The sequence below is a fragment of the Roseicyclus marinus genome (assembly GCF_030163795.1).
Taxonomy (GTDB): Bacteria; Pseudomonadota; Alphaproteobacteria; order Rhodobacterales; family Rhodobacteraceae; genus Roseicyclus; species Roseicyclus marinus.
The window spans coordinates 221042-274063 of record NZ_JASJOF010000004.1 but is presented as its reverse complement, the minus strand read 5'-3'; the positions used below and the strand labels follow the sequence as shown (position 1 = coordinate 274063).

General features: G+C 64.1%; 71 protein-coding genes and 1 tRNA gene (2 of these 72 only partly in view). 46 read left to right on the top strand and 26 right to left on the bottom strand.

Annotated elements, in window-relative coordinates:
* The 5 genes from QQK63_RS08565 to QQK63_RS08545 all read right to left on the bottom strand — a co-directional run.
* Positions 1–1746 carry the 5' portion of a ParB/RepB/Spo0J family partition protein gene (locus QQK63_RS08565; RefSeq protein WP_277823582.1) on the bottom strand. The gene continues 63 nt to the left of window position 1, outside the view, so only the first 1746 of its 1809 coding nucleotides appear in the window; its start codon is at positions 1744–1746; its stop codon lies beyond the left edge, outside the window.
* Between the two features lie 232 nt (positions 1747–1978).
* A complete protein-coding gene (locus QQK63_RS08560) occupies positions 1979–2296 on the bottom strand; it encodes a hypothetical protein (RefSeq protein WP_277823580.1) in 318 nt (105 codons plus the stop codon).
* 207 nt (positions 2297–2503) lie between these two features.
* Positions 2504–2692, bottom strand: coding sequence for a hypothetical protein (locus tag QQK63_RS08555; protein WP_277823578.1), 189 nt, complete (start codon positions 2690–2692; stop codon positions 2504–2506).
* A complete protein-coding gene (locus tag QQK63_RS08550) occupies positions 2689–3075 on the bottom strand; it encodes a hypothetical protein (RefSeq protein ID WP_277823576.1) in 387 nt (128 codons plus the stop codon). Before QQK63_RS08550 ends, QQK63_RS08555 begins: the two co-directional genes overlap by 4 nt.
* Positions 3072–3398 (bottom strand): hypothetical protein, encoded by a 327-nt coding sequence (locus QQK63_RS08545; RefSeq protein WP_277823574.1) that lies wholly within the window; start codon positions 3396–3398, stop codon positions 3072–3074. Before QQK63_RS08545 ends, QQK63_RS08550 begins: the two co-directional genes overlap by 4 nt.
* Positions 3399–3822: 424 nt before the next feature.
* On the opposite strand from QQK63_RS08545, the gene QQK63_RS08540 reads away from it, so the two are divergent.
* On the top strand, positions 3823–4230 hold the full coding sequence (locus QQK63_RS08540; RefSeq protein ID WP_277823572.1) for a hypothetical protein: 408 nt from the start codon (positions 3823–3825) through the stop codon (positions 4228–4230).
* Here QQK63_RS08540 and QQK63_RS08535 read toward each other — a convergent pair.
* Positions 4227–4865, bottom strand: a complete 639-nt coding sequence (locus QQK63_RS08535; protein ID WP_277823570.1) for a helix-turn-helix domain-containing protein — start codon at positions 4863–4865, stop codon at positions 4227–4229. The genes QQK63_RS08540 and QQK63_RS08535 overlap by 4 nt on opposite strands.
* Before the next feature lie 65 nt (positions 4866–4930).
* On the opposite strand from QQK63_RS08535, the gene QQK63_RS08530 reads away from it, so the two are divergent.
* From QQK63_RS08530 to QQK63_RS08360, 36 genes are all read left to right on the top strand, one after another.
* The gene (locus QQK63_RS08530) at positions 4931–5185 is read left to right on the top strand and encodes a hypothetical protein (RefSeq protein WP_277823568.1); all 255 of its coding nucleotides are present in this window, start codon (positions 4931–4933) and stop codon (positions 5183–5185) included.
* A 117-nt stretch (positions 5186–5302) separates the two neighbouring features.
* Positions 5303–5755 (top strand): hypothetical protein, encoded by a 453-nt coding sequence (locus QQK63_RS08525; RefSeq protein ID WP_277823566.1) that lies wholly within the window; start codon positions 5303–5305, stop codon positions 5753–5755.
* Positions 5752–6501 (top strand): DNA-methyltransferase, encoded by a 750-nt coding sequence (locus QQK63_RS08520; protein WP_277823563.1) that lies wholly within the window; start codon positions 5752–5754, stop codon positions 6499–6501. The genes QQK63_RS08525 and QQK63_RS08520 overlap by 4 nt, the downstream gene beginning before the upstream one ends.
* The gene (locus QQK63_RS08515) at positions 6489–6668 is read left to right on the top strand and encodes a hypothetical protein (RefSeq protein WP_277823561.1); all 180 of its coding nucleotides are present in this window, start codon (positions 6489–6491) and stop codon (positions 6666–6668) included. The genes QQK63_RS08520 and QQK63_RS08515 overlap by 13 nt, the downstream gene beginning before the upstream one ends.
* 376 nt (positions 6669–7044) lie before the next feature.
* Positions 7045–7359 (top strand): hypothetical protein, encoded by a 315-nt coding sequence (locus tag QQK63_RS08510; protein ID WP_277823559.1) that lies wholly within the window; start codon positions 7045–7047, stop codon positions 7357–7359.
* The gene (locus tag QQK63_RS08505) at positions 7356–8015 is read left to right on the top strand and encodes a hypothetical protein (RefSeq protein WP_277823557.1); all 660 of its coding nucleotides are present in this window, start codon (positions 7356–7358) and stop codon (positions 8013–8015) included. The genes QQK63_RS08510 and QQK63_RS08505 overlap by 4 nt, the downstream gene beginning before the upstream one ends.
* A 154-nt stretch (positions 8016–8169) precedes the next feature.
* A complete protein-coding gene (locus QQK63_RS08500; RefSeq protein ID WP_277823555.1) occupies positions 8170–8754 on the top strand; it encodes a hypothetical protein in 585 nt (194 codons plus the stop codon).
* Complete coding sequence (locus QQK63_RS08495; RefSeq protein ID WP_277823553.1) at positions 8754–9563, top strand: hypothetical protein; 810 nt, start codon at positions 8754–8756, stop codon at positions 9561–9563. Before QQK63_RS08500 ends, QQK63_RS08495 begins: the two co-directional genes overlap by 1 nt.
* A 54-nt stretch (positions 9564–9617) precedes the next feature.
* Positions 9618–10085 carry a DUF8602 domain-containing protein gene (locus QQK63_RS17770; protein WP_488803515.1) on the top strand — a complete coding sequence of 156 codons (468 nt, stop codon included), beginning with the start codon at positions 9618–9620 and terminating at the stop codon, positions 10083–10085.
* 68 nt (positions 10086–10153) lie between these two features.
* Positions 10154–10609, top strand: coding sequence for a hypothetical protein (locus tag QQK63_RS08490; RefSeq protein WP_277823551.1), 456 nt, complete (start codon positions 10154–10156; stop codon positions 10607–10609).
* Positions 10602–12356, top strand: coding sequence for a terminase large subunit (locus tag QQK63_RS08485; protein ID WP_277823549.1), 1755 nt, complete (start codon positions 10602–10604; stop codon positions 12354–12356). The genes QQK63_RS08490 and QQK63_RS08485 overlap by 8 nt, the downstream gene beginning before the upstream one ends.
* Before the next feature lie 4 nt (positions 12357–12360).
* The gene (locus QQK63_RS08480) at positions 12361–13575 is read left to right on the top strand and encodes a phage portal protein (RefSeq protein WP_277823547.1); all 1215 of its coding nucleotides are present in this window, start codon (positions 12361–12363) and stop codon (positions 13573–13575) included.
* Positions 13572–14222: an HK97 family phage prohead protease gene (locus QQK63_RS08475; RefSeq protein WP_277823545.1), complete on the top strand. Its 651-nt coding sequence runs from the start codon at positions 13572–13574 to the stop codon at positions 14220–14222. Before QQK63_RS08480 ends, QQK63_RS08475 begins: the two co-directional genes overlap by 4 nt.
* 18 nt (positions 14223–14240) lie before the next feature.
* Positions 14241–15446: a phage major capsid protein gene (locus tag QQK63_RS08470; RefSeq protein ID WP_277823543.1), complete on the top strand. Its 1206-nt coding sequence runs from the start codon at positions 14241–14243 to the stop codon at positions 15444–15446.
* Between the two features lie 66 nt (positions 15447–15512).
* Positions 15513–15908 (top strand): hypothetical protein, encoded by a 396-nt coding sequence (locus QQK63_RS08465; protein ID WP_277823541.1) that lies wholly within the window; start codon positions 15513–15515, stop codon positions 15906–15908.
* 5 nt (positions 15909–15913) lie between these two features.
* Entirely contained in the window at positions 15914–16246 is a 333-nt protein-coding gene (locus QQK63_RS08460) for a hypothetical protein (RefSeq protein WP_277823539.1), read from the top strand.
* On the top strand, positions 16243–16923 hold the full coding sequence (locus QQK63_RS08455) for an FkbM family methyltransferase (RefSeq protein WP_277823537.1): 681 nt from the start codon (positions 16243–16245) through the stop codon (positions 16921–16923). Before QQK63_RS08460 ends, QQK63_RS08455 begins: the two co-directional genes overlap by 4 nt.
* The gene (locus QQK63_RS08450) at positions 16908–17507 is read left to right on the top strand and encodes a hypothetical protein (protein WP_277823535.1); all 600 of its coding nucleotides are present in this window, start codon (positions 16908–16910) and stop codon (positions 17505–17507) included. Before QQK63_RS08455 ends, QQK63_RS08450 begins: the two co-directional genes overlap by 16 nt.
* Positions 17504–18091, top strand: a complete 588-nt coding sequence (locus tag QQK63_RS08445) for a head-tail connector protein (protein ID WP_277823533.1) — start codon at positions 17504–17506, stop codon at positions 18089–18091. Before QQK63_RS08450 ends, QQK63_RS08445 begins: the two co-directional genes overlap by 4 nt.
* Positions 18088–18420, top strand: coding sequence for a head-tail adaptor protein (locus QQK63_RS08440; RefSeq protein WP_277823531.1), 333 nt, complete (start codon positions 18088–18090; stop codon positions 18418–18420). Before QQK63_RS08445 ends, QQK63_RS08440 begins: the two co-directional genes overlap by 4 nt.
* Before the next feature lie 2 nt (positions 18421–18422).
* Entirely contained in the window at positions 18423–18884 is a 462-nt protein-coding gene (locus QQK63_RS08435) for an HK97-gp10 family putative phage morphogenesis protein (RefSeq protein WP_277823706.1), read from the top strand.
* A 3-nt stretch (positions 18885–18887) separates the two neighbouring features.
* Complete coding sequence (locus QQK63_RS08430) at positions 18888–19274, top strand: DUF3168 domain-containing protein (protein ID WP_277823529.1); 387 nt, start codon at positions 18888–18890, stop codon at positions 19272–19274.
* Positions 19271–19696: a phage tail tube protein gene (locus tag QQK63_RS08425; protein WP_277823527.1), complete on the top strand. Its 426-nt coding sequence runs from the start codon at positions 19271–19273 to the stop codon at positions 19694–19696. Before QQK63_RS08430 ends, QQK63_RS08425 begins: the two co-directional genes overlap by 4 nt.
* A gap of 2 nt (positions 19697–19698) precedes the next feature.
* Complete coding sequence (locus QQK63_RS08420; protein ID WP_277823525.1) at positions 19699–20040, top strand: hypothetical protein; 342 nt, start codon at positions 19699–19701, stop codon at positions 20038–20040.
* Between the two features lie 11 nt (positions 20041–20051).
* Positions 20052–20348, top strand: coding sequence for a hypothetical protein (locus QQK63_RS08415; protein WP_277823523.1), 297 nt, complete (start codon positions 20052–20054; stop codon positions 20346–20348).
* Entirely contained in the window at positions 20349–22376 is a 2028-nt protein-coding gene (locus tag QQK63_RS08410) for a phage tail tape measure protein (RefSeq protein ID WP_277823521.1), read from the top strand.
* Complete coding sequence (locus QQK63_RS08405) at positions 22373–22969, top strand: hypothetical protein (protein WP_277823519.1); 597 nt, start codon at positions 22373–22375, stop codon at positions 22967–22969. Before QQK63_RS08410 ends, QQK63_RS08405 begins: the two co-directional genes overlap by 4 nt.
* On the top strand, positions 22966–23523 hold the full coding sequence (locus QQK63_RS08400; protein WP_277823517.1) for a hypothetical protein: 558 nt from the start codon (positions 22966–22968) through the stop codon (positions 23521–23523). Before QQK63_RS08405 ends, QQK63_RS08400 begins: the two co-directional genes overlap by 4 nt.
* Positions 23514–23930 (top strand): DUF6950 family protein, encoded by a 417-nt coding sequence (locus QQK63_RS08395; protein WP_277823516.1) that lies wholly within the window; start codon positions 23514–23516, stop codon positions 23928–23930. Before QQK63_RS08400 ends, QQK63_RS08395 begins: the two co-directional genes overlap by 10 nt.
* Before the next feature lies 1 nt (position 23931).
* Positions 23932–26547: a phage tail protein gene (locus QQK63_RS08390; RefSeq protein WP_277823514.1), complete on the top strand. Its 2616-nt coding sequence runs from the start codon at positions 23932–23934 to the stop codon at positions 26545–26547.
* Positions 26547–27233, top strand: coding sequence for a phage tail protein (locus tag QQK63_RS08385; RefSeq protein ID WP_277823512.1), 687 nt, complete (start codon positions 26547–26549; stop codon positions 27231–27233). Before QQK63_RS08390 ends, QQK63_RS08385 begins: the two co-directional genes overlap by 1 nt.
* Positions 27234–27241: 8 nt before the next feature.
* A complete protein-coding gene (locus QQK63_RS08380; RefSeq protein ID WP_277823510.1) occupies positions 27242–27811 on the top strand; it encodes a DUF4376 domain-containing protein in 570 nt (189 codons plus the stop codon).
* Positions 27812–27900: 89 nt separating this feature from the next.
* Positions 27901–28263, top strand: a complete 363-nt coding sequence (locus QQK63_RS08375) for a hypothetical protein (protein ID WP_277823508.1) — start codon at positions 27901–27903, stop codon at positions 28261–28263.
* Positions 28250–28435, top strand: coding sequence for a hypothetical protein (locus QQK63_RS08370; RefSeq protein ID WP_277823506.1), 186 nt, complete (start codon positions 28250–28252; stop codon positions 28433–28435). Before QQK63_RS08375 ends, QQK63_RS08370 begins: the two co-directional genes overlap by 14 nt.
* On the top strand, positions 28432–29091 hold the full coding sequence (locus QQK63_RS08365; protein WP_277823504.1) for a glycoside hydrolase family 19 protein: 660 nt from the start codon (positions 28432–28434) through the stop codon (positions 29089–29091). Before QQK63_RS08370 ends, QQK63_RS08365 begins: the two co-directional genes overlap by 4 nt.
* On the top strand, positions 29091–29438 hold the full coding sequence (locus QQK63_RS08360; protein WP_277823502.1) for a hypothetical protein: 348 nt from the start codon (positions 29091–29093) through the stop codon (positions 29436–29438). Before QQK63_RS08365 ends, QQK63_RS08360 begins: the two co-directional genes overlap by 1 nt.
* Before the next feature lie 206 nt (positions 29439–29644).
* Here QQK63_RS08360 and QQK63_RS08355 read toward each other — a convergent pair whose 3' ends face one another.
* From QQK63_RS08355 to QQK63_RS08335, 5 genes are all read right to left on the bottom strand, one after another.
* Positions 29645–30220: a hypothetical protein gene (locus tag QQK63_RS08355; RefSeq protein ID WP_277823500.1), complete on the bottom strand. Its 576-nt coding sequence runs from the start codon at positions 30218–30220 to the stop codon at positions 29645–29647.
* Between the two features lie 17 nt (positions 30221–30237).
* Entirely contained in the window at positions 30238–31215 is a 978-nt protein-coding gene (locus QQK63_RS08350) for a hypothetical protein (protein WP_284283195.1), read from the bottom strand.
* Positions 31216–31323: 108 nt separating this feature from the next.
* On the bottom strand, positions 31324–31653 hold the full coding sequence (locus QQK63_RS08345) for a hypothetical protein (RefSeq protein WP_277823496.1): 330 nt from the start codon (positions 31651–31653) through the stop codon (positions 31324–31326).
* A 50-nt stretch (positions 31654–31703) separates the two neighbouring features.
* On the bottom strand, positions 31704–31937 hold the full coding sequence (locus QQK63_RS08340) for a hypothetical protein (protein WP_277823494.1): 234 nt from the start codon (positions 31935–31937) through the stop codon (positions 31704–31706).
* A gap of 117 nt (positions 31938–32054) precedes the next feature.
* Positions 32055–32131 (bottom strand) — tRNA-Ile (locus tag QQK63_RS08335).
* Positions 32132–32240: 109 nt separating this feature from the next.
* Here QQK63_RS08335 and QQK63_RS08330 point away from each other — a divergent pair.
* The 3 genes from QQK63_RS08330 to purN all read left to right on the top strand — a co-directional run bounded on the left by QQK63_RS08330 (position 32241) and on the right by purN (position 34344).
* The gene (locus QQK63_RS08330; protein ID WP_277823492.1) at positions 32241–32648 is read left to right on the top strand and encodes a hypothetical protein; all 408 of its coding nucleotides are present in this window, start codon (positions 32241–32243) and stop codon (positions 32646–32648) included.
* A gap of 62 nt (positions 32649–32710) precedes the next feature.
* Entirely contained in the window at positions 32711–33757 is a 1047-nt protein-coding gene (purM, locus tag QQK63_RS08325; RefSeq protein WP_277823490.1) for a phosphoribosylformylglycinamidine cyclo-ligase, read from the top strand.
* Positions 33754–34344, top strand: coding sequence for a phosphoribosylglycinamide formyltransferase (purN, locus tag QQK63_RS08320; RefSeq protein WP_277823488.1), 591 nt, complete (start codon positions 33754–33756; stop codon positions 34342–34344). The genes purM and purN overlap by 4 nt, the downstream gene beginning before the upstream one ends.
* 74 nt (positions 34345–34418) lie before the next feature.
* Here purN and tkt read toward each other — a convergent pair whose 3' ends face one another.
* Positions 34419–36434: a transketolase gene (tkt, locus tag QQK63_RS08315; RefSeq protein ID WP_277823486.1), complete on the bottom strand. Its 2016-nt coding sequence runs from the start codon at positions 36432–36434 to the stop codon at positions 34419–34421.
* Between the two features lie 257 nt (positions 36435–36691).
* Between tkt and QQK63_RS08310 the strand changes: the two genes are divergently transcribed.
* Both QQK63_RS08310 and QQK63_RS08305 read left to right on the top strand, forming a co-directional pair.
* The gene (locus QQK63_RS08310) at positions 36692–37333 is read left to right on the top strand and encodes a hypothetical protein (protein WP_277823484.1); all 642 of its coding nucleotides are present in this window, start codon (positions 36692–36694) and stop codon (positions 37331–37333) included.
* Complete coding sequence (locus tag QQK63_RS08305) at positions 37326–37739, top strand: cell division protein ZapA (RefSeq protein WP_277823482.1); 414 nt, start codon at positions 37326–37328, stop codon at positions 37737–37739. The genes QQK63_RS08310 and QQK63_RS08305 overlap by 8 nt, the downstream gene beginning before the upstream one ends.
* A gap of 66 nt (positions 37740–37805) precedes the next feature.
* On the opposite strand, the gene QQK63_RS08300 is transcribed toward QQK63_RS08305, so the two are convergent.
* Positions 37806–38468: an SDR family NAD(P)-dependent oxidoreductase gene (locus tag QQK63_RS08300; protein WP_277823480.1), complete on the bottom strand. Its 663-nt coding sequence runs from the start codon at positions 38466–38468 to the stop codon at positions 37806–37808.
* A 100-nt stretch (positions 38469–38568) separates the two neighbouring features.
* On the opposite strand from QQK63_RS08300, the gene QQK63_RS08295 reads away from it, so the two are divergent.
* Entirely contained in the window at positions 38569–39213 is a 645-nt protein-coding gene (locus QQK63_RS08295; RefSeq protein ID WP_277823478.1) for a biotin transporter BioY, read from the top strand.
* A 93-nt stretch (positions 39214–39306) separates the two neighbouring features.
* Here the strand turns inward: QQK63_RS08295 and QQK63_RS08290 are convergent, their stop codons facing one another.
* Genes QQK63_RS08290 through purF form a run of 3 tightly spaced genes read right to left on the bottom strand, consistent with a single transcriptional unit; the run spans position 39307 to position 41962 of the window.
* Positions 39307–39915: a DUF2199 domain-containing protein gene (locus tag QQK63_RS08290; RefSeq protein ID WP_277823476.1), complete on the bottom strand. Its 609-nt coding sequence runs from the start codon at positions 39913–39915 to the stop codon at positions 39307–39309.
* Positions 39915–40493, bottom strand: a complete 579-nt coding sequence (locus QQK63_RS08285; protein ID WP_277823474.1) for a DUF2199 domain-containing protein — start codon at positions 40491–40493, stop codon at positions 39915–39917. Before QQK63_RS08285 ends, QQK63_RS08290 begins: the two co-directional genes overlap by 1 nt.
* The gene (purF, locus tag QQK63_RS08280; RefSeq protein ID WP_277823472.1) at positions 40490–41962 is read right to left on the bottom strand and encodes an amidophosphoribosyltransferase; all 1473 of its coding nucleotides are present in this window, start codon (positions 41960–41962) and stop codon (positions 40490–40492) included. Before purF ends, QQK63_RS08285 begins: the two co-directional genes overlap by 4 nt.
* A 175-nt stretch (positions 41963–42137) precedes the next feature.
* Here purF and QQK63_RS08275 point away from each other — a divergent pair, with 175 nt between their 5' ends.
* A complete protein-coding gene (locus QQK63_RS08275) occupies positions 42138–42593 on the top strand; it encodes a hypothetical protein (RefSeq protein ID WP_277823470.1) in 456 nt (151 codons plus the stop codon).
* A gap of 1 nt (position 42594) precedes the next feature.
* Here QQK63_RS08275 and QQK63_RS08270 read toward each other — a convergent pair whose 3' ends face one another.
* From QQK63_RS08270 to alr, 7 genes are all read right to left on the bottom strand, one after another.
* Positions 42595–43158, bottom strand: a complete 564-nt coding sequence (locus tag QQK63_RS08270; protein ID WP_277823468.1) for a CvpA family protein — start codon at positions 43156–43158, stop codon at positions 42595–42597.
* A gap of 43 nt (positions 43159–43201) precedes the next feature.
* A complete protein-coding gene (gene radA / locus QQK63_RS08265; protein ID WP_277823466.1) occupies positions 43202–44569 on the bottom strand; it encodes a DNA repair protein RadA in 1368 nt (455 codons plus the stop codon).
* Positions 44570–44615: 46 nt separating this feature from the next.
* Entirely contained in the window at positions 44616–44981 is a 366-nt protein-coding gene (locus QQK63_RS08260) for a hypothetical protein (RefSeq protein WP_277823464.1), read from the bottom strand.
* A 9-nt stretch (positions 44982–44990) separates the two neighbouring features.
* Entirely contained in the window at positions 44991–45449 is a 459-nt protein-coding gene (locus tag QQK63_RS08255; protein ID WP_277823704.1) for a paraquat-inducible protein A, read from the bottom strand.
* A 96-nt stretch (positions 45450–45545) separates the two neighbouring features.
* Positions 45546–46292: an ABC transporter ATP-binding protein gene (locus tag QQK63_RS08250; RefSeq protein ID WP_277823461.1), complete on the bottom strand. Its 747-nt coding sequence runs from the start codon at positions 46290–46292 to the stop codon at positions 45546–45548.
* Positions 46289–47071: an MlaE family ABC transporter permease gene (locus QQK63_RS08245; RefSeq protein ID WP_277823702.1), complete on the bottom strand. Its 783-nt coding sequence runs from the start codon at positions 47069–47071 to the stop codon at positions 46289–46291. Before QQK63_RS08245 ends, QQK63_RS08250 begins: the two co-directional genes overlap by 4 nt.
* Positions 47071–48108: an alanine racemase gene (gene alr, locus QQK63_RS08240; RefSeq protein ID WP_277823459.1), complete on the bottom strand. Its 1038-nt coding sequence runs from the start codon at positions 48106–48108 to the stop codon at positions 47071–47073. Before alr ends, QQK63_RS08245 begins: the two co-directional genes overlap by 1 nt.
* Before the next feature lie 106 nt (positions 48109–48214).
* On the opposite strand from alr, the gene cobS reads away from it, so the two are divergent.
* Positions 48215–49003, top strand: coding sequence for an adenosylcobinamide-GDP ribazoletransferase (gene cobS, locus QQK63_RS08235; RefSeq protein ID WP_277823457.1), 789 nt, complete (start codon positions 48215–48217; stop codon positions 49001–49003).
* Between the two features lie 4 nt (positions 49004–49007).
* Positions 49008–49508, top strand: a complete 501-nt coding sequence (locus QQK63_RS08230; RefSeq protein WP_277823455.1) for a histidine phosphatase family protein — start codon at positions 49008–49010, stop codon at positions 49506–49508.
* On the opposite strand, the gene QQK63_RS08225 is transcribed toward QQK63_RS08230, so the two are convergent.
* The 3 genes from QQK63_RS08225 to pyrC form a co-directional block, all read right to left on the bottom strand.
* A complete protein-coding gene (locus QQK63_RS08225) occupies positions 49502–51001 on the bottom strand; it encodes a replicative DNA helicase (RefSeq protein WP_277823453.1) in 1500 nt (499 codons plus the stop codon). The two genes, QQK63_RS08230 and QQK63_RS08225, sit on opposite strands and share 7 nt — an antisense overlap.
* A gap of 266 nt (positions 51002–51267) precedes the next feature.
* Positions 51268–51948 (bottom strand): orotate phosphoribosyltransferase, encoded by a 681-nt coding sequence (locus QQK63_RS08220; protein WP_277823451.1) that lies wholly within the window; start codon positions 51946–51948, stop codon positions 51268–51270.
* 57 nt (positions 51949–52005) lie between these two features.
* A protein-coding gene (pyrC, locus tag QQK63_RS08215) for a dihydroorotase (RefSeq protein WP_277823449.1) crosses the window boundary here: on the bottom strand, positions 52006–53022 show its 3' portion. Its footprint extends 27 nt past the window's final position; only the last 1017 of its 1044 coding nucleotides appear in the window; the start codon falls outside the window, past its right edge — the gene reads right to left on this strand; the stop codon is at positions 52006–52008.

Here is a 53022-nt window from a genome sequence, read left to right as displayed (position 1 = left end):
GGCGTCGACAGTTTCGGGATCCAGGCGGAACAAGCGGTCGAGCTCTGCCGCTTTGTCTGCCTTTTTCATCGCCGCCACATCGTCGTGCAGGCCGATGCGGTCGGGCAGGACCGTGCGCAGGGTGCGATCGAGGTAGGGGCCCGGGACGCGGGACCAGAAGTTCGCGAGCGTGGGCCGCCAATGGGCGCGGATTTCGGCTCCAGCCTCCTTTTCGACCCAGCGGCCGTAGTTGTCGGGGCGCGCGCTGATCGTGCGGACCAGCGCCGTCTGAAGCTGGCGAAGGAACTTCGGGTCTTCGAGCAATGCCGAAATGCGCGCCGGGTCGCCCGGTGCCGTGCCGTGAACGCCGATCTCCGCGATCGCATCGGGGAGGGTCAGCGCCTCGTCGATGCTGGGCCGTGTGTTCGGTTCGTTCAAGTTGACGTGGGCGAGGCGGTGGTAGCCTGCAACGTCAAGCTCGGCTGTGATCAGGGCAAAGACCAGGTCGAGGTTGTCGGGGTCGATCAGCGCCGACTGCAGCGCGGCGGTGCGGATCGCCGCAAGATCCATGCGCAGCGCTTGGCTCAGGCCCTTTTCCTCGGGCGCGTCGGTGTCTGCGTTGATATCGCTGCGCTCGGCTCGCGCAGGTTTCGGCGCGCGTTCGGTGTAGGCGCGTTCGACGACCAGCCGGCCCTGATGGCTGACGTAGACGAAGGCGATGCCCGTCTCGCGATCCTCGTCGGTGTAGTCACCCTCGCGGCGCTTCTCCAATTCGGCGATCCGCGATTGTTCGGCCTGCGTTAGACTGTCTGGGTCCATGTCGGTCAGACGGGCGAGCTCTTCCGCGTCGGCCTCGGGGAGTTCCACCGGTGTCGGGTAGAGGCGGTGCAGCTTGACGGTAACGTCATAGGGCACATGCGCGCGGTCGTAGATTGGCCGCACGTCCAGCCATCCCTCCTCGGCCTTGAAGAATTCGGCCTCGGCGTCGAGCTTTTCGGCAAACAGGCGGTCGAGCAGCTCTTGGTCGTGCAGCGCGTGATCCTCGGCGAACAGATCGCGGGTCAGGCGGCCTCCTGCGGCCTCGTATGCGTCGATGCCTACGAATTTTGCGCGCCGGTCATTGCCGCGCACCGCGTCGCGGGTCAGGGCCTCGCGCACGGCGCGGGCGGAAATGTCCTTGCCCCGAGTCTGGTCGAGGATCGACAGGATAGCAGCCTCGTCCGCGCCCACTGTCATCGCCTGGGCAATGTCCAGCGTGATCTCGCCCGCGCGCAGCGCCTCGATCACCGGGTCGGGCAGGTCGGCGAGGCGCAGGCGGCGGCGGACGTGCAGTTCGCTGACGGCATGGGCGCGGGCGATAGCGGCGGGGCTGAGCGCCTTGTCGCGCAGCCCGCGATAGAGCCGCACCTCATCGGCGGGATGGAGGGCTGCGCGCGCTTCGTTCTCGGCGCCTGACCAGCGCAGGGCCTCGTCGTGGTCAGTCGTAATGCGGACGGGGATGGCGTCCTTCCAGTCAGTAAATCCACCCAAAGGTTCGCCGCGCTTGGCCAGCAGCTGCAGCGCGCGCAAACGGCGTCCGCCCGCGACAATGCCGATCTTCTTGGCCTTGCCGTCACGCAGCCCGACCAGGTTCTGGATCAGCCCGTTCATCGAGAGGCATGTGGCCAGATCCTCGATCTCGGCCTCGGCGACGGTCTGGCGCGGGTTCAGGTCGTGCAGAAACAGGCTGGCGAGCGGAACGAAAATCGTGTCGGCGGGTAGGGTCATGGCGTGTTCCAAGGTTCGAGGGGCAGGGTGATTGTGACGCTCGGCGCGACACCGCTGTGAGAGGCAGCGTAGGTCACGCGCAGGGAGCGGGTGCCGGGGCGCGGCAGGCGCGGCGGCGGCGGGGCGGACGTTTCACCTCGGCAGGACGGGCATGTGTCGTGCTGTGAGCGCGGCGTGAGAAAGCGCGCGCAGCTCGCGGTGGCGCAGATGCGGGGTTTCTGGACGCGGTGGGTCATGCCTGCCCCCGCGGTTTACTGAACGCTAGGCCTAGAGTGCGATCGTGGAACCTTGTCACCTCGGTGAAGACCGCAAAAACCATGGCCTCCTCCTCTGCGCTGACCTCGTCGGCGCTGGTCGTGTCAGCCCCGGCGGTAAGCAGCGCGACCAGTTCAGCGGCTCCGGCAAAAAAGCAGCGCCGCAGCTCACCGATCTGATCAGACGTCGCGGTTGCGTGGCATTTGCGCTGATAGGCCTTGAATGCCTCGTCGATCAGCTTTCCCTGTCGCGCAAGCTTTCGAAGCTCGGCGCGTGTTCGATCATCAATGATCATAGCATCATCCTTTCTGTCTAGGATCCGCGGGCCGGGCCGGGAGGAGGAGGGGGCCCAGCCCGCGGTAACCTCGGCGGGGGAGGGCCGCGCGAGGTGTCAGAAAAGGTCCGGGCGATTGCTTGGGCGCAAACGCCCGGACAGGTACGGGGGCGGCAGGTTCCAGCGCAGGCTGCGCCGGTCTCGACAGGAAGAGATGCCCCCGGAAACTCATTTGAGGCCCGCCTCTCGCAGCGCGGTGGCCTCGGTCAGAACGCCACGCGTAAGGGCTGCCTCTGCCGCGGCGAGGCTGTGGCCTTGCGCAACCAGCTGGATGATCAGCCAGTGCAGGGTCGCTGCCATGCTGACGTCCGCCACGTTTTGCGGCGTCAATTCGACTTGGCGCGCGTGGGCGGTCATCCGGCAACCCATTCGGTCGCGGCATGGGCCGCGCCACGGATCTGCGCAGATAGCGCGAGCATTTTCGGATCGCGATCGAGACGGTCGACCGTGCAAAGTGCCAAGGCAACAACCTCAGCATCCCTGTGCCCGCGCATTAAAATGCGGCGCGCGGCGCGCAACAGTGCTACATCGTCGGGCTCGGCTGGAGGCTCGGCTTCAGTGATGGCAACCCGCCTGATCTTGTACCCGGCATCCGCGCAAGCCTGCCATGAGCCGTCATGGCCGTAGACTGTGCCCGCGTAGGTTCGCACGAGCTCGATGTCTGTCCAGATCCCGACAGCATTCAGGATCGGTTCGCCGCTCGGGTCGAACAGCGCGAAGCGTTGAGCGATCGCTTTCATGCTGCGTCTCCGCCGGTACCAGGCGCGATCCCGGGCGGGCGCCTCGTGGCGTTCTCGGCAACTGCTTTGCGCAGAAGCTCGATCAGCGCAGCCGGTAGATCGGATGCGTCGGTTGCCTCGAGCGTGTAAGCCTTGGCCGGCGCAGCTGGGTCGCGGCCAAGCGCAAGCGCCGCCAGCCGTGTCTGAAAAATTGGCTGGCCTCGCGCGGACTTGAGCGCCGCCCAGGCAAGACGCTGAACCGGGCGGGACTCGTCCGGATCGGTCACGATGCGGCGCAGGTTCGCCGGGTTGGTTGGGATCGAAGTAAGGTGCGCGCAGGTCATAGCAGGCCTTTCGCGGTTGGATCGGGGGCGGGTGTCACCACCGCGACGGTCTCAAGGATGACAAAGCTTTCACCGGTCTGGCGTGCCAAATTGCGAGCCGCTGTCTCAGCGTCTGCGCGGGTCGGGTACCGGTGCTTGGGCTCCGTTACGGACCACTGCGTGCGAGGCACCCGGCAGACCATGAAAAAATGGTTGAGCTTACCGGGCTGAGGCTTGGCTGAGGGTTGGAACAGTTGATTTGCGCTCATCACGACCTCCGTGGCGTTCACAGGGCCGGACTGTGCATTTTGCATGGGAATGTGTCAATGCGTAATGCATCGATCTATACGCGAAGCGTGCAAAATGCGCCTGTCAGACTGCCGCTTGTTGCGAATCGCGCTGCGATTTAAGGCTTTACGGGTCGTCTGAACTGGGAGATGCGAGCATGAAAAAAAGGGATGCCGACACCACCATGCGTGACTGGAAAGTCGGCGCGGCCATTGCTGCATTTGCAGTTTTCGTGCTTTGGGCGCTAACCGAACGAGACGGAGATCAATCAGACGATATGCTCGCCTCGCGCGCGGCCGATCGTGAGGTCGCTCGGCAACTAGCAGCGGTAAGGTTTTGTCGAGACGCTATCGAGGCTGTCCTTATCGCGCCAAGCACGGCGGAGCACCCAAGAAGCGCTGAGCGTGTAGTGCGGCTACCAGATCAAAGGACTTATGAGGTTTCGTCGTATGTCGATGCCGCGAATTCTTTTTCGGCTATTATTAGAACCAGTTACGTGTGCCAAGCAATTCGACCGCGCGGTACTGAAGAATTTCAACTCGTCGATCTGCGGCTTGCCAACTAGGCAGTGTGAAGTCCCCGCAGGGAGGCCACAACACGACCGCGAACGTTTACTTGACCAGGGTCAGGTGGTAGGGCGCGCTTTTCGACATCTGGTGCGCCGATCAAGAGACCACCGACGAAAAGCCTTAGCTGCGCTTCTGCAAGCCCTTTGTCGTCAAGCACTTGCACCAATACAGTGTCACCTTCGATCAATTCGTTTGTGAGCTCTAGGACTAGGACATCGCCTCTTGCTACGAGAAGATCGCTTCGCGTGCGTCTCGCTAACAAATAGGCTTGCCGATCTGAGTGGGGGCACATGACCTTTGCGATCTGTCGGATCAGGCTTCTACCTTTTGGGTCGTGCGGTACAAAAGGCTCAACGTCTGGATTTTCTTCATAGTTTGTTCGTAAGTTTTGATACTTACTGCCGCCGATAAATTCACCGCCTGTACCATGCAGTAGCCATTCGACCGGAACATCGAACGCATCTGCGTATCTTCGCGCGACGTCCATTTTGATGCCGCGCGTGCCGTTCTCGTGTTGATTGTAAGTCGACTCGGCAAAACCCAATGCAAGCGCAGCCTCTCGGGCGCTCGCAAAGCCCGCCAGCTCGCGAGCTTCAGCCAGTCGTTCGGCGATTTGGCTTCGGCCCATCATGCACGCAACAACGCCTTTGCATGATGCATTGACAAGTATCCGTGCGTTATGCATGGAATTGACGCATGACACAGATCGCCTCCTCATGGTCGCTGGGCCACGTATGGCCCTCAAAGGCCGCAATGGCTCGCCACATTGGTGAGCCTTTAGGTACCGTCGGGCCCTGGTTTGCTAAGGGTCGACGGATACCTCCTGCGCGGTTCGTCCAAATCATCAACGCGGCGGCAGAACTCGGCCACGAACTAACTTGGCAACAACTTCAAGCGATTAACGATCAGCAAGACAGCGATGCCGACCAACCGGAGGCAGACGCTGCATGACCTTGATCGGACTTCAGAGCATTCTGCAGCTTCGCGGGCAATGGTGCCTTTTTTCTTTGTCCGGCGCTTCAGTCGATAGCAGCGCTCAGACCGCCTTCACAGGAAACGAGGTTGTCCATGCGTGACCAGGTTCGCTCTGCAATGCGCGCGCTGCTGTCTGGGTACGGTTGCCTTGACGCTGCAGCGGCAGTTCTCGATGCCCGGTGGGGCCAAGGCGGATCGAAGGGGACGCTTTCGAAAAAGGCGTCCGGTCAGCTGTCATTCACTGTCGAGGATGTAATCGCGCTAGAGGACGGTCTCGGCCGCTTTCCTGTGACGCGATTGTTGGCTCAACGCCTCGGAAAGCCCGGTGCGATTCCTGTCGATGATCTCTGCCAGGGCGCGGGTGACATAGCGCGTGAGGCCGGAGAGGCCGTTGCGGCGATCCTAGCGGCAGTCACCAGTGGCCGTTCGGGTGATCGTGCGCAGGCCTTGGTGGAAATCGATGAGGCTATTGTGCAGCTCGAGGCCGCGCGCGGCGCACTGAGGATGATCGCAGCGGGCGAAATGCTTTCAAGGGTGCGGTCATGACGTCGCCGCTCGTTCATAAGGTAGGGCCTTGCACGCTCTATCGAGGCGATGCGCGCGAGATCCTGCCTTCTTTGCGCGGGCAGGCCGATTGCCTTGTAACCGACTGGCCCTATCCGCTGACCTCTGGCGGGCGCGGCGAGGTCGGTGACGGGTCGATGGGCGGCAAGTTCGCTGCTGATGTCTATGCCAACGACGGCATTCTTTTCCCCACTGTAGGGTTTTTTGAATGCGCCGCGCAGGTGTTCGAGGCGCTGACGGCGCGGGCGCATGCCTACATCATGGTGAACGACCGCCACGAGGCAGAGGCCCGCGTTGCCATGGAGCGCGCAGGCTTCCGGTTTCACCGGCTCCTGGTCTGGGACACTCGGCACCCCAAGCCCAATCGTTGGTACATGCAGCGGTGCGAGTTTACCCTTTTCATGTTCAAGGGCGAGGCGTTTCGGATCAACGATTGCGGATCGCAGCAGCTGTTCACCCATCGCCCAGTCGCTGATGATCATCAGACCGCCAAGCCGCTTGCGCTGATGGAGCATTACATCGGCAACAGCACGCTGCCGCGCGACACGGTTCTCGATCCCTTCATGGGATCCGGCACCACCATTGAGGCGGCGCTCCGGCTTGGGCGCGCGGCTGTCGGTATCGAGATCGAGCCGCGATGGTTCGACGCTTCCGTCGCCCGTGCGGAGGCGGTTTGGAGTGAGGTCGGGCGTGGGAAACCCACGGAGGTCTCGGCATGCTCGAGCTGATCGGCGCCGTTGTGGTTTTTCTCGGGGGCGCTGTCCTAGCGTTCTACGCTGGTTTTCTGACGATCGTGCTTCAGCCTGGTCGCGGGCTCGAGGATATTACGACCGCCCTTGGCGCTGGTGCAGCGTGTGCTGTGATCTGGCTCGTTTGCATGGGGGTGGTTCTATGATCTGCCTTCCCATTTCCGTTTCAGGTCCGCCCCATTTTCGCGCCCCGAGGCCTGCGCGCCTTTTTGACCATGTGGATGCGGTCGCTTGCCGCAAGCTGTGGCGGGCCGTTTTGGTCGATCAGCTGCGCTGCGCGCTTGCTGAGCGCGGGCCGTCGAAAACTGGCGTGCCGGCGTTGGAAGCAGCCCGGGCGCGGGAGTGGTTTGGATCTGAGGATGCGCGCCTTGTCTGCGCTTTAGCGGGTGTCGATGTCGACTGGCTTATGCAGCGCATAGCCCGCGAACTCGCACGGCCATTGAGCGATCGCCCGATAACGCGGGTTGATTTCAGGGCTGCCACATTCTCGCGCGGACCTGGTGCGGTGCGGACGGTGAGCGCATGAGCGTCCAGTTCGCGCACATCGACGCAAGGGCCTGCCGAAAGCTCTGGCAGGCGCTGCTGCTTGATCAGCTTGGTCTTGTCCTGCGCGGTCATGATCCGGTGTCCGGAATGAACGGCCCGATGGAGGTCCAAAAGGCGCGCAGCTGGATCACATCGCGGCATTTTCGAGACGTTTGCATGCTGGCCGGTGTTGATCCGGAATGGGTTCTGATCCGGCTTTCAAAGCAGTTGTCTCAGCCGATCCACCAGCGGGCCATTGCGCGACAGGCGCGCGTGGTCAAGCAGCGCGAGGGGCGGAGAAAAGCCGAATGAGTGAAGCCCCGAGCATATCTGGCATTCGCTGGCCGCTTTTGCGCGGTGAGACGTTGTCGAACTATGATTGGCATCCCTTCCACCACCATCGGTTCATGGAATCGGAGTTTTTAGCCGAGATCCTTCTGACCGGTCAGAGAGCGCAGGGTTTTACCGCCATGTTGCTCTGGAGTGTGTCGATCAACCAGGACCCAGCCGGGACCCTGCCGATGTCAGACCGTCATCTGGCAGTGCTGGCGCGGTGCGCTTCCTTGGCCGAATGGGAAGAGATGCGCGACATCGCGCTGCGAGGTTGGGTCACGGTGAAGGTCGAGGATCCGCAGACTGGCGTCGATTTCGAGCGACTGGGTCATCCCATGACTTTGGCCATCGTGACCGAGATGATCGAGCGGAAGCGGTCAAACAAGGCCAAGCAGACGGCCGGCAAGGATCGGCAAAAGATGGTTCGCATCCGCAAGAAGATGATGGGCCTTAAGGTCGGCCGGGAGATCCTCGAAAATCCGATGGTGATGAACCGGCTGGTTCGCCATTTCAACCTGACCGGGCTTCACGTCACCGATGAGAACGTGAAGCAGATCCTCGTCGAAGAGTTTGGTTTCGACAGCGGTGTGCGTCCGTTCGGTGGCGCAAATTCCTTCACAAGAACAACAAGCTAGGGTGTCACAGTGACAGCGCGTGACAGTGACTGTGACAGGTTCGAACGGTGTCACGCACGGACAGTACAAGACAAGACATGACACCCCTTACGGGTGGTCAGTGACCAACCTTCGGGGAGTGCGGCTGACGCCGCGGGCTGAGAAAGGGGCAGAGATGGACAGGCAAGCGCTGAAAGATGGCAAGGAGCGGGTGAGGCTGCATCTGTTGGAGCCGCTGCAGAACGTCTTGCGGCTCAAACGTCCGCGAGGGGTAGCTGAGTGGCAGCACGTGGCAGGGCTTGCCGAACTTCAGTCCCGGCTCGCTTATATGAGCGAGATCGATCTGGTCGCTTTGCGTGAGGCGGTGGCTTCCATCCTGAGCCGTGACGGCGCTTGGCCTTCTCCGGCAGTTGTCATCGGGTTCGCCAACACCATCCAGCGCCCGCCGCCGTCCGACAGCCCGAAGGTGACCAGCTATATGGCCAGCGCGGCAGGGGCGAGGGCGCGCGCCGAAGGCTTTCATGTTGAGCTGTACCTTTGGCTGAAGGCGCATGCGGGTGTGCCGACCGGCGAGTTCCAGCTTCGCGAGCTGAAGCAGACTGCAGAGGCAAACGCGCGGCGGTTCACGATGCTGCTTGCCGATCGCGATCGAGGTCTGGCGCTTTCATCGGGCGACCTGTCGTGGCTGGCTTGGTACCAGTCGATGCGTGAGAGGGCCAATGCTCTGATCGCCGATCTGACCGAAGGGAGGGCTGCGTGATGGGTGTCGTGCGCCGTTTGCCCCGCTTGATCGAGGTGCCATCCGTTGCAGACCAGGTCGATGTGCTTCGGGCCTACGCTCCGCGTGATCGGCTTCGCGCCCTGCGATGCCTTGACGCCGATGCAAGGCAGGCAGTCTGGAATGGGCTGACGCCTGCTGAACGCGCTGAGGTCATCCGTGCTGTGTCGAGCCCACCACCGCAATGTGGTGATGCCATTCCTGTTGCGCCCGCTCGCGCACCGCTTGCAGCCTTCATGCCCAAGCGGATCGAGCCGACAGCGGCGGGCGGGTTTCGCGAGGTCGATGACGGATGGCACGGGCTTCATGCTGCGCGCGTCACTGACGTGTTCGATGTGATGGAAGCTCGGCGACCGAAGCGCGCGCGGCGTGAGGGGCCGCTATTCACGCCATCGCAGGTCGAAGTGGCCCGCGACTATCGAAACCTCACCGAGCGCATGGAGGCGTCGGGTATGCGCGGCATGTCGCTCGAGACCATGGGCGGGGGCAAAGGCGGCGGCGTCGATGCGTTCATTGCGGCGGTTCTCGATGATGCATCTCGGCTGCGTGCGATGCATCGGAGGATAGGCGATGGCGTGGCGCTGGCGGTGCGTCGCATACGCCCGAGCCAGCGTGGTGGTGATTCCCGCTTCGGCATCCGTGATCGGTATCTGGTCGACCGTGTGTGCCTCGCGCAGATGACGATCATCGAAGTTCTAGAATCCTGCGGGTGGGCAGAAAACCTCAATAACCGTAGGGCATTGGTGATCGCTTTGGCAGGTGCCCTCGATCGCATGGGAAAGCTGCTGTGATTTTCATTTGATCCTAAGGCTGTCTCAAGGCATCGTCATCGACATCATCCACAGATGCGCCCGGCGGGATCCACCCGGCCGGGCGCTTCTCGTTCGGGACCGCCTTTGCCCCTCAAACCTTGTGCTGCACATGGCTGCCACCGACTGGTGCCGGTGGGGTCCGCCCATTGCGCGGCGCATGCCGGTGAAGCCGAAGCGGCGTCGCGAGCGAGGTTCGATGGAAAGCGGCAAAACGATCCGGCGCGAGCGTGGTATCGCAAGGCCGCGTGGCGCGGGCCATCAGGTCGGCGCACGCTGCAGTTAATCCAGCAGCCGCTCTGCGAGCTGTGCCCGTCCTGGTCGAAGCAGCCTGCAACGGTTGCCGACCACAAGGTGCCGCATCGCGGTGACTACGCGTTGTTCTGGTTCGGGGAGCTGCAATCGCTTTGCGCTCCGTGCCACGACGTCAAGAAGCAAAGAATTGAGCGCAGGCGCGCACCGCACCCCCCGGGGGGGTCCGAAAGTGGAAAGCCGCCGCCGTAAGGACCGGCGGGGGTAATCAGATTTTTGCGCGTGAATTTTTAGGGGGGGGTCCCCCTAGGCTTGGAGCAATGTCGATCGATCATCTCGTCAGCATGCTCGGTGGCTGGCCCGAATACTTCGGGACGGCAGAGATCCGGCACGGTGAAGCGCTCCTCGAGCACCTGCGCCGGCGGAAGTTTGTCGATGAGTTGGCCTTCGGCATTGTGGTTCGCTATGCGGTCCATCGCGCCGCCTTCGACCGGATCAGCTGGGAGATCGCGGAAGCGGAGCACAGCGAACAGGCCGAAACTGATGGCCACCAGTTCCTGTCAGCTGCCGAACAGCAGCGCGCCTATCACGCCAACAAGCTGGCCTCGATCGAGAAGCAGCTCCTCGGCACGCCCTACGAGCGCGCAAAGGCAGGGCAGGACGTGCAAACCTCGTTCATGGACAACCTCCTGAGCGGCGCGCCCACGGATGCGCCAGCGGGCGACAACGTCCGCTCGTTCCCGTTCCAGCCGATCTCGCGGCCCGGTCATGGCTAATACGCCGATCACCCAGCGGGGTCTCGACTGGGCCGCCGGTGTTGCTTCGGGCGAGATCCTGTCGTGCAAGCGCGCTCGGCAGGCCGTCCAGCGGTTCCATCGTGACCTCGAGCGGTCGAAGACGGATCCAGGGTTTCCCTGGGTGTTCGATGCCGAGGCGTCCGAGCACCTCTGCACGTTCGTCGAACTCTGCCCGCACATCGAGGGCGCGTGGGCTGGCCGCAATGAAACCATCCGCCTGAGCGGCTGGCAGGCCTTCGCGCTCGGTCAGCTGAATGGCTGGCGGCACAAGGAAACCCGGCTACGCAGGTTCCGGATCACGTACATCGAGGTGCCGCGCAAGAACGGCAAGTCCACGCTGGTCGCGCCTGTCGGTCTCTACTTCCTCGCCCTCGACGGTGAGGTCGGTGCCAAGGTGTTCTCGGCCGCAAGCTCGACCGACCAGGCGCGCATCGTCTTCGACATCGCGCGCGCCATGGCGCTCAACGGGCGGTTTGACGGAATGTCCCTCGGCGATCGGCTGGGCCTGCGCGTCGAGCAACACAAGATCCGAAGCGCGGATCCGGCCTCCGTATTCCGCCCGATCGCGTCGCAGACGAAAAGCCAAGACGGCAAGAACCCACATCTCGCGCTGATCGACGAGCTGCACGAGCACCAGAAGCGGGACGTCTGGGAGGCGATGTCGACGGCGATGGGCGCACGGGATCATCCCGCCATCATCGCGATCACGACCGCCGGCCACAACACGGCCGGGATCTGCTACGAGCAGCGCCGCTACGTCGAGCGGATCCTCGACGGCAGTCAGGAAGACGAGAGTTACTTCGGCCTGATCTTTGAGGCGGATGAGGGCGATGATCCGGCGCATCCGCGCACCTGGGCGAAGGCAAACCCGAACCTCGGCGTCTCAAAGTCCGAGGTCTACCTGCAGGACCAGTGGAACAAGGCGCAGGCCAGCCCGGCCGCGATGGGTGAGTTTCTGCGCAAGCATCTGAACGTTTGGACCTCGGTCGGCGCCTCGGCCATCGACATGGACCGGTGGCGCAAGCTGGCGATGCCCGCGCTGCGCGCCGGGGGGCTTGGAAATACTGCGCAGGCATGGCTCGGCGTCGATCTTGCCATCCGGCACGACTTCGCAAGCGTTGTGGCGGTCATCCCGCGCGGTGACGAAAAGCTCGTGCGCAGCTGGCATTTCCTGCCGGAGGAGACGGTTCTGAAGGCGGGGAATGACCACTACGCCGGTTGGTGGCGCGAGGGCCACATAATGACAACGCCGGGCGCAATGCTGGACCTCAACATCGTCGAGGCTCTGGTGCTCGAGCTTGCCGGCATCACGACTGAAAACGACTGGGGCTTCCGCGCCATCGAACCGTACGACGTTCAGATGGTCACGGTGGATCCGATGTACGCGAGCCAGATGGCCATGACGTGGGAGGCGCGCGGCCTGCCGGTGACCGTGCTGCGTTCGACCGCCTCGAACATGAATGTGCCGTTCCAGAACCTGATCGGTCTGGTCGAGGATGAGCGGCTGATTCACGACGGCAATCCGGTTCTGACCTGGATGGCGTCGAACACGATGATGAAGCAGGTGCAGGGCGGCGATTACATCTATCCCGCCAAGCTCTACCCCGAAGACAAGATCGACGGGATCACGGCGCTGGTGAATGCGCTCTGGCCGCTCAGCCAAGCGGACCACGGCTTCATCGACATCGACGCCGCGCTCGCCAACCCGATCTCAATGACGTTGTGAGCTGATGGCATTCCGAATTACCAGGTTCTTCGGGCGCCGCGGCCCGCAGGTCAGGGAGGGCATCCAGACGCCCGATCCTGGCACCTACGCAGATGCTGCTGCAGGTCCGGTGACCTTCGACACGGCGATGACGGTCTCGGCCTTCTGGGCCGCGTCGCGCCTGATCAGTGAAACCATTGCCTCGATGCCGCTCAAAAGCCTTGTCCGTGACGGCGACGGCTGGCGCGAGGATCGCGACTATCCGCTGTGGCGGGTCCTGAACTACCAGCCCAATCGGTACCAGACGCGCGTCGAGTTTCTGGAATCGATGGCCATGAACCTCTGCACGAACGGCAACAGCTACAGTGCCAAGCAGACCGACGAAAACGGCCGCCTTCTCTCGATCCTGCCGATGATGGCGGCGCAGGTGCAGCCTGAGCTGCTTAAATCCGGCGACATGATCTACCGGTTTACAGGGCCGGATGGGCAGGAGCGCGTGTACCAGGAGGCGTCGATCTTCCACGTGAAGATTTTCGGCAACGGGCTTATCGGCATGTCGCCGCTGTCGCACGCGCGCCAATCGCTGGGCATCGCGCTGGCAAACGAAAGCCGTCACGGCAAGATGGCGGCGTCGGGCGGCAAGCAGTCGGGCATCCTAATGGCCGAGAAGGCCCTGACGCCCGAACAGCGCGAAGCCATCCGCAAGGAGTTCGGTCGGATCACCGAAGGCACGAGCGATCACCTGTTCGTGCTGGACGCGTTCCTCAAGTATCAGGCGACGTCGCTTTCGCCCGCAGACATCCAGCTGCTGCAAAGCCGCCGATTCTCGGTCGAGGATGTCGCCCGTTTCATGGGTGTGCCCTCGGTGCTGATCAACGACACCGCCGGGTCAACCACCTGGGGGTCCGGTATCCAGCAGCTCGTTCAGGGCTTCTACAAGCTGAACCTGCGCCCGTACCTCGAGCGCATCGAGGCCTCGATCAAGCGGCACCTGATGCCGATCGAGGATTGGGATGTCCGCAAGATCGAGTTCGACTTCGACACTCTGCTGCGTGGCGATCTCGGCGCTCAGATGGAGGCCTATCAGAAGGGCATCAATGCCGGCGTCTTTGCGCCGAACGAAGCGCGCCAGACGCTCGGCCTGCCGCCAAAGGCCGGCGGCGAACGATTGCTGGTCAACGGATCCATGGTGCCTGTCGATCAGGTCAGAGCACGGCCACTGCCGGGAGAACCGACATGAAACACAAGCTTCTTAGCCTGGACCTCGCAAAGGTCAAAATGGACGGCGCCGATGGCGCCGTTCGCTTTTCCGGGTACGCGTCCGTCTACGGCGGCATCGATTCCTACGGCGATCGCATTGCACCCGGTGCCTATGCCGAAACGCTCGTCGAGCGTGAACGGGCTGTCGCTCTGCGCTGGAACCACTGGGGTCCGGTGATCGGAAAGTGGCTCGAGATCAAGGAAGATGACACGGGTCTGTGGGTCGAAGGCGAACTGACGCCGGGCCACTCGGTTGCGAAGGATGCCGCTGCGCTGATCCGGCACGGCGCAATCAGCGGTTTGTCGATCGGCTATCGCGTGCGCGGGTACGAAGAGCATGACGATTACACGCTGCTGACGAAGATCGAGCTGATCGAGATCTCGATCGTCGAGGAGCCCGCGGACAACGCGGCGCGGATCGGCGACGTGAAGGGGGCGATCTACAACGCCGAGTCCCTGGCAGATTACGAAGCGATCCTGCGTGAGGCAGGGGGCTTCTCCCGGTCGGATGCCGCCGCGCTGGTCAGCGGCATCAAGGGCCTGACGCACGGTGAGCGTGTCGCGAAAGAAAAAACCAGCACCGAAGGGGCCGCACAGGCCCTTCGCGACCTCATCGCAAAACTCTAACACAGAGGAGAACGCATCATGCCGTTCGATATCGAAACCGAGTTCAACAAACTCAGCGACAAGCTCGGCGCCAAGTTCGCCGAATACGAAACGCAGCTGAAGGACACCGGCAGCGTCGCGACCGGGATCAAGGGCGATCTGCAGAAGATGGCCGAAGATTACCAGCAGCTCAAAGGCGAGGTGACCGGGGTCAAGGATACGCTCACGGGCATCCAGCAGAAGGGCGTCAAGCTCGAGCTCGATCCCCCGCGCAAGTCCATCGGCCAGCAGGTCACTGGCGCGGCAGCCTTCAAAGCCTTCCACGAGGGCAGCACGGCCAAGGCGCGCATCGAGGTGAAGAATACGATCCTCGGCGAGTCCGGCAGCCCGCAGGTTCCGAACGATACCATCGCGCCCTATCAGGCCGTGCCGGGCATCGTGCCTGGTGCATTCCGTGCGCTGCGTGTCGTCGAGGCGATGCCGCGTGGTCAGGCAAGTGGCGCAATCCTGCACTGGACGCGCGAGTCGGCGTGGACGAACAACGCGGCTGGCACCCGTCAGGGCGCAGCCAAGCCAGAGTCGGTTCTGACCTTCGAGGCCTTCAACACGCCGATCCCCACGATCGCCCACTTCATCAAGGCCTCGCGGCAGATCCTCGACGACGCTCCGCAGCTGGAGAGCTACATCGACACGCGCCTGCGCCACGGTGTGATGCAGAAGGTCGACAGCCTGATCATCGCTGGCTCGGGCACCTATCCCGAGCTTGGCGGGTTGGCGGCCGCGGGCAATCACACCGACCTGACGGTTGTGTCGGCGCACAATGACTTCGACGCCGCCAACCAGGCGAAAGAAGACATCCTGACCGCTGACTACATCCCCGACCTCTTCATCGTGAATCCCGCCGACTGGGGCCGGATGGAGCGGACGAAGACGGGGCTGTCGGGAGATAAGCGCTACCTCGCTGCAGGCGACTCTGCGATCTCCTACATCGCGGGCACGATGCAGCCGCTGCTCTGGGGTATCCCGGTGGTGATGTCGAACAACTGTACCGCAGGCAAGTTCTACTGCCTCGCCCGCGACGCGGTGATGTTCTGGGAGCGCGAGGGCGTCATGGTCGAGATGTTCGCCCAGGACGAAGACAACGTGCAGAAGAACCTGCTGACGATCCGCGCCGAAATGCGCGGGGCGTTCACGGTGTTCCAGCAGCCCGCCGTCATCGAGGGCAGCTGGCCCGACGCGGCCTGAGCCGAATCCGGCTGAACTGAGCGGGGCCGGTCATCCGGTCCCGCTTCAATCCGAGGGGATGCCGCCATGACGAAGTACCGAGCTCTGCGCGAGTTTACATCGACCAGCCACGGCAACGTGAAGCCCAACCAGATGATCGAGGTGCGGCCGGATCTGGCGTCGCAGTGGATCTCGGCGGGCATGATCGAGGAGCTGCCCGGGGGAAAGCCCGGTGGCGGCGCGGCGGTGCAGGAACCTTCGCTGTCGTCGCCTCAGGGCCAAGCCTCGCGTCGTGGCAGTGTGCATACTTACGAGACAAAGCCGCTTGCGTTGCAACCAACAGTTCCTTCCTCGCCCTCGCCGAACCGGGCCGGGTCTACGGATGCGACCGCGCCTGGTGGCAGCGATACCGAGACGAAGTCGCCCGCGCGGGTCACGAAGGCTGGACGCAAGACCCGCAAGCCGCGGCAGAGTTCGACCTGAATTACGTGCGTGGCGTCGGCCAGCGCGGCCTTGGCCGCGAGCCGGGCGTCATCCACCACGGGGCCAATAGCGGATATCAGGCCATCGGCCTCGCCTATCAGCTCGGGGCGGACCGGATCATTCTGGTCGGTCTCGACATGCAGCACACCGGAGGTCGCAGCCATTGGCACGGCGACCATCCCAAAGGCCTCGGCAACGCCTGGGGCATAGAAGGCTGGCGCAAGAACTTCGATGCGCTGGCGGCAGATCTCGAGGCCGAGGGCGTCGAGGTCATCAACTGTTCGATCGATACCGCGCTGACCTGCTTTCCGCAGGCGGATCTGAGGGACGTGATTTGACCGACATCTTTGAAGCTGAAACTGGCGCGAAGTTTATCGCAGCCGATGACATGATCGTGCGCTGGCTGCGGCAGGTGCCGACGCGGCGCTTTGAGCCGGAGACCTTCAAGTGGATCATGGACCAGCTGTTTGCGCGCCTCGGCATCTTCGTCGATGTCGGCGCAGCCACCGGCTGGTTTTCCATTCCCGTGCTGCAGTCCGGCATCGATGTGATCGGGTTCGAGTGCAATCGCCGCGTCATGGCGCGACTGCAAGAGAACTGCCAGCTGAACGGTATCGAGGGCGCGGCGGATCTGGGGCGTGGTGTGTTCCATCAGGCCGCGGCCTCTTCTGTCGAAGGCACAACGACCTTCACATACAACCCCACGCTGCCGCTAACGTCAGGCGGATCCGTCGAGCCGGGCGTGACCGTAAATAGCGCCAGCGAAAAGGTTCCTACGTTGACGGTGGATGGCAGTGTCAGCCATGCCAAGGTGGCGGTCATCAAGATCGATGCCGAGGGGCACGAGCTGTCGGTGCTGGCTGGCGCTGCAGAGACCATCAAGCGGGATAAGCCCGCGCTTGTGCTCGAGGCGAACACCCGAGAGCATCTCGCGGTCCTGGCGGCGTGGTGTGAAGCAAATGGCTACGGCTGGCAGCAGGCAGACGAGAGGAACCTCCTGTGCCTGCCGTCCTGACCGTACTGCGATCGGGCGGCATCTACACGTCCGACCATGTCGAGCGTCTTCGCCAGCAGGTGGCCCGCTTCGCGCCTTCCGCCGACTTCCTGTGCTTGCGAGACGATGACGCTGCAGCTAAGGCCGACCGACCGCGCCACGATTGGCCGGGCTGGTGGTTGAAGATTGAGGCGTTTCGTTTTCCGGGCCCGATCCTGTTCACGGATCTCGACACCACCATCGTCGGCGATCTCGGGCCGTTGCTCGACGCTGCGGAGATGCACCGGTTTGTGGCGCTGCGCGATTTCAACGCGCGCGCCGACGAAATGGGATCTGGCTTGATGGCGTGGTCGGCCAACATGCACTCGATCTACGACACGTTTCTCAAGGATCCTCAGGGCCACATGGACCGGTGCCGCACGCCGCAAGCCTGGGGCGATCAGGGTTTCATCGATCCTTTGACCGCTGCGTACCGCGTGCATTGGCAGGACATCCTGCCCGGTGCTGTCGTGAGCTGGAAAAAACATTGCCGTGCGGGCGTGCCTGAGGGCGCTCGGGTGATCTGCTTTCATGGCACGCCCAAACCTTGGGAGGTCGGACAGTGACCATCTACTGCGCTGCGCGCCTCCTGAGGCTGACCGATCCCGTCAGTGAGCCCGTCACGCTGGCCGAGGCCCGCGCTCATCTGCGCATGGATCCAAACGACACGAGCGAAGACAGCCTTATCGAAAGCGTAGTCAAGGCAGCGCGTGAGCATGTCGAAGATTTCTGCAACCGTCCGTTTGTCTCTGCGACCTGGGCGGTGCTGTTCGATGGCTCGACGTTCTGGTCAGCCGATGAGGCGCTGCATGTGCCGGTGCGGGGTGTGACCGAAATCACCGGGGTGACCTACCGCACAGATGCGTCTGCTTCAGTGACCTGGTCCGCCGAGGCTTATGAGTTTGATGCGGAGCGGCAGGAGCTGCGCGCCAAAACCGCTTGGCCTGTCGGTCGGAACCTGCGGATCGCGCTGACCGCCGGCAATGCTGACAGCCCGGTCTCCGTACCAAACCCGATCCGGCAGGCAATCCTCCTCTGCGTCGGCGATCTCTACGAGCTGCGCGAGGCACACGTGGTCGGCACGATCTACGCGGCCAACCCTGCCGCGGTGAACCTGATGATGCCCTACCGTGAAAGGATGGGGCTGTGACCGCAGGCAAGCTCGACAGGCGCGTGCAGTTTCGCCGTGCGTCGCTGGTCGATAACGGCTTCGAGGAGGTCGAGACCTGGGCCGACCATGGCGCCGCAATGTACGCCGAGAAGCTCGATCTGAGTGACGGTGAGCGGTGGCGGGCGGGCGAGGTTGCGGCGCAAGTGACCACCCGGTTTCGGGTACGGTCCAGCGCCTTCACCCGCTCTCTGACGCCAAAGGATCGGATGGTCTGCGAGGGCCTGACCTATGACATCGCCGGGATCAAGGAATCCGGAACACGGCGCACCATGCTGGAAATCACGGCTGCAGCGAGGATCGATCAGTGAGCATGGTTTCGTTCCGTGTTGAGGGCTTCCGCGAGATGGAGGCTGCGCTCGATGAGCTGGCAAGTCTGTCGACGCGGCGGTCTGTGGCGCGGCGCGCTCTGATTAAGGCGGCGCAGCCTATGGCCGAGCTGATGCGCAGCCTCGCGCCCGATGATCCGAACACGGCAAATGAGGATCTAGTCGGCTCGATCGCGGTCAGCCCGACGCTTTCGGATCGGCAGCGCGGTCTGCATCGGCGCATGTTCCCAAACCACCGCACAAGCGTCGAGGTGTTCGTGGGCGCGGGACCTGTGCCGCAGGCGCACCTGCAGGAGTTTGGCACTCAGCACCATGCTCCGCAGCCATTCGGACGCCCGGCCTTCGACATGGACGCCCGGAACCTGATCGACCGCCTCGGTCGTGAAATGTGGTCCGAGATCCAGCGCTCGGTCGCCCGTGCGCGGCGGCGGCAGGCTCGGTCATAAGCCATGGAAGAGGCGCTGCGCAGCCTGCTTCTCGCCAACAGCACCATCGCTGGTCTGCTGGCGGGCGGGGTTAACTGGGGCACCCGACCGCAAGGTCAGCCGCTGCCCGCGATCGTGCTGAACGTCATCACCTCGGCTGAGGGGTATCGGCTGAAGGGGCGCGATGGGCTGCTTCAAGCTCGCGTTCAGGTGGACTGCTACGGCTCGACCTACGGGTCGGCCAAGATCCTATCCCGTGCCGTGATCGACCTTCTGGGAGGTTACAGCGGCGGCGGGTTTCGCGGCGTGTTCCATGTGGGCACGCGGGACAGCCGCGAAGGCGGCAGCAATGAGGCCGACCGACCGTTCCGGGTAAGCCTCGACTTCACAACCCATTGGAGGGAACCATGACCGCAACCCTGGCCGATATTGGCTACAACTCCGCCTTTGGCATCGAGGGCGGCAGCCCCGCCGCGTTCACGGATGTCGCGGAGATCACCGCCGTGACCGCACCGGGTCTCACCCGCGCTGCTGTCGAGGCAACGCATCTGAAAAGCCCCGACCGGACCAAAGAGTTCATCCCCGGGCTGTTCGAGCGGGGCGAGGCGACCTTCACGCTGACCTTTGAAAAGGACGTGTACGACACGATCCTGACGGCAGCGACGGCAGTCGATGGCGGCCGCTACCGGATCACGCTGCCCGACGGCTCGACCTTCACATTCAACGGCTTCTTCACCGGCCTGACCTCGCCGGAGGCAACGCCTGAAGGCAAGCTCGAATGCCAAGGCACGATCAAGCCCAAGGGCACCGTCACCTACGCGGCAGCGGCCTGATCATGGCGAACAGGTTCCTCGGTGAGATTGCCGTCGATCATGACGGCGCGAGCTACACCCTACGCTTCGACTTCAACGCGATGTGCGATTATGAGGCCGACACAGGCCGCAATGCCATGTCGGCAATCGCTGCATTCGAGGCGGGCAGCATCGGGTTTTCCGACATGCGCGCGCTCATCCACGCGTCGCTCGTGCAGGAGAATCCGGATGCTGACAAGCGTCTTGCCGGCGCAATCCTGTCGGCGGATATGGATGTTCTCGCCCGTCTCATCCGCGCGGCCTTTCCGGATCCCGATCCCAAGGCCGCATCGGGAAACGGGAAGGCGGGGAAGCGGACGAGCTAAACTTCGGTCGCTTGCTCGAGGGCTATGTCGCGGCGGGGTTTGACCCGCTCGCATTCTGGCGCCTCACCCCGCGCCTTTACCAACACCATATGCGCGGCGCGCAACAGCGCGCCGAGCGCGAGCATCAGGGCCGCGCCTGGCTCGCATGGCACACAGCGGCGCTGACAAGAGTCGCCAAGCTGCCAAAGTTCGAGGCTGTAGCGGGTCCGTCCGCAGCCTCGCCCCGCAAACGACGTCAGACGCCGGAGGAGGTTGCCCGCAACCTCAAGATGCTCGGCGCATCCTGGAACGCCAAAAGGGTCCACTGAATGTCGCAGTCTGTCATCGGCGCGCTGCGCGCCAACCTGGGCATGGACAGCGCCCAGTTCGAACGAGGTGCGCGCCGTGCGCAGGGAGCCTCGGACGACTTGCGCGGTCGCCTTGGGCGGATCACGGCGGTCGCGGCGGCAGTCAGCGCCGCTCTCACGGCGATGGTGGCCAGCGCGGCCAGCGTGGCCAATGAGACGAGCCGCCTTGCGAGCGTCGCCAATGCGACGCCCGAACAACTGCAGCGGATGGCCTCGGCGACTAACACGGTCGGGATCAATCAGGAACGGCTGGCCGACATCCTGAAGGACGTGAACGAACGCATCGGTGACTTCCTGTCCACCGGTGGCGGCGAGATGGCGGATTTCTTCGAGAACATCGCGCCACAGGTCGGTGTGACAGCCGACATGTTCCGCAACCTGTCCGGCCCTGAGGCCCTACAGCTATACGTCAACACGCTTGAGCGGGCAGGCCTGAGCCAGCAGCAGATGACCTTCTACATGGAGGCGCTTGCCAGCGATGCGACGCTGCTGCTGCCGCTGCTGCGGAGCAATGGCGAAGAGCTCGAGCGCCTGGGCCAAGCTTCGGATCGGTTTGGGCTGCGGCTGAGCAATGGGCAAGTCGCGGCCCTCAACGAAACAAACGTCGCCTTGGGGCGCGTACGTGACGTGATGATCGGCCTGCGCGACCAGATCGGCGCGCGGCTTGCCCCAGTCATTACGACCGTCACCGAAGCTTTTGTCACATCGGCGCAAGAAGGTGGCGCGCTTTCAACTGTCATCCAGCTGCTGCTTGACAACGTGGAAGCACTTGCCGCTGGCATGGCCGCTGTCAGCGCACTGCTTGTCGGGCAGGTGGTGGTGAACATCGTTCGAGCCACAGGTGTCGTGAACACACTCGCGGCTGCTGTGGGGCTTTTGCGATCGGCGTTTATTCTGATGACCGGTCCAGTCGGCATTGCCGTCGGCCTTGTGGGCGCAGCGCTCGTCGTCCTCGATCGCTTCAAAACGCTGAACGAAAACCTTCCGCCCAGCATTGATGACGTGCGAGAGGCGCAGGATCTTTTGAACGTGGCGCTCGGTGGCTACGCAGCTGGCGCCCGTGGCTCCGGTGCCGAGGCCATCGCCTACGCACAAAACCTCGAGACAACCGCGCGTGCGGCCTTGGCCGCTACAGAGGCGCAGCTGGCTTTCAATGCAGCGCGGTTCGCTGGTGTAGACCGCGAGGCGATGGAAGTTCTTGCGCAGCAGCCGGGTGCCGAAACCAACCCGCAACTTGGCGCCTATCGCGAGATGCTGCGGCAGGAAGAGCAGGCTGAAGAACTGCGCACTTCTCTTGAAAACGCGCGTCGCACTTTGAATTCCCTCCGCATCGAGGCCGCCACCGCAGGTGAAAGCATTGTCGAGCTCGTGTTCGACACAACGGATCTCGACAACGCCACGACCGAGGTTGTCGAAACTGTCACCACCGCGACCGATGCCCTTTCGCGTCTCGGCGGGGGAGCTGGCCGTGCGGCTGACGATATCGACGAAATGGCCGACAGCCTAAGTGAAGCCGAGAGTGCGTCGGACCGTCTCAGCGGAATGTTCTCCTCGACCATGTCCGGCATCATTCGGAACTCTGGATCCGCCAGAGAAGCCGTCTCGCGCCTTCTCGACAGCCTCGCCGACATGGCGCTGCAAGCCGCTTTCCAGCCCGTGTTCTCCAATCTCTTCGGCGGCAGCAGCTTGATCAGCAGCATCTTCGGTGGCTTCCGCGCCGAAGGCGGCCCCGTCGCCACCGGCCGCGCGTATGTCGTCGGCGAAGAAGGCCCGGAGTGGTTCGTGCCTGGCGCGTCCGGCGCGATCGTCCCGAACGACGCCATGGGCAGCGCGCCGATCACGGTCTCGATGCCGATCTCGATAGATGCGCGCGGGGCCGAACGAGGCGCGGGCGATGACATTGCCCGCTCGCTACGCACTCAAATGCCGGAACTGCAGCGAATGGTCATCGAAACCGTCGCTGAAGCGCAGAAGCGGGGGCGGCTGTGACCCTTCCTGTCCTCGGCCCCAACATGATCTCCGGCATGCCGCGCCGGACGCTCCGCGCAGCGCGCGCCGGTGACCCGAGCTTTGCCACAGGTACCGAACAGGTGCAGGACTGGGGTGGCCGCTGGTGGGAGTACGACATCACCATCGCGGCATCGCGTGACGAAAATGCTCGCGCGCTTGGGGCGCTCTTCGCGCAAATCGTCGATGTAGGTCGTTTCCTGTTCGCAGACCCTGATGCGGAGACCTCGAGCAGCTTGGGGACGCCTGTTGTTGACGGCGCATCCCAAACTGGCGGCACGCTCAATGTCACCGGCCTCGCCGCAGGTTCGCCTTTGATCAAGGCGGGTGCGTTTCTCTCCCTCGGGACGGAAGGCGACACGCGCTTCCACAGGATTTTGGCCGATGTGACGCCGGATGGATCCGGCAATGCCGCGCTGTCCATTGTGCCTTCGTTGCGGTCTTCGCCGGCGAACGGCGCCGCCGTCGAGATTAACGCGCCCAAGGTGTTGCTGCGTCCGGTATCTGACATCCCCGAAAGCGTGGCCAACGGCGACATCCACAGCTTCAGCTTTACGGCCAGGGAGGCGATATGAGCACGCGCCTGATGACGCCAGAGTTCGCGGCGGCCCTCGCTGCCGGTGAGCTGCGCCCGGCACTTCTTTTCGAAGGCGAGTTCGCAAGCGGCTTTGTCCGCGTCTGGACCGGCATCGGAGAGATCGTTTGGAACGGGCAAGCCTATTCTGGCCTCGGCACGCTGCTTGGCGTCGGCTCCTTTGAGGAGACCGACAAGATCGAGGCGACCGGCACCTCGGTCACGCTGTCAGGGGTCTCGCAGGAGCTGGTCGCTGTCGCGATCGACGAAGCGCGCCAAGGTTTGCCTGGCCGGATCTGGTTCGCGCTTCTCGATGAGAACCACGAGATCATCGCAGATCCGGCTCTCGCTTTCGCCGGGCGTCTCGACGTCCCCGGAATCGATGACGGTGAGAACACCTGCACGGTCTCGATCTCCTACGAGAGCCGCCTCATCGATCTCAACCGGGCGCGTGAGTTCCGGTACACCCACGAAAGCCAGCAGATCCTGCATCCCGGCGACCGCGGCTTCGAATACGTCACGAGCATTCAGGAGCTGAACCTGCCATGGGGATGACGCGTGTCGCGGATTGGGATCTGCGGCTTGTTGCTGCGATCGAGGATGCGCGGTCTAGGCCATTTGCATGGGGTCGGCACGACTGCCTGACCTGGGCTTTTGATGTGCGCTCCGCGATCACCGGACAGCCTTCGCTCGCTGAAATGTGGCGCGGCCGGTATCGGACCGAGGGCGGCGCGCTGCGACTGATCAAGAAGCTCGGTCACGTCGATCTCCAGACCGGCCTCAAATCCGAGCTGGGCGCTCCACTTCTTTCGCCCAAGCTCGCTCAGCGCGGCGACATCGCCATCACACACGACAAGTTTCCGGTGGTGGCGATCGTCGTCGGCGCGGTCGCCACGGCCCCGGGTCCTGATGGTGCCCAGACCTTCCCGCTGCGCGAGGCGGCGATGGCCTGGAGGATCTGACATGCCGGCCCTCGTAGGCGCAGCGGTGGTGGTCGGCAAGACAATCGCCGCCGGTGGGATTCTTGGCTTCGTCGCTCGCACTGGAGCGGCTCTGGTTCTAAGCGCCGGCGCGCGCAAGCTCATGCCCAAGCCCAGCACGAGCGGCTCGGCGCAGCTCGAGGTCGGGCCCCGCACGATCACGGTCACCGAGCCCGTGCGCCCGCGCGAGGTCGTCTACGGCTTCACGCGCAAGGGTGGCACGCTTGTCTTTGCGCATCTGAGCACGGTCGCAGCAGGCGATGCGGCCGCTTCTCTCGGCGGATCCGGACAGTTCCTGCACTTGGTCATCGTGCTGGCTGCCCATCGCGTGAAATCCATCGGCGCCATCTACTTCGATGGCGAGGTGGCCGTGGATGCAAACGGAGTAGCACAGGGCAGGTGGGCTGGGCTGGTCGATGTAGAGAAGCGGCTGGGGCTGCCAGGCCAGACCGCATTCGACAAACTGCGCGCGGCGGTACCGAACCTGTGGACCGCAGACCACCGGCTGAGCGGCTGTGCAGCGCTCTACATTCGGCTGACTGCCAATGCCGATGCATTCCCAAACGGCAGGCCGGTGATCTCGGCGGACGTCGAGGGTAAAGACGACGTCCTCGATCCGCGCACCGGAACCCGCGGCTATACCGCGAACGCCTCGCTGTGCCTGGCGGACTATATAGCAGATGCGGTCTGGGGTATCCGGGCGACTATCGGCGCGGAAAACGGCACAGAAGAGGATGCCCTCATCGAGGCTGCCAATGTGTGCGATGAGGCTGTGACCCTCGCCGCAGGCGGCACAGAGCCGCGCTACACATGCAATGGCGTTCTGTCTCTCGGCCAGCCGCCCAAGACGAACATCGAGTCCATGCTGACGGCGTTTGCGGGCAAGGCGGTTTATTCGGCAGGCGTCTGGAGGATCCTCGCCGGTGCCTATCGGATGCCGACCCTCACGCTCACCGATGACGATGTGCGCAGCAACGGCCTTTCGCTCCTGACAAGGGTCAGTCGGTCCGAGAATTTCAATGGCGTGCGCGGCCAGTTTGTCAGCCCGCAGAACGATTGGCAGCCGGACGATTTCCCGGCCTATCAGTCTGCGGTCTACGTGGCCGAAGATCAGGGCGACGAAGACTGGCTCGACCTGAATCTGCCGTTCACCACATCGGCATCCATGGCGCAGCGCATTGCTCGGATCGAGCTCGAGCGCCAGCGCCGGCAGCAGTCGCTGCGTCTGGCGGGCAAGGTCAAGGCATGGGCGGCGACCGCTGGCGAGAATGTCATGGTCTCCTACGACCGCTGGGGCTTCTCGGCCAAGCCGTTTGAGGTTCGTGGTATCTCGCTCAGCCTGCAAGACAACGGCGTCTCTGCGACCCTCGTGCCGGATCTGACACTGCGGGAAACCTCGCCGCTGGTCTATTCGTGGGACGCCACCGAGGAACAGATATACGCTGCCGCACCGCGCACCACGCTGCCCAGCCCGTTTAATGTGCCGCCGCCAGGTGTTCCCGTGGTCAGCGAGGAGCTTTACGTCACGCGCAACGGCGCAGGGGTTAAAGCTCTGGCGCTTCTAGAATGGACCGCCAGTCTTTCCGGATTTTTGTCTCGGTATGAAGTTCAGGGATCGTTGGCGGGCGGGCCTTTCTTTGCGTTAGGGAGCACGACCCAAACGCGCTTTGAGGTGCTTGATGTAGACCCGGGTGCGTGGGTGTTCCGGGTGCGCACCGTTTCGTCGCTCGGCGTGCGCTCGGCTTGGGTTTCGCGCGCGGCTACAATCGTCGGCCTTGCAGTGCCCCCGGTCGCAGTCACTGGCCTGACGTTGCAGTCGGCGGGTGGTCTGGCAATCCTCAAGTGGACCCTCCATCCCGACCTTGATGTGCGGATCGGCGGGCAAATCGTCATCCGTCATGCGCGGAACGGGACGGGCTGGTCCAATTCGGTGTCCATGGAGGTGCTTCCCGGCGCGACGGCCTTGGCAGCGTTGCCGCTTCTGCCCGGTACCTATTACGTCGCGGCCCGGGACAGTTCCGGCATCCTTGGGCCGGTGGTTTCTGTCGCGGCGAGCGGTGCGCAGGCCCTCGCGTTCTCGCCTGTCGATCTGCTCCAAGCCGACCCGACATTTCCCGGCACAAAAGACGGCGTGGCGGTTTCCGATTTGGGCCTGACGCTGGTTGGTGAGTTGCTGTTTTCCGAAATTCCTGACTTTGGGGTGGAGCCAAGCATCGGCTACGCGGGCGGCGTCGTGTCGTCTGGAACCTATACCTTTGGTGCTGGCCTTGACTTCGGAACGGTGTCGCGTGTGCGGCTGCGTTCTGAAGTCGAGATGGCCGCTTTGGCTGTTTACGACCTCATCTCGAACCGAACCGCGATGATCTCAACCTGGAGCAGTTTCAGCGGTGGCAATGGTGCTGATGTCGATGTGCGCGTCGAGGTTCGCACTACGGACGATGATCCAAGCGGGGCACCTGTCTGGTCCGATTGGGCGCGTCTCGACAGTTCAGAGATCCTGACCCGTGCCGTGCAGGCCCGGGCACAACTCACAAGCGGCGATCCGGCCTATGCGCCAGTCGTCAACGAATTACGCATATCGGCAGAGGAGGTGGCCTGATGGCCCAAGTGACTGACCAAAGCGTCAACGACGGCTCCGGCCTTGAGGTCCTGACACAACTCAACGAGATTTTAGGCGCGCTGTTCAGTGGCAATCAGGGCGTTGCAGCACCGACCGTTACTGTGCCCGGTATGCGTTGGGCCGACACCAACAGCGGTGAGGTGGTGACGAGAATCCGAAACGCCGCGGATGACGACTGGATCGAATTGGCCACGCTAGCAGCCCTTACAGCGGCTCAGGTGCCAGCGGGGTCGGTCATTTGGTACGCAGCGAGTGCGGCACCAACCGGGTATCTTAAGGCCAACGGCGCGCTGGTGTCTCGTACAACCTATGCCGATCTGTTCACGGCCATTGGCACAACCTTCGGCGTGGGCGATGGGTCCACGACCTTTGGGCTTCCTGACCTTCGTGGAGAATTTATCAGAGGGTGGGACGATGCGCGCGGCATCGACAGCGGGCGGGTGTTTGGCTCGGCACAAAACGCAACACGCATTCCCAATGTATTCACCGACAGCGGTAGCGTTCTCCAAACCGCGAAGAACAGCCCGATTGGTGAAAGCGACGGTTCGGTCGGCGGCAGCATTACCCGTACACTTTTCGGGCCGGGAACTGACTCCGGAACAATCACCCAATATGGAACGGTTCGCCCACGCAACCGCGCCCTTCTCGCCTGTATCAAATTCTGAGGTCCGTCATGAAAACCGTATACCAGACTGACGCCGAAGGGTTCTTCATCAAAGCCGTTCAAGCAGACCCCTCGCCGCTCGAGCTGGACGTGTGGCTTATTCCCGGCGGCTGCGTCGAGGATGAGCCGCCCGCACTATCCGAGGGCCAGAGCGCGCAATGGGTCAACGGCGCGTGGCAGGTGATCGACCCGCCGCCCGATCCTGAGCCGACACAGGAGGAAATCCAAGCCGCGCACGAGCGAGCCGTTCTCGCCGAACGCGACCGTCGAATAGATATTGGTACCTCAATCACAGTGACCGGCATTGGATCATTCCCGGTATCCGGTCGACCGCAGGTGCAGGCCGATCTGACCAGCCTCGTCACGGCGGCGCAGATCGCCATGGCGGCGGGCAATGCCTCGGCAACCTTTCCCTTCCGAGACGAAGCCCGCGTGAACCACACGCTCACAGCGGAGCAGGTCATTGAGCTCTACATGGCCGGAGTCGCTTGGCTTAGCGCCACGCGGCAGGCCGCCTGGGGGCTGATCGACGCGGATCCTCGGCCTTCTGACATCACAGACGACGCACACTGGACCTAAGCGCCAGTTGCCAACGGCACTGAGCTCAAGCTCAGCCGCACGGCTGTCAAAGCAGCCATCCCGTTACATGAAAATCGAAAGGACCCGCCATGTATGATTGGTTGGGGCAGGTGGTGGCGGCCGTCACCACCTGGTTCGCGGGCGAGACCGCGCGCGCGATGATCGCAGGAGCCGCAGGCGGTCTCTTGCGCTGGTTGGGGCAGGAGGGCCGAAGGCTGTGGGATGGCGCCTTGGCCGTCATCTCTGGCTCACTGGCGGCGCTGTACATGGCTCCGCTGGTCACAAGCATCCTCGCCGCGGTTGGCCTCGATCTCGGCACAGGCGAAGCAGCTGACCGCGCGGCCGGCTTTGTGGCGGGGCTTGCCGGCATGTCGATCGCAAAGGTCGTCATCGCCGGGATTGAGGCTTGGGCCGCAAAGCAGACGACGGGAGGCAACGATGGCCGCTCGTGATCAACACCCCATCCGCCGCATCGCGCGCGAGGAGGCCCGTGTCTGGCCCGTCGCGCTTCTCCTGGTCTCTCTCTACCTTTTCGGCTCCGACTGGCTCGCAGAGCCAAATCGCTCCGAAACAGAAGCAGGCTCGACCTCCGGCCATTGGCAAACAAAGGGCGACGAGGAATGAGCCACATGAACCACAAGGCGTTTTATGACGCTCTGCGGCGGCGCGGCAGCGGTGTGTTTGGCACGCGGCTGGCGCAGCATCACGTCGATGGCATCAACGGGATCCTCACCGCCTTCGATCGAGTGGGTGACCGTCGCCGCGCCACGCTGGCATATGCCCTGGCTACGGGATACCACGAGACCGGCGCTCGCATGATCCCTGTGCGCGAAGGCTTCGCAATCACGGATGCCGGCGCGCGGCGCAAGGTCAACGCCCTAGCTCGCCGTCGAGGCCCGAACAGCGCAGTGGCAAAGTACGCTCAGCCGCAGCCGCCCTATGGCCACGTCTACTATGGGCGCGGCCATGTGCAGTTGACCTGGCTGGATAACTACCGGCGCAGCTCGGCTGACGCTGGGGTCGATCTGGTCAAGAATCCAGACGCCATGCTTGATCCGGTCATCTCCGCGCGTGTCCTGATCCTCGGCCTGATCGATGGACGCTGGAACGGTCGCGGGCACGGCATCCAGCACTACGAGGACATGGACGGACTGCCCGGCCTGTCAGAGGTCGAGGCGATCGCGGCGCGGCGCACCGTCAATGTGCAGGACAAGGCCCCGCTGATCGCCCGCTATTACCGCGCCTTCGACCAGGCACTGGTAGTTGCGGGGATGCGGTGATGCGGCTTGGGCCCGGCGCGCTAGCGCTCCTGTTCGTGGCTGGCATAGGCGCTGTGGGGTTTTCGCTGCGTGCCTTCGCGACTCATCACTATGACCGAGGCTACAGCGCGCGCTCGGCCGAGACTGACGCCGCCCTGGCGCAAGCACAGGCCAAGATCGACAGCCTCGCAACTCAGGCGCGTAACGTCGCCCGCGACCTCGAGGAGGCCGAGGCCCTCACTGCATCTCTATTCGAGGAGCTGGCCGATGAAGCCGATCGCGATCCTGATGGCATCCGTCTGTCTGCTGAAAGCGTGCGCCGGCTCAACGCCGTCGCCGGTGGTGCCGCAGATCCCGTCGCCCCCTGATGCGCTCACGCGGGCCTGTGATGCGCCGGTGGTGGTCACGGAGACATCGGGGGAGAGGGAATGGCTGGCGGACAGGGCGGCGCTGGTTGACTGCCGCAGGCGGCATGGCGCGTTGATAGGTTGGGCGGTGCGCTTTTCTGAAACGACGGGCGGCCAGTAAACATGCCACATTGTGCAGTCTGAGCATCGAACATCTTGGAATAAAGTTAATGCTCGACGATGCGACCATAACCGGACGGGTTGCTAACTTCCTGACCGGTCATCGGTTTGTCGTCAAATCGCTTGAGCTGATCCCTACCAGCTTTTTTAATAAGAAACTTGGCTTGCAAATCCACTAGCCCGACATCACCGTTCACGATGACGAACAGCCTTACAACCACGTAGGTCAATTGGCAGCCTAAGAGGCCAGAGCCCAATGCTTCGGCGGTGCCTGAAGGATTTGAAAATGCTGCAAGACTAAACACGTACGCAACAACATCATGGCCCGGCTCAAGAAAAACAAGCAGTAGCATCGTTGCAAAAACTATTGCTAGCGTAGCGCGTACTGCGCGCACTGCTTTTTGTATCGCTAAGCCAAGCTGTCTTGCGTCGTCGATGTCGGGAACTAGACTGTCTGAGAAAGGGATACCTCTGGATAGACGCACAAGCAGACCAGCAGCTACAACCGAAAGAACAGTCAAAAGCGGTAATCTAAGGCTGAGCCATGAAATTTCAGCGTGAAGGCCCCAAGCTATTAAGCCTCCGATAAGTGGGAGTATGATATGGCTTAGACGAAGTTTCATTCGCTCGCACCTCCCCCCTAGCTGATCAGTCCATCATGCAGGAATCTGCGGTGAACTTCGAGGATTTGTTTTCTCACATCTTCGAGATCTAGTAAGTTGCTGTTATCGTTAACCGTTTTTATGGGCATGTCGTGTGATAGCCGTGCGTCGTCGCCTTTGACTCGTCCATGTTTTCCTTTAACGATGAGTTCGCCGTCAGGCACGTTTCGGAGGCCTGAGGCTATATTGCCCATAAACTCCTTGTTAAATTTTCGTCTGCGCGATCGGTAACCGATTGAAACATTGACTTCTAATGCTGCTTCCGGCGGGACAGAAGCAAAGATCTTGTCGGCTTCGGCGTCGCCCAAAACTGCTTCAACAACCTTACGAGCGGTTTGCCACTGCGCCTTGACGCGGTCGACCAAAGACTTGTGTTCATCGATGTCGGTAGGAACGAGTTCATTGATAACGGCAGTCGCTGGCGGAGATCTTACCGTTTCCGGCACTAAACCTCCAATTTCGATTGAGGTTACGTCTCCTAGGTCAAAACCAGTTTGACGTTGATCCAAGGAGCTGTCCAGCAAGACGCAGTGTTTTTCCTCAATTACCTTTGATTGATCTCGCAGTAACCAGGTAAGATACTCTTCAAGTGCTTTCACTTGAAGGGAAACGTGTTGAATTTGATAAAGATGATCGCCAATAATCATCCAATAAGAGATACCCTGCAGATACTCATGGCCTGTTGGTGCTTTAGATTCCGCAATCTCGAGTTCTTTTAAAACGTCGATAAGAGATTTCTGGCCTAACCCGTCAGTTATTCTTAGCAGCGCTTGCATCTGCCCTGATGCAAACATGCATACATTTCCCAAAACCCAGTCTTTGCCGTGGAAATAATTATTAAGTAAGCGTTGGTAGCCTTGAATTCGCGGGGCATCGGTAATCCGCAAATCCACACGTTCACCGACTACTGCTCCTCTTACTTGCGCAGATAGAGCTTCGCTGACTTTCGCAGCCAAAGTATCTCTCGGGAAAATGTCGCCTTCCCGTCTAAGCTTTCGATAGTGAATTTTGCATCTGCGTGTCACGTTCCAAGCCCCGTGCTAAAAACAAATTTAATGTTTTGTTCAACCACAGCGACGTGTCAGCTGCTGTTGATCGATCGCCTGGAGCTGACCGCGCGCAATGGCAATGCCCGTTTCCGCGTCGTTGCCTGACATGCTCGAGATGGGAAGGCCGAGCAAAAACACGCCCCATGCGTCTCCGTTGGCAGCGCGACGCTGATCCGCGCTCAGGTTCTCCAGCTGCTGCGATACACGGATTTCCTCGGCGGCAAGTTGTGAGCAGTTAAAGCTTGTGTACGGGTTCGGCCCGATATCGGCGGCGGCAATGTTCTCGGGGCGCTGCGCGCACGCTCCAAGGGTGAGGATCAGCAGGGCAGGGACCGCGTACTTCATTCAAATGCCTTTCGTTTCTTGTAATGGCCTCGGCTTAAAAGGGACGGGGATCACGAAGTTGTCAACATGCCATCCGGCTTTGCTGTAGGCGGCTTGCAGTCAGCAACTCTTGCTGCGTCGCGGTATAGCGGGGCGTCATGCCCTAGTCCGGGCATCCAGAACAGTCCTTCGAAGTCGCCCGGAAAGGTGTGCCGCGCCCAAAGCCCCCCGGTCGAAACCGGTGTCGCTGAGATCTGCTTCAAGTTGTTGTCGCCCATTGATGTCAGCTCGATCCAATCAGTCACCTTTGATCTCCTTTGCGAGCGGAACGGGTGGAATCAAGCCTGCCATGGGACTCGGCAAATCCCAGCGAGTCCCATTTTTCAAAATCGGCCTTGTTTTATTGGCGATGCGGGGTGGCGTGGTAGGCCCGGAGGGACTCGAACCCCCAACCAAAGCGTTATGAGCGCTCTGCTCTAACCAATTGAGCTACAGGCCCGCCAAGGCCCGGATTAGCAGACAGCGCCTCCTCGTCAAGCGCCGCACGCTTGCCCGGGGCCCGCCCTTGGCCTAATGCCTGAGCCAACGGACCAACCCGAGGAATGCCGATGCCCCCTTTGCCGCGTCTTGCGTTACGCTACACCGCTTGGCTCGTCGGCCTGCGCGTGATCTTCGGGCTTCTGGTGCAGGGGGTGGGTCTGCCCAATTCTATGGCGACTGCCGTGATCCTTGCCGCGATCCCCTTGACCGATGTCGGAATGCAGGCAGTCAAACGCGCCTCCCATGTTCTTGGCCTCAAGGATTGGGCGCTGATCTGGGGGATGTGCCTTGGCATTTTCGCAGGGCTTCAGATCATCCTGCCCGCGATCTTCATCGCGCCGATGCGCGCTGTTCTGGCTGATCCGGCCGGGTTGCAGCAGACCGCGCTGGTGCTGGGCGCGACCGGCGCGATGATGGCGCTGTTTCTGTGGATCGGGACACGTTCGGCGCGCGGGCCGGGGCGGTCCGGCAACTGACGCATGGACGCGGGCGCGCGGGCTTGCTAGGGCCTCGCGCAAATCCGGGAAGGAGCGCTTCGATGACCGATGGCAAGAACGGCCTCACCTATGCCCAGGCGGGCGTCGATATCGACGCGGGTAACGCGCTGGTCGATCGTATCAAGCCTGCCGCCGCCGCTACAGCGCGGCCGGGTGTGATGTCGGGGCTGGGCGGTTTCGGCGCGCTCTTCGATCTCAAGGCCGCGGGCTATGACGACCCGATCCTTGTGGCAGCGACCGATGGCGTTGGAACCAAGCTCAAGATCGCCATCGACACCGGCGAATTCGACACGATCGGCATCGACCTCGTGGCGATGTGCGTGAACGATCTGGTGTGCCAGGGTGCGGAGCCTTTGTTCTTCCTCGATTATTTCGCCACAGGCAAGCTTGAGGTCGCGGCAGCCGCCCGTATCGTCGAAGGCATCGCCGAAGGTTGCAAGCAATCGGGTTGCGCGCTGGTGGGCGGCGAGACCGCCGAGATGCCGGGCATGTATGCCCCGGGCGATTTCGATCTTGCGGGCTTTGCCGTCGGGGCAATGAACCGCGGCGCGGCGCTGCCTGCGGGCGTCGTGGCGGGCGATGTGCTGTTGGGCCTCGCCTCGGACGGGGTCCATTCCAACGGCTATTCGCTGGTGCGCCGGATCGTCGAGCGATCCGGACTGGCCTGGGAGGCAGAGGCCCCCTTCGCCGAAGGCCCATTGGGTCGCGCGCTGCTCGCGCCGACGCGGCTATACGTCAAGCCCGCGCTTGCGGCGATCCGGGCGGGCGGTGTGCATGGCCTGGCGCATATCACCGGCGGCGGATTGACCGAGAACCTGCCGCGCGTCTTGCCCGAGAGGCTGGGGGCCACAATCGACCTGGGCTCCTGGACCCTTCCGCCGGTGTTCAAATGGCTGGCCGCCGAGGGCGCGTTGGCCGAGGCCGAGATGCTCAAGACCTTCAACGCCGGGATTGGCATGGTGCTGGTCGTGGCGGCAGATCGCGCCGATGCCCTGGCTGCCCTCTTGTCCGAAGCTGGCGAAAGCGTGCATCGCCTTGGTCATGTCGTGCCGGGCGTGGGCGTTTCCTATACCGGTGCCCTTGCGTGAGCAGACGCGTCGCCATCCTGATCTCGGGCGGCGGCTCCAACATGGTGACGCTTGCCCGCAGCATGACGGACGACCATCCGGCACGTCCCTGCCTTGTTCTGGCCAATGACGCGCGCGCGGGCGGTCTGGAAAAAGCCGCCGCGATGGGCATTCCCACCGCGGTGGTCGATCATCGCCCCTTCGGCAAGGATCGCGCGGCTTTCGAGGCGGAGCTGACCCGGGTCCTAGAGGCGCATTCCCCCGATATCCTGTGTCTTGCCGGGTTCATGCGGGTTCTGACCGAAGGTTTTGTGACCCGCTGGCGGGGCCGGATGCTCAACATCCACCCGTCGCTTCTGCCCAAGTACCGGGGCCTGCACACCCATGCCCGCGCGATCGAAGCAGGCGATCTTGAGGCCGGTTGCACGGTTCACGAGGTGACGGCGGAACTGGATGGCGGCCCGATCCTGGGGCAGGCGCGGGTGCCGGTTTTGCCCGGCGACACGCCCGAGACACTCGCCGCCCGCGTGCTGGAGCAGGAGCATCGGCTTTATCCGATGGTGCTCAGGCGGTTCGCGGCCGGGGAACGCGGGCGTATCGATCTTTGAAATGAAAGGTGCGCCCGAAGGCGCACGCTAGCTTTTCCGCCTGCGTGGGATGCACCTTCAGGCGCATCACCCGATCACAGCAGCGATTTGACCTTCGCCGCCACGGCTTCTGCCGTGATGCCGAAATGGGAATAAAGATCGGGTGCCGGGGCCGAGGCGCCGAACCCATGCATGCCCACAAAGCCCGACTTCTCGCGCTTGCCGCGCTCGCCATAAAGCCAACGGTCCCAGCCGAACCGGATCGCCGCCTCGACCGCCACACGCACCGGCCCTGCGGGCAGGACACGCTTGCGATAGGCCTCGTCCGTTTCCTCGAAGATCTCCCAGCAGGGCATCGAGACGACGCGCGTGCCGATCCCGTCGGCCTGCAACAGGTCGCGCGCGGCCATGGCAATGGCAACCTCCGACCCCGTCGCCAGCAAGATCGCCTGCCGTTTGCCTTCCGCCTCGGCCAGCACATAGGCGCCCTGCGCAACCATGTTTTTCGAGGTATGGGTCTTCCGCAGGGTCGGCAGTGCCTGACGGCTGAGCGCCAGCACGCTCGGCGTCGTCTTCTGCATCAGGGCCACTTCCCAGGCTTCGGCGGTCTCGACCGCATCGGCGGGGCGCATCACCAGCAGGTTCGGGGTGGCGCGCAACATGGCGAGATGCTCCACCGGTTGGTGCGTCGGGCCATCCTCGCCCAATCCGATGCTGTCATGGGTCATCACATAGGTGACGGGCAGCCCCATCAGCGACGACAAGCGCATCGACGGGCGCGCGTAATCGGTGAAGACCATGAAAGTCCCGCCATAGGGCCGAACCCCCCCATGGAGCGCCATGCCGTTCATCGCGGCGGCCATCCCGTGCTCGCGGATGCCGTAATGCACATGGCGGCCCTTGCGATCCTCGGGACCGAAGATACCCAGTCCGGCTGTGTCTGTGTTGTTCGATCCGGTCAGATCGGCAGACCCGCCCAAGTGTTCGCCGAGGATTGGGTTGATCACCTCCAGTGCCATCTGGCTTGCCTGCCGCGTCGCGACCTTGGGCGCGTTGTCGGAATGCTGCTTTTTCAGGGCCTTGATCGTGGCCGAAAGCTTTTTGGGCAGATCGCGGGCAAAGGCGCGGGTGAAGTCCGCCTGCTTCGCCTCGGACAAGAGCGCAAAGCGCACCTCCCAATCCTGTCGTACCGCGCGGCCACGGGCGCCCACGCCTTCCCACCACGTCTTCAGTTCGGCAGGAATGTCAAAGGGCCCATGCGGCCAGCCATAGGCTTCCTTGGCCGCCTGCAATTGCTTGGCATCGGTCAGCGCGCCATGGCCTTTTGCGGTGTCCTGCGCCGCGTGACCCAGCGCGATATGCGTCTTGCAGGCGATCATCGCGGGGCGGGGCGAGGCCTTGGCCGCCGTCAGGGCCGCGTCGATGGCAACGGGGTCATGCCCGTCGCATTCGAACACGTCCCAACCGGAGGCGGCAAAGCGTGCCTTCTGGTCGGTACGATCCGCGATCGAGACCTTGCCGTCGATGGTGATGCCATTGTCATCCCACATCACGATTAGGCGCGACAGTTCCTGACGCCCGGCCAGCGCGATGGCTTCTTGGCTCACACCTTCCATCAGGCAGCCGTCGCCCGCGATGCAATAGGTGTAATGGTCGATGATCTTCTTGCCCCACTTGGCGCGCAGAAATTCCTCGGCCATGGCGAAACCGACGGCATTCGCGATGCCTTGACCCAAGGGGCCGGTCGTCGTCTCGATCCCCATCGCATGGCCATATTCGGGATGGCCCGCGGTGATCGCGCCGAGTTGGCGGAAGTTCTTGATCTGCTCCAGCGTCATGTCCGGCGAGCCGGTGAGGTAGAGCAGCGAATAAAGCAGCATGGACCCATGGCCCGCCGACAGGATGAACCGGTCACGGTTCGGCCAATCAGGCTTGCTCGCGTCAAAGCTCAGGTGATTTGCGAACAGAACCGTGGCGACATCGGCCATGCCCATCGGCATCCCGGAATGCCCCGAATTGGCGGCGGCCACGGCATCAAGCGTCAGCGTCCGGATACAGGCGGCGCGGCGCCAATGATCGGGGTGGGTCGTGGCAAGCGCGGTCAGATCCATGGCGCGTCAGTCCTTCGTCAGGCAGCAACGGGGGGTGGCACGCAAATCCCGCAAGGGCGCGCGCCTCAGCCTGTCTCTTAGCAGAGCAAGGGGGCGGCGCAACCGAAACGGGCGCGAATTCACCTGCATTCCGCGCCCCGCAAGCGCGGTGCAGGCCGCAGGCCTTGCAAATCGGGGCGAATTACGATTCGCTAAGGCGTAACGTGGGGCCGGTTCCAGCTTGAGGGACATGGCGTAAAACCGGGGGCTGGGCAGCCATGGGCGATAACGCCGAATTCGAGAAATTGTCGACGCTCGAGGCGCGGCTGGCCGCGGCGCTCGACCGGATCGCGATGGGGGTGGGCCAGATGCGGGCCGATCCGCCCGTCGAGGACCCGGGCATCACCTCGTCCGCGTTCGAGGATGCACTGATCCGGGCCGAAGCAGCGGAGGCACGTGCCGCCGAGCTTGAGGCGCGTGTGGCGGAACTGGAAGCGGCCGTGCCCGAGATCGCCGACCCTTCGGACCAGACTGCCGAGATCGAGCGCCTGACAGCACAGGTGTCGGACCTCGAGACTCGGGTGACCCGCCTGCGCGCCGAACGGGCCGAGGCCATCGCCGAACGGGATGAGGCGCGCGACATCGCCGAGGAATTGCAGGCCGCGGGTGGGATGGGCCCCGATGATCGCAACATGGCACTTCGGGCCGAGGTGCAGGAATTGCGCACCATCAACGAGCGTCTGACCAAGAATCTCAACCGCTTGCGCGGCGAGAACGCAACCGATCCCAGCGTGTTGAACAAGGCGCTGGTGGTCGAACTGGACGCGCTCAAGGCCGCGCGCGCCTCGGAAGCGGCGGAACTGGAACGTATCTTGGCCGATCTGGATCGCGCCGGGGCAGGGGAGGGCGCACATGCCTGAGGTTCAGATCGAGATCGGCGGGCGCCAATTCGCCGTCGCCTGTCAGGATGGCGAGGAACCATATCTGCACGCCGCCGCCCGCATGCTCGACACCGAGGCTGCGGTGATCCTTGGTCAGATCGGCCGGATGCCGGCAGAGCGCATGTTGCTGATGGCGGGGCTGATGCTGGCCGACAAAACGGCGGCGCTGGAGGATGAGATCAAGATCCTTCAGGGCAAGATCGCGGCGCAGGAAAAGACGCTGGCCGCTGCAGAGGAACGTCTGGCCGACCGGGCGCGTCGCATCGGGGAATTGCAAGATGCTGGCCCGCGCACCGAATTGCCTGACCGGTTCACAAATGGTCTTGCCGAGCTGGCCGCCCGTGCCGAGGCCATCGCCGCAGAACTGGAAGCACGTCAGAGCTAGGCGCGAGCCTGTAGTTTCGCGTCCCGGAAAACAGCCGTCTTCCGGACGCGTATCGCTGCGATCGGATCAGTCCAGAAGGATCGGCAAAAGCCGTGCCGCCTCGTCGCGGGGATGGGCAAGCTTGCCCTTGTCCTCGCCGGGGTAGAACCGCGCGCGGACGGCGGTGGGCATGGGTGCCGGGCGCAACATGTGGACGGACAAGGGGAATTTCGTCGTTTCCGCCTGCCACGATCCGATCAGCGCCCGTTGGGCCGCCTTGGACATGCCATAGGTCCCGGCGTATTTGTCATCCCAATCGTCGTCGAAAAAGACCGCCTGCGGCTTGGGCGACGGGGCGATCAGTGGCTCGACGAAAGCGACCAGCCGCGACAGCGCGCGGATGTTGGTGGCGATGACCTTGTCGAGATCCTTGGCCGTGATGTGGGGCGCGGGCGTGAGCGCGCTGACGTGGATTGCGCTGTGGACCCAGATGTCGGCCTTGCCCCAACGATCGTGGATGGAGCGGCACAGATGCGCCATGGCGCCTTCGTCCGTGATGTCCATCGGGGCCAATGTGGCTTGGCCGCTCTTGGCCTTGATGCGGTCGTCGAGATCTTCGAGGCCGCCCACGGTGCGGGCGACCGCGACCACATGCGCGCCGCGTTCTGCCAACCATTCGGCGCTGGCCGCGCCGATGCCGCGTGAAGCGCCGGTGACCAGCGCGATCTGTCTGTCGAAAGGCTTTTCCATGGGGCGCCAGTTGCGCTTTTCAGCGACGAATTACAAGCGCCTCGGCAGGGCTGCGGCGGTGCGGCGCGCTTGACTTGGCGCGGTGGCGCGGGGATACCGGATGACAACGGATGATTTCGACCCTTTGACGGAGGCGACCATGGGCCGCGATACACTTCTTTCCGCAACGATCGGGGATCAGGGCACGCTGAAGAAAGTGGCGCTGGTGCTGGTCGGCGCGCTGTTCATCGCGGCGGCGGCCAAGGTCACGGTGCCGATGTGGCCGGTGCCTATCTCTTTGCAAACGCTGGCAATTCTGCTTGTCGGTTTCGCCATGGGCAGCCGGTTGGGCGCAGCGACCGTGATCGTCTACGTCGCGCAGGGCGCGATGGGTTTGCCGGTCTTCACGCCGACCACGATGCCGGGGATCGCGGCGTTGATGGGGCCGACGGGCGGGTTCCTCATTGGGTTCATCGGTATGGCCTATCTTGCTGGTTTTGCAGCAGAAAAAGGCGTTGCGAAGGGCATTTTCGGCACCGCTGCGGCGGCGCTGGTGATCTCGGCGCTTCTGTATGTGCCGGGCATTCTGTGGCCCATGGCGCTGGCCGGTGGCATGGGGCTCGAGGCCGGGTGGATCGCGCGCGACGCGGGCTTCTACTGGACTGCTTTCATTGCACCTTTCTTGCTCGGCGACGCGCTGAAGGCGGTGATCGCGGCGCTGGTCGTGACCGGCGGCTGGAGCGTTCTGGCCAAGCGCCGCGCCTGAGCCAAGGCATCGAAACATGGTTAAGGGCCGCCCCTCGGGGCGGCCTTTTCGTTTCCAAAGGGTAAAGATTTCGCGGCGGGTCTTACCGAAAGGTTACGCCTTTAGGTGTTGGACAAGGTCCTGTTCACCAAGGTCCTCGTAGAGCGCCGCGATCTCGCGCGCGGTGAGCCCACCGTCGTGCTGCGCGGGATGGAGCGGGTGCTTGGGCTCGGTGATCCAGTAGACCGGCATCGCCCCGTCTGCGACCGGCACAAGTAGCCCCTTGGTCAGGACGGGTCCGGTGTCGGCGGGCAGGCGGCTGGAGAGCCAGCCGTTCAGATCGCCCAAGCGGTCGGCCTCGCCCCGGCCTTGGGCGGAGCGGAAGCGGGCGAAATCGCCGGTCGAGAGATTGACCCAGACCGAGATGAAGACGTGATCATCGGTCCCTTTGACCGGGATCGGCAGATGCGCGCGCGCCAGAAGATCGCGGCCGCGCCGGGCGTAGCGTTCGGTGACGATGTCGCCCGAACTGTCGAAATCGGCGTCGGGGCGCGGCGCGGGGGGATTGGGCCAGCCGAAGGGGCGCAGGCGCACCGCGTTCGGGGCATCCAGAACCTCGTTGCAGCAGGCGCAGCGGTAGCCCGGCGCCGTCAGCCGCCGGGCGAGTTCCGCCTCGGTCAGGTTGGCTTGCGGGCGCCGGGTGCGCTTGAGAAAGCCGAACATCACACCCCGGTCGCCTCAAGATGCGGGCGCAAATCCGTGCCAGTCATCGCATAGATGTCGAGCAGCCGGTCGAGGTCGATGCCCTCTCTCTGGTCTGCCGTGAACGGGTTATCGGCGTCGTCCAGATGATAGCTGGGCCTGATGCGGTCGTCATGGAACGTAAGATGGCCTTCTGACGCCTTGGCCGGCGTATTTGGCAAGATGTTGGACAGCCAACTGAAGACCGTACCGATCTGCCCCTGAACGCCTGCGTCGAAATGGTCGATGGCCTGCTCGAAGACCTCGGGGCGGACCGTGGCCCAGACCCCGAAGCCAAAACTCTGCCCAGTGTCCCGGATCCGCAGCAGAAGGTTCGCCCGCACAAAGCGATAATTGCCCAGACGGCAGAAATCCTCGGTCAGGCAATCGGCGTCGTCGCGCACGATCGCCGCGTTGTCTTCGGGTTCATCCCCGTGGGGCCAGGCCTCGGGCGCGCTGTACTGGACGTCGAAGAGGCCATTGAACGCCATCCCACAGCAGCGGCAGGCGCCGGATTGACCCAAGAGCCGCGACCAGCGCGGATCGTCGGTTGTCTTCATTCCGCGGCCTCGACCAGTTTGAACCCTTTCGCCAACTGATCGGTCGGGCGCACCGGGTAATCGCCCGAGAAACAGGCGTCGCAATAGGCGGGATTTTTCGGATCGCGGCCCGAGGCCACGCCGACGGCCCGGTAGAGCCCGTCGAGCGAGATGAAGCGGAGGGAGGCCACGCCCAGGTGATGGCGCATCTCGTCCTCGGACATGGTGGCGGCCAGCAGTTTCTCGCGTTCGGGCGTGTCGACGCCGTAGAAACAGGGCCATGCGGTGGGGGGCGAGGCGATGCGGAAATGCACCTCGGCGGCACCGGCGTCGAGGATCATCTCCTTGATCTTGCGGCTGGTGGTGCCGCGCACGACCGAGTCGTCGACCAAGATCACGCGCTTGCCCCGGATCAGCGCCCGGTTCACGTTCAGTTTCAACCGCACGCCCATGTTGCGGATCTGTTCGGTCGGTTCGATGAAGGTCCGGCCCATGTACTGGTTGCGGATGATCCCCATCGCATAGGGAATGCCCGATTCCAGCGAATAGCCGATGGCCGCGGGCGTGCCCGAATCCGGCACGGGGCAGACCAGATCTGCGTCCACTGGCGCTTCCTTGGCCAGTTCGCGGCCGATGGCTTCGCGGGTTTCATAGACGGAACGCCCGCCGATGATGCTGTCGGGGCGCGAGAAATAGACATGTTCGAAGATGCAAAAGCGCGAGCGGCGCACCTCGAAGGGTTTGAAGCTTTCGATCTTGTCGCCCGAGATGACGACCATTTCGCCCGGTTCGATCTCGCGCAGGAATTCCGCGCCGATGATGTCGAGCGCGCAGGTTTCCGACGACAGCGCATAGCCATCACCGATCCGGCCCAGAACCAGCGGGCGCACACCCAAGGGATCGCGCACGCCGATCAGCTTGGTGCGGGTCATGGCGACGACGGAAAACGCGCCTTCGACGCGGCGCAGCGCATCCTTCATCCGTTCGGGGATGGTGCGCTGCAGCGAGCGGGCCATCAGGTGGATGATGCATTCGCTGTCGGAGGAGGATTGGAAGATCGAGCCGCGTTCGATCAGTTCGCGGCGCAATTCATCGGCATTCACGATATTGCCGTTATGCGCGATGGCAGCACCCCCCATGGCGAATTCGCCGAAGAAGGGTTGCACGTCGCGGATCTGGGTCGCGCCTTTGGAGCCTGCGGTGGAATAGCGGACATGGCCGATGCCGATTTCACCGGGCAGCGTTTCCATGACGCTGGCGGAGGTGAAATTGTCCCGCACGAGGCCGAAGCGGCGGGCCGAGGAAAAGCCGTGGTCGGGGTGATGGGTGACGATGCCGCCCGCCTCTTGCCCGCGATGCTGGAGCGCGTGCAGGCCGAGCGCAATGAAATTCGCCGCATCGGCCACGCCGATCACGCCGAAGATCCCGCATTCCTCGCGCAGCTTGTCGTCGTCGATGGGGTCGAATGGGTGACGGGGGAGGGCATCCATGTGGGGCGAATCTCCGGGAGGCGTCTACAGGGGTGACATAGGGCGTCGGGGCGGCGGTGTCATCAAACGATCACATCTGAAAGGGGTGTGGCGGTGCTTTGCTGGTCGCTGGACGGCGTCGCATTGGGCGCATAGCCTGTTTTCCAGGTGCAAAGGAGTTGTGAGGGGGCATTCGATGCGGGCGATCATCTTTCTGGCCGGGGTGGCGATGGCGGCAAGCTGGGCGCTGGTCTGGATCGAGCCGCCCTTTGCGGGGCCCGACATTTCGCCCATGGCTTTGGTGCAGCGCGGCACCTTGAGCCTGTCGGCGGAAACATCTTGGCAGGTCTGGGTGTTTCTGGGCGGGTTCGTGGCGGCGGGTCTTGCGGCATTGAGCGCGCTGAGGGGGCGGGGGTCCGCCCTTTTGTCGCTGGCCGCGGGTCTGTCGCCGCTTGTGATCCTGGGCGATGCGCTGATCCGGGCCGATGGCGTCCGCCGCGATCTGGGCCTGCCGGTGCCGGTGGAGTTTTCCGATCTCGCGCAGAGTTGGGATCTGCTGCAGGATTTCATCCGCGCCGGCTTTTGGGCCTATGCCGGGGGCGCGGCCCTGTTGCTGGTCGCAAGCCTGTCGGTGCTGGTGTCGCGGCGGTGAATTACTGCTGCGGGGCGACGCAGGACGCCGTCAGCTGTTCGTAGCGCGAGAGGATCCAGCCCGGCGCATCGGAGGGGATTTCCGCCTCGACCCGGTCCTGAAGGTGGGCAAAGACCGTCGCCGAGCGGCTGTCGGCGACCATGGAGACGGGTTCGGAACCCACGACCCGGTCATAGGCGATGAAGGCCACGACCACGAGCAAGACGCCGCGCGCCACCCCGAAGAGAAAGCCCAAGCCCGCATCGACGCCGCCGATCACCGAGCGTTGCACGGCGGTCGAGAAGAGCGGCGTGAAGAGCGACACCACGACGAGCGCCACGGCGAAGACGCCCGCAAAGCTGGCCATCACGCCCAATTCGCAGCTTTCACCAATGAAATCGCCCAGATAGGGCACCTCGCGGATGAGCGGCAGCGCGTTGGGCGCGAAGATGAAGGCCACGACGGCGGCAAGGATCCAGCCACCGATCGACAGGATTTCGCGCACGAAGCCGCGCGCATAGGCGAGGATCGCCGAAACGACGATCACGCCGGCCACGATGCCGTCGATGAGGGTGAACCCGTCCATGTACCCGCCTTACCCGTTCCCGCCCCGGTGGTGAACCGCGACTTTACCCCGCCCCGAAGATCTCGCCCACGAAACCGGGAAGATCGGTCATTGCCTGCATCCTCACGCCGGTGTCGGCGCCCAGCTTGCACCCTGCGGGCGCAATTGCGGAGGAAAAACCAAGTTTCGCCGCCTCTTTCAACCTGTTTTCCGCCTGAGACACCGGACGCAGGGCGCCGGAGAGCGAAACCTCGCCAAAGACGACGCAATCATGGGGCACGGCGGCATCTTCGCGGGCCGACAAAAGGGCGGCGGCGACGGCGAGGTCGGCAGCGGGTTCCGAGATGCGCATCCCGCCCGCGATGTTGAGATAGACGTCGAGCCCGGCAAAGGAGATGCCCGCCCGCGCCTCGAGCACGGCGAGGATCATGGACAGGCGCCCGCCGTCCCAGCCGACGACCGCGCGGCGGGGTTGCGACAAGGAGGAGGGGGCGACGAGGGCCTGGATTTCCACGAGAACGGGGCGCGTACCCTCGATCCCTGCGAAGACGACGGAGCCCGGCGCGGGGGTTTCGCGGTCCGACAGGAAGAGGGCGGAGGGGTTCGTGACCTCGGCCAGACCCATGCCCGTCATCTCGAAAACGCCGATTTCGTCGGCCGGGCCGAAGCGGTTCTTGACCGAGCGCAGGATGCGGAACTGGTGGCCGCGTTCGCCCTCGAAATAGAGGACGGTGTCAACCATGTGTTCGACGACGCGGGGGCCTGCGATCTGGCCGTCCTTGGTGACGTGACCCACGAGCATGACGGCGACGCCGCGACGCTTGGCGAAGCTGGTCAGCTCATGGGCGGAGGCGCGGACCTGGGAGACGGAGCCGGGCGCGGCCTCGACCGTGTCGAGCCACATGGTCTGGATCGAATCGATGATGGCGAGGTCGGGGGTTTCGGCCTCGAGCGTGGTGAGGATGTCGCGGAGGTTGGTTTCGGCGGCGAGCATCACGGCGCTGTCGGCGAGGCCGAGGCGCTGGGCGCGCATCCGGACCTGTGCGGTCGCTTCCTCGCCCGAGACGTAGATCACCTTGGCGCCCGCGCGGGCGAAGCTGGCGGCGGCCTGCAAGAGCAGGGTGGATTTGCCGATGCCGGGATCGCCGCCGACGAGCGTGGCGGAGGCGGGCACGAGGCCGCCGCCCAGAACGCGGTCAAGCTCGGCCATGCCGGAGGTGCGGCGGGGCGGGGGCGTTTCCTGGGCACGCAGGTCGGTCAGGCCGATGCGCTTGCCCTTCATCGCGCCGAGCGCGGTCTTGCCGGGGCCGGCGGAGAGGGGTGCTTCCTCGGTGATCGTGTTCCAGTCGCCGCAGGCGTCGCAGCGGCCGGACCATTTCTTGTGAACGGCGCCGCAGGCGGAGCAGATGAATTGGGTGACGGGTTTGGCCATGGAGCAGGCTTATCCGAGGGGCGGGGGCAGCGCCAGTAGCCCGCGTTCAGATCCGGCCCGTCTGCCAGAGGAGCGCAAGGCCGAGGCCAAGCGTCAGGGCCACGCGGAACAGGATGCTGCGCGGATCGCCCTGCCGCACATCGGCAAGGCCGCGGTGGAGGCCGAAGGCCAGCCCGCCGCCGATCAGGATCGCGGCAAGGGGGATATGGCCGGGCAGGGCAAGGGCTGCGCCCGCGATCAAAAGGACGAGCCCACCCGCGACGGGCGGTCCCGCGCGGCGGGCGAGGTTGAGCGCCATGCCGCGTTTGCGGGCAGGCAGGCGTTCCCCGATCAGGCGCTGTGCCCATGTCAGTGCCGCGAGGGCCGCGTAGAGGCAGAGAAACGTGGCGAGGATGGGGGCGAGCGTGATCATGGGGAAGCGCTAGCCCAGCGCGCCCCGTTTCGCCAGATGCGCCGTGCCGAGCGCGGCGGCGAGGGAGGCGAGAACGCAAGCCGTGAAGAGCCAGAGGCCCCATGCGGTTTCGACCCGGCCGACGGCCATGCCCTTGGCCAGCGTGATGTAGAGCGCGATCAGGAAGACATCGGCCATGGCGAGTTTGCCCAAGGTTTGGACGGCGGGAAGAAGGGTCAGGGGCGCGCGGCCAAGGTGGATGAGGGCGAGCGCCACGGTCTTGGCCATGGGGGCCACAAGGGCGAAGAGCGCGACTAAAAGGGCCAGCGCCGCCTCGCCGTCCTGCCAGAGGGTCGAGAGGCCCGACAGGATCGAGATTTCCGACAGGCCAAAGAGCGGCAGGAGGCCCGCACGCATCAGGGGGGCGGCCCATGAGACGGGGAAAAGCACCAAAAGCGCGAGGTTCAATGCGGTGAGCAGGCGGAGCATGGCAGGCATATGGGGGGCGGTGGGCACGCCCCGCAAGCCTTTAGTGCAAGCCCCCGCTTCGTGCGCCCTAGCGCACGGCCTTTGTTTCGTGCGCCTTTAGCGCACGGCGGCGATGGGGCCTACGGCCGATCCCGTCACGAATTGGCGGAGATAAGGATCGTCGGCGGTGTCGATCTCTGCCACGGGGCCGTGCCAGCGGATCTTGCCATTGTGGAGCATGGCGACCTTGTCGGCGATGGCGCGGACCGAGCTCATGTCATGGGTGATGGTCAGGGCGGTCGCGCCCATCTCGGTCACGATCTCGCGGATCAGGTCGTTGATGACGCCCGACATGATCGGGTCGAGGCCGGTCGTGGGCTCGTCGAAAAAGATGATCTCGGGCTCGGCGGCGATGGCGCGGGCAAGGCCCACGCGCTTTTGCATCCCGCCCGACAGTTCGGACGGGTAGAGGTCGGCCACATCGGGCGTCAGGCCCACCCGGCGCAGTTTTTCGATCGCGATCTCGCGCGCCTCGAGTTTTGGCCGTTTTTGCCGCCCGCGCAGGAGGCGGAAGGCGACATTCTGCCAGACCGGCATGGAATCAAACAGCGCGCCGCCCTGAAAGAGCATCCCGAAGCGGGCAAGAAAGGCGTCGCGGTCACCTTTGGTCACATCCTGCCCGTCCACGGTGATCTGGCCGGTATCGGGGATGACGAGGCCGAGGATGCATTTGAGACAGACCGATTTGCCCGTGCCCGAGCCGCCGATGATCACGCAGCTTTCGCCCTTTGCCACATCGAGCGTCAGGCCGCGCAGGACCTGTTTCGGGCCGAAGGCCTTGTGGACATCGGAAAGGGCGATCATGCGGTGAAGAACAATTCGGTCAGGAGGTAATTGGCGGCGAGGATCAGGATCGAGGCGGAGACGACGGCATTGGTGGTGGCCCGGCCCACGCCCTGCGCGCCGCGGCCCGAATTCATCCCGTGATAGCAGCCCATAAGCGCCACGAGAAAGCCGAAGACCGCGCCCTTGATCAGGCCGGAGGTCACGTCCCAAACTTCGAGGAAATCGACGGTGTTGCGCAGATAGGCGGCCTCGTTGAAGCCGAGGCGGGTGGTCGAGACGAGATAGCCACCGAAGATGCCGATCGCATCGCCCACGGCGACCAGCACCGGCAGGCTGAGCGTGGCGGCAAGGATACGCGGCACGGTCAGGTATTTGAGCGGGTTGGTCGAGAGCGTGACAAGCGCGTCGATCTGTTCGGTCACTTTCATCGTGCCGATTTCGGCGGCGATGGCGGCGGCCACCCGGCCCGCGACCATGAGGCCGCCGAGGACGGGGCCAAGCTCGCGCACGATGCCGATGGCCACGATCTGGGGCACGACCGCCTGCGCGTCAAAGCGCGAGCCCCCGGCGTAGATCTGCAGCGCCAGCGCGCCGCCGGTGAAAAGGGCGGTCAGGCCCACCACGGGCAGCGAAAGCCAGCCGATATGGAGAAGCTGGTGCAGGAATTCGCGCGGATAGAAGGGCGGGCGCAGGATGTGGCTGACGGCGAGCGCGGCATAGATCGTGACGCGCCCGATGGCCGAGAGCATCGCCAGCGTGGACCGGCCGATGGCCGCGACGGGGGAGAGGAGCACCATCATTGGCCGATATGGCGGCGCTGGTAGCGCCGTCCGAGCGAGGTGAGGATTTCGTAGCCGATGGTGCCCGCGACCTCGGCCAGTTGGTCGACGGATTGCTGGGGCCCGAGGATGTCGAGGTGGTCGGGGATCTGGGGCAGGTCGGTCACATCGACGGTCAGGAGATCCATGGAGACGCGACCGGCAAGGCGGCAGTGGTGATCGCCTGCGAATAGATGGGCCGCATTGCTCATGTATCGGATGAGCCCGTCCGCGTAACCCGCTGACAGGGTTGCAAGTTTTGTCGGGCGTTCGGCGGTGAAGGTCGCGGAATAACCGACCGTTTCGCCCATGGCGACATCGCGGATCTGAACCACCGGGAGCGACAGGCGCACCACGGGACGCGCGGCGGCAAAGGGCAGGCCGCCGTAGATCCCGATGCCGGGGCGGGTCAGGTCGAACTGGTAGTCGGGACCAAGCAAGATGCCGCCCGTGGCCGAAAGGCTGCGCGGGGCGGTGACGCCTGCGGTCATGGCGGTGAACTGGGCCAATTGCGCGGCGTTTTGCGGATGGTCGGGATCATCGGCGCAGGCCAGGTGCGACATGACGAGGGTGAGGGGGCCGGATTCGAGGTCCGCGCGGGTGGCGGCCCAATCGGGCGCCTCCATCCCCAGACGGTTCATGCCGGTGTCGAGTTGCACGCCATAGGGCGCATCGGGCAGGGCCGCGCGGTGGCGGGCGGCCTGTTCGGGGCTGTTGAGCATGGGGGTCAGCGCATGGTCGCGGATCAGCGCGGTGTCGCTGGCCATGTGGCCCGAAAAGACATTGATCGTGGGACCGGGGCCAAGGGCCGCGCGCAAGGTCGCGCCTTCCTCGGCGGTGGCGACGAAGAAATTGCGCGCACCCTCGCGGGCGAGGCGGGTTGCGACTTCGGCCGCGCCGCAGCCATAGCCGTTGGCCTTGACCACGGCGCCTGTCTCGCCGCGCGAGAGGCGGGCGAGGTCGCGCCAGTTGGCGGCAGCCGCGTCGAGGTCGATGGTGAGGATACCGGTTCCCATGCTGCTGTGTCGCGTCCGGGGGCCGCGGGGTCAAGCCCCTGCCGGGCGGTTGCCTATCGGCAGGGAACGCGCCTAATGCTGGAGGATGAAGTCGGGGGCGGACCTTATGCGCGATACGGCGGAGACAGGCGGCAGGGCGGGATTGCGGCGGCAGGTGGAGGTGTTCCTTCTGGCGGTGCAATTCCTGACGCGGCTGCCCGTGCCGCGCGATCTGCCCTGGTCGGAGGAACGGCAGGCGGCGTCGATGGCCTATCTGCCGCTGGTGGGGCTGTGCGTAGGGGCGATCGGGGGGCTGATCCTGTGGGGGGCGGCGCAGGTCTTTCCCATGATGGTGGCGGTGCTGATGTCCTTGGCCGCGACGCTTTGGGTGACGGGGGCCTTTCACGAGGACGGGTTGGCCGATGCGGCCGATGGGCTGGGGGGCGGCGCGACGCAGGAGCGCGCGCTGGAGATCATGCGCGACAGCCGGATCGGGAGTTACGGGGCGGTCACGCTGGGGGTTGTGTTGGCGCTGAAGGTGGCGGGGCTTGTGGCCTTGCCGCTGGGGATGGCGGTGGCGGTATTGGCGCTGGGCCACGGGATCAGCCGATACGGGGCGGTTCTGGTCATGTTTTTGGCGGATTACGCGCGGGCGGAGGGGGCAAAATTCGCCCCCCCCACGATTTCGGCGGGGGGGCATGGGGTTGCCTTGGCCTCTGCGGTTGCGATGGCTGCGGGGCTCGTGGCGCTGGTAGGCTTTGCCGGGGTCGTGGGCTTGTTGGGGTCCGCGATCCTTGGGGGAGTGGTGACGCGGGCCTACCTGCGCAAGCTGGGCGGGTTCACGGGCGATTGTCTGGGGGCGACGCAGCAGATGGCCGAATTGGGCCTGATCCTTGGGGTGCTGGCGTGGGTTTGATCGGGTGGCTTTGATTTTGGTGCGGCATACGACGCCGGATGTGGCCAAGGGCATCTGCTACGGGCGGACCGATCTGGCGCTGGCGGCCAGTTTCGCATCGGAGGCCGAGGCGGTGGAGGCGCGGCTGTCGGGGATGATGCGGGACCTGCCGATCCTGTCTTCGCCCCTGACGCGGTGCCGGAAGCTTGCCGAGCGGCTGGGGCCGCATGCGGTGCATGCCGCGTTCACCGAGATGGATTTCGGGCGCTGGGAAGGCGTGAGTTGGGACGCCATCCCGAGGGAGGAGCTGGATGCCTGGGCTACCGATTTCATGGGGGCGCGGCCCCATGGCGGCGAAAGCGTGGCCCAGTTGCGCGACCGGGTCGCGGCGGGGTTGGAGCGCGTGCCGCAGGATTGCGTGATCGTCACCCATGCGGGCGTGATCAAGGCTGTGGCGGCGATTTTGGGCCATCCCGAAGGCTGGGAAATCAAGCCCGCATTCGGCGAGGTCGTGGCGTTTCAGTAGCCGGGATCGGCGCCCTGCTGCCACGGCTTCACGAGATTGCCGAAGCGGGTGAAGCGGCCCTCGAAGCTGAGTTCGATGGTGCCGACGGGGCCGTGGCGCTGCTTGCCGATGATGACCTCGGCCTTGCCATGGAGCTGTTCCATGTCCTGCTGCCACTTGGTCATGGCCTCGAGGTTCTCTTCGCCCGGCTTCTCGCGTTCTTTGTAGTATTCGCCGCGATAGACGAACATCACCACGTCGGCGTCTTGTTCGATCGAGCCGGATTCGCGCAGGTCGGAGAGCTGCGGGCGCTTGTCCTCTCGGGATTCGACCTGGCGCGAGAGCTGCGAGAGGGCGATCACAGGGATGTTGAGTTCCTTGGCGATGGCCTTGAGACCTTGGGTGATCTCGGAAATCTCGTTCACGCGGTTCTCGGACCGGCCCGAGCCGCGCAGAAGCTGGAGATAGTCGACGATCAGGAGGTCGAGGCCTTGGGGCGCGCGCTTGAGCCGGCGGGCGCGGGCCGCGACCTGGCCGATGGGCAGGGCGGGCGTGTCGTCGATATAGAGCGGGCAGCGTTCGAGATCGCGGGCCGCGTGCAGGTAGCGTTCGAATTCGGCCTCGGTCAGATCGCCCTTGCGGATCAGTTCGGAGGGGATTTCGGCGGCTTCCGACAAGATCCGCTGCGCAAGCTGCGCGGCCGACATTTCGAGGCTGAAAAAGCCCACGACGCCGCCGTCGATTGTGCCCTCGGTCCCGTCTTCCCTCAGGCCCCGTTTCCACGCCTTGGCGACGTTGAAGGCGATGTTGGTCGCAAGCGAGGTCTTGCCCATGGAGGGACGCCCCGCGAGGATCAGAAGGTCGGATTTGTGCAAGCCGCCCAGCATCCGGTCCATGTCGGTCAGGCCGGTGGACGTGCCTGCCAGCTTGCCGCCCCGGTTATAGGCGGCATTGGCCATGTTCACGGCATCATAGAGGGCCGAGAGAAAGGAGACGAAGCCCCGGTTCGTGCTGCCCGAGGAGGCGAGCGTGAAAAGCTCGGTTTCGGCGGCGACGATCTGGTCGTCGGGGGCCACATCCTCGCGCATGGAGCGGGCGCGGTCGGTGACGCGCTGGCCGAGCGCGATCAATTCGCGGCGCACGGCGAGATCGTGGATGAGCTGGGCGTAGTCGCGCGCGGCCGAGGTGGCGATGGCCGAAAGCTGCAGCCGCAGGAGGTATTCGGCCCCGCCCAGATCCTTGAGGCCCGGGATCTCGGAGACGAAATTCTTGAGCGTGGTCGCGTCGGTCGCCAGCCCCTTGACGATGCGGGCCTGTGCCATCGCGAAGATCTCGCGGTGGACGGGATCGTGGAAATGGTCGGGTTTCACCAGATCCTCGATCCGGTCCAGCACATCGTTCGACGACAGGATCGCGCCCAGAAGCTGTTGTTCGGCCTCGACGTTATGGGGAAGGGCCGGGGTATCCGTGGCGGGCAGGGTGGAGGAGGTCGGAACCGGTACGCGCTCGTTCATGCCTGTTCCCCTTGCCCTGTCCCCGGTGTGCGTCGTGTCATGCCCTGCGGTGCGGGTCGCGCCCCGAACACCGCGCCGTCGGTGGAGGTCGGTATAGCCCTGCGTGACGGCCGCGCGTCAATCGCCCAAAGCTGTGAGTAACTTGTGAGCAGTTTTGAGCGCAAGATATGGGGCGACAGGGCGGTATCGCCCCCGCATCTGGGGGCAGCCTAGCAGGGATGTGACGGATTCGCCACGTTGCAAGCCCCGGTGCGGACGGGCTTGGATCAGGCCAGCCCGCGCGCGGCGCGCCAAGCCTCGGGATCGGCGAGGAATCGTTCCACCTCGGCCAGTGTTTCTTCGGTGAAATCGCCGCCGCGCCGCGCCTCGGCGATCACGTCGGCCCATGTCGCGAGGTAGTGCAGCGTCAGGCCATGGTCGGCCAGCCGTTCCTCGGTGCCCGCCATGACGCCGTAGAAGAAGACCACGGCGGTATGCCCGCAGGTCGCGCCTGCCGCGCGGATCGCATCGACGAATTTCAGCTTGGACCCGCCGTCGGTGGTCAGATCCTCGACCAGAAGCACGCGGTCGCCCTCGCGCATCTCGCCCTCGATCTGGGCGGTGCGGCCATAGCCTTTGGGCTTTTTGCGGACATAGGACATGGGAAGGCCCATGCGCTCGGCCACGAAAGCGGCGAAGGGGATGCCCGCCGTCTCGCCACCCGCGATACTGTCGAAAGCCTCGAGCCCCGCGGCCTCCATCACCTTGCAGCACAGGAAATCCATGCAGGTGGCGCGCACGCGGGGGTAGGAGATGATCTTGCGGCAATCGATGTAGGTGGGGGCCTGTTTGCCGCTGGCGTGCGTGTAGAGTTGGTCGGTGTTGAAATGCACCGCCTTGATGTCGAGGAGCATCCGGGCGGTGAGGCGGGCCATCGTGGCGCTGTCGGGGTAAGCGGTGGGGATCATGGCTGGGGTCCGGATCTTTTTTCCGTATTTTCAGGAAGATGAAGGGGGCGGCGCGTATCAGGCGAGGACGTGCCAGTGCAGCGGGTGGCCCGGATCGAAGACGGTGACGGGCCCCGCGCCGGTGACGATCTTGGCGGGATAGGCTGCGGGCGTGTCGCGCTTTTCGAGCGTGATCGTCGTGTCGTTCGGCTTCAGACCGTAGCGGGCGGGGCCGAAGAGGGAGGCGAAGCCCTCGAGCTTGTCGAGCGCGCCGTCCTCCTCGAAGACATGGGCAAGGCAGGACAGCGTGTTGGTGGCCGAGAAGACGCCTGCGCAGCCGCAGGTCGATTCCTTGGTCGGGTCGGTATGGGGGGCGCTGTCGGTGCCGAGGAAGAAGCGCGGATTGCCGGAGGTGGCCGCACGGCGCAGCGCCTGTTGATGCGTGGAGCGTTTCGCCACCGGCAAGCAGTAGTAATGCGGACGGATGCCGCCCACGAGCATGTGGTTGCGGTTGATCATCAGGTGGTGCGTGGTGATCGTGCCCGCGATATCGCCCGACGCCCCCGTCACGTAGTCGATGCCGTGGCTGGTGGTGATGTGTTCGAGCGTCACCTTGAGGTCGGGGATACGGCGGCGGAGCGGATCGAGCACCGTGTCGAGAAAGACCTGTTCCCGGTCGAAAATATCGACCTCGGGTGTCGTGACCTCGCCGTGGATGCAGAGCGGCAGTCCGATTTCGGCCATTTTCTCGAGGACAGGCGCGACCTTGGTGAGATCGCGCACGCCGGATTGGGAATTGGTGGTCGCGCCTGCGGGATAGAGTTTGACCGCATGGATCAGCCCCGCGGCATGGGCAGCGGCGACATCGGCGGGATCGGTCGCCTCGGTCAGGTAGAGCGTCATGAGGGGGGTGAAATCCATCCCCGCAGGCAGCGCGGCCATGATCCGGTCGCGGTAGGCGCGCGCGTCATCGCCCGTGACCACGGGGGGCACGAGATTGGGCATGACGATGGCGCGGGCGAAATGGCGCGCGGTTTCGGGCAGGACGCCCGCCAGCATTGCGCCATCGCGCAGGTGGAGGTGCCAATCGTCGGG

Coding starts and splice junctions, on each gene's coding strand:
- QQK63_RS08560 (WP_277823580.1), bottom strand. CDS start 2,296: ATGATCATTGATGATCGAACACGCGCCGAGCTTCGAAAGCTTGCGCGA.
- QQK63_RS08555 (WP_277823578.1), bottom strand. CDS start 2,692: ATGACCGCCCACGCGCGCCAAGTCGAATTGACGCCGCAAAACGTGGCG.
- QQK63_RS08550 (WP_277823576.1), bottom strand. CDS start 3,075: ATGAAAGCGATCGCTCAACGCTTCGCGCTGTTCGACCCGAGCGGCGAA.
- QQK63_RS08545 (WP_277823574.1), bottom strand. CDS start 3,398: ATGACCTGCGCGCACCTTACTTCGATCCCAACCAACCCGGCGAACCTG.
- QQK63_RS08540 (WP_277823572.1), top strand. CDS start 3,823: ATGAAAAAAAGGGATGCCGACACCACCATGCGTGACTGGAAAGTCGGC.
- QQK63_RS08535 (WP_277823570.1), bottom strand. CDS start 4,865: ATGATGGGCCGAAGCCAAATCGCCGAACGACTGGCTGAAGCTCGCGAG.
- QQK63_RS08530 (WP_277823568.1), top strand. CDS start 4,931: ATGACACAGATCGCCTCCTCATGGTCGCTGGGCCACGTATGGCCCTCA.
- QQK63_RS08525 (WP_277823566.1), top strand. CDS start 5,303: ATGCGTGACCAGGTTCGCTCTGCAATGCGCGCGCTGCTGTCTGGGTAC.
- QQK63_RS08520 (WP_277823563.1), top strand. CDS start 5,752: ATGACGTCGCCGCTCGTTCATAAGGTAGGGCCTTGCACGCTCTATCGA.
- QQK63_RS08515 (WP_277823561.1), top strand. CDS start 6,489: ATGCTCGAGCTGATCGGCGCCGTTGTGGTTTTTCTCGGGGGCGCTGTC.
- QQK63_RS08510 (WP_277823559.1), top strand. CDS start 7,045: ATGAGCGTCCAGTTCGCGCACATCGACGCAAGGGCCTGCCGAAAGCTC.
- QQK63_RS08505 (WP_277823557.1), top strand. CDS start 7,356: ATGAGTGAAGCCCCGAGCATATCTGGCATTCGCTGGCCGCTTTTGCGC.
- QQK63_RS08500 (WP_277823555.1), top strand. CDS start 8,170: ATGGACAGGCAAGCGCTGAAAGATGGCAAGGAGCGGGTGAGGCTGCAT.
- QQK63_RS08495 (WP_277823553.1), top strand. CDS start 8,754: ATGGGTGTCGTGCGCCGTTTGCCCCGCTTGATCGAGGTGCCATCCGTT.
- QQK63_RS17770 (WP_488803515.1), top strand. CDS start 9,618: ATGCGCCCGGCGGGATCCACCCGGCCGGGCGCTTCTCGTTCGGGACCG.
- QQK63_RS08490 (WP_277823551.1), top strand. CDS start 10,154: ATGTCGATCGATCATCTCGTCAGCATGCTCGGTGGCTGGCCCGAATAC.
- QQK63_RS08485 (WP_277823549.1), top strand. CDS start 10,602: ATGGCTAATACGCCGATCACCCAGCGGGGTCTCGACTGGGCCGCCGGT.
- QQK63_RS08480 (WP_277823547.1), top strand. CDS start 12,361: ATGGCATTCCGAATTACCAGGTTCTTCGGGCGCCGCGGCCCGCAGGTC.
- QQK63_RS08475 (WP_277823545.1), top strand. CDS start 13,572: ATGAAACACAAGCTTCTTAGCCTGGACCTCGCAAAGGTCAAAATGGAC.
- QQK63_RS08470 (WP_277823543.1), top strand. CDS start 14,241: ATGCCGTTCGATATCGAAACCGAGTTCAACAAACTCAGCGACAAGCTC.
- QQK63_RS08465 (WP_277823541.1), top strand. CDS start 15,513: ATGACGAAGTACCGAGCTCTGCGCGAGTTTACATCGACCAGCCACGGC.
- QQK63_RS08435 (WP_277823706.1), top strand. CDS start 18,423: ATGGTTTCGTTCCGTGTTGAGGGCTTCCGCGAGATGGAGGCTGCGCTC.
- QQK63_RS08430 (WP_277823529.1), top strand. CDS start 18,888: ATGGAAGAGGCGCTGCGCAGCCTGCTTCTCGCCAACAGCACCATCGCT.
- QQK63_RS08425 (WP_277823527.1), top strand. CDS start 19,271: ATGACCGCAACCCTGGCCGATATTGGCTACAACTCCGCCTTTGGCATC.
- QQK63_RS08420 (WP_277823525.1), top strand. CDS start 19,699: ATGGCGAACAGGTTCCTCGGTGAGATTGCCGTCGATCATGACGGCGCG.
- QQK63_RS08410 (WP_277823521.1), top strand. CDS start 20,349: ATGTCGCAGTCTGTCATCGGCGCGCTGCGCGCCAACCTGGGCATGGAC.
- QQK63_RS08400 (WP_277823517.1), top strand. CDS start 22,966: ATGAGCACGCGCCTGATGACGCCAGAGTTCGCGGCGGCCCTCGCTGCC.
- QQK63_RS08395 (WP_277823516.1), top strand. CDS start 23,514: ATGGGGATGACGCGTGTCGCGGATTGGGATCTGCGGCTTGTTGCTGCG.
- QQK63_RS08390 (WP_277823514.1), top strand. CDS start 23,932: ATGCCGGCCCTCGTAGGCGCAGCGGTGGTGGTCGGCAAGACAATCGCC.
- QQK63_RS08385 (WP_277823512.1), top strand. CDS start 26,547: ATGGCCCAAGTGACTGACCAAAGCGTCAACGACGGCTCCGGCCTTGAG.
- QQK63_RS08380 (WP_277823510.1), top strand. CDS start 27,242: ATGAAAACCGTATACCAGACTGACGCCGAAGGGTTCTTCATCAAAGCC.
- QQK63_RS08375 (WP_277823508.1), top strand. CDS start 27,901: ATGTATGATTGGTTGGGGCAGGTGGTGGCGGCCGTCACCACCTGGTTC.
- QQK63_RS08370 (WP_277823506.1), top strand. CDS start 28,250: ATGGCCGCTCGTGATCAACACCCCATCCGCCGCATCGCGCGCGAGGAG.
- QQK63_RS08365 (WP_277823504.1), top strand. CDS start 28,432: ATGAGCCACATGAACCACAAGGCGTTTTATGACGCTCTGCGGCGGCGC.
- QQK63_RS08360 (WP_277823502.1), top strand. CDS start 29,091: ATGCGGCTTGGGCCCGGCGCGCTAGCGCTCCTGTTCGTGGCTGGCATA.
- QQK63_RS08355 (WP_277823500.1), bottom strand. CDS start 30,220: ATGAAACTTCGTCTAAGCCATATCATACTCCCACTTATCGGAGGCTTA.
- QQK63_RS08345 (WP_277823496.1), bottom strand. CDS start 31,653: ATGAAGTACGCGGTCCCTGCCCTGCTGATCCTCACCCTTGGAGCGTGC.
- QQK63_RS08330 (WP_277823492.1), top strand. CDS start 32,241: ATGCCCCCTTTGCCGCGTCTTGCGTTACGCTACACCGCTTGGCTCGTC.
- purM (WP_277823490.1), top strand. CDS start 32,711: ATGACCGATGGCAAGAACGGCCTCACCTATGCCCAGGCGGGCGTCGAT.
- tkt (WP_277823486.1), bottom strand. CDS start 36,434: ATGGATCTGACCGCGCTTGCCACGACCCACCCCGATCATTGGCGCCGC.
- QQK63_RS08310 (WP_277823484.1), top strand. CDS start 36,692: ATGGGCGATAACGCCGAATTCGAGAAATTGTCGACGCTCGAGGCGCGG.
- QQK63_RS08305 (WP_277823482.1), top strand. CDS start 37,326: ATGCCTGAGGTTCAGATCGAGATCGGCGGGCGCCAATTCGCCGTCGCC.
- QQK63_RS08300 (WP_277823480.1), bottom strand. CDS start 38,468: ATGGAAAAGCCTTTCGACAGACAGATCGCGCTGGTCACCGGCGCTTCA.
- QQK63_RS08295 (WP_277823478.1), top strand. CDS start 38,569: ATGACAACGGATGATTTCGACCCTTTGACGGAGGCGACCATGGGCCGC.
- QQK63_RS08290 (WP_277823476.1), bottom strand. CDS start 39,915: ATGTTCGGCTTTCTCAAGCGCACCCGGCGCCCGCAAGCCAACCTGACC.
- QQK63_RS08285 (WP_277823474.1), bottom strand. CDS start 40,493: ATGAAGACAACCGACGATCCGCGCTGGTCGCGGCTCTTGGGTCAATCC.
- purF (WP_277823472.1), bottom strand. CDS start 41,962: ATGGATGCCCTCCCCCGTCACCCATTCGACCCCATCGACGACGACAAG.
- QQK63_RS08275 (WP_277823470.1), top strand. CDS start 42,138: ATGCGGGCGATCATCTTTCTGGCCGGGGTGGCGATGGCGGCAAGCTGG.
- QQK63_RS08270 (WP_277823468.1), bottom strand. CDS start 43,158: ATGGACGGGTTCACCCTCATCGACGGCATCGTGGCCGGCGTGATCGTC.
- radA (WP_277823466.1), bottom strand. CDS start 44,569: ATGGCCAAACCCGTCACCCAATTCATCTGCTCCGCCTGCGGCGCCGTT.
- QQK63_RS08260 (WP_277823464.1), bottom strand. CDS start 44,981: ATGATCACGCTCGCCCCCATCCTCGCCACGTTTCTCTGCCTCTACGCG.
- QQK63_RS08255 (WP_277823704.1), bottom strand. CDS start 45,449: ATGCTCCGCCTGCTCACCGCATTGAACCTCGCGCTTTTGGTGCTTTTC.
- QQK63_RS08250 (WP_277823461.1), bottom strand. CDS start 46,292: ATGATCGCCCTTTCCGATGTCCACAAGGCCTTCGGCCCGAAACAGGTC.
- QQK63_RS08245 (WP_277823702.1), bottom strand. CDS start 47,071: ATGGTGCTCCTCTCCCCCGTCGCGGCCATCGGCCGGTCCACGCTGGCG.
- alr (WP_277823459.1), bottom strand. CDS start 48,108: ATGGGAACCGGTATCCTCACCATCGACCTCGACGCGGCTGCCGCCAAC.
- cobS (WP_277823457.1), top strand. CDS start 48,215: ATGCGCGATACGGCGGAGACAGGCGGCAGGGCGGGATTGCGGCGGCAG.
- QQK63_RS08225 (WP_277823453.1), bottom strand. CDS start 51,001: ATGAACGAGCGCGTACCGGTTCCGACCTCCTCCACCCTGCCCGCCACG.
- QQK63_RS08220 (WP_277823451.1), bottom strand. CDS start 51,948: ATGATCCCCACCGCTTACCCCGACAGCGCCACGATGGCCCGCCTCACC.